This is a genomic window from Ghiorsea bivora (assembly GCF_000744415.1).
Classification (GTDB): Bacteria; Pseudomonadota; Zetaproteobacteria; order Mariprofundales; family Mariprofundaceae; genus Ghiorsea; species Ghiorsea bivora.
In genome coordinates this window covers 1-57,671 of record NZ_JQLW01000012.1, presented here as the reverse complement: position 1 = coordinate 57,671, position 57,671 = coordinate 1, and the positions used below count along the sequence as shown (strand labels likewise).

The 57,671-nt window shown below is 42.5% G+C and carries 62 protein-coding genes, 1 tRNA gene and 1 pseudogene (1 of these 64 running past the window's edge); 23 read left to right on the top strand and 41 right to left on the bottom strand.

From position 1 onward, the window contains the following. The 5 genes in view from DM09_RS10280 to DM09_RS10260 are tightly spaced (each overlapping or abutting the next) and all read left to right on the top strand, a layout consistent with a single transcriptional unit that may run on beyond the window. Positions 1 to 1,010: the 3' portion of a DUF1538 domain-containing protein gene (locus tag DM09_RS10280; RefSeq protein ID WP_051938392.1), read on the top strand. Its footprint begins 778 nt before the window's first position; 1,010 of the gene's 1,788 nt are visible here — the last part of the coding sequence; its start codon lies beyond the left edge, outside the window; it ends in the stop codon at positions 1,008 to 1,010. Then, positions 1,007 to 1,390: a P-II family nitrogen regulator gene (locus DM09_RS10275; RefSeq protein WP_038250824.1), complete on the top strand. Its 384-nt coding sequence runs from the start codon at positions 1,007 to 1,009 to the stop codon at positions 1,388 to 1,390. Before DM09_RS10280 ends, DM09_RS10275 begins: the two co-directional genes overlap by 4 nt. Beyond that, positions 1,383 to 1,718 carry a P-II family nitrogen regulator gene (locus DM09_RS10270; RefSeq protein ID WP_038250822.1) on the top strand — a complete coding sequence of 112 codons (336 nt, stop codon included), beginning with the start codon at positions 1,383 to 1,385 and terminating at the stop codon, positions 1,716 to 1,718. The genes DM09_RS10275 and DM09_RS10270 overlap by 8 nt, the downstream gene beginning before the upstream one ends. Further along, positions 1,711 to 3,342: a PP2C family protein-serine/threonine phosphatase gene (locus tag DM09_RS10265; protein ID WP_051938400.1), complete on the top strand. Its 1,632-nt coding sequence runs from the start codon at positions 1,711 to 1,713 to the stop codon at positions 3,340 to 3,342. Before DM09_RS10270 ends, DM09_RS10265 begins: the two co-directional genes overlap by 8 nt. Continuing rightward, the gene (locus DM09_RS10260) at positions 3,339 to 4,730 is read left to right on the top strand and encodes a class II fumarate hydratase (protein WP_038250820.1); all 1,392 of its coding nucleotides are present in this window, start codon (positions 3,339 to 3,341) and stop codon (positions 4,728 to 4,730) included. The genes DM09_RS10265 and DM09_RS10260 overlap by 4 nt, the downstream gene beginning before the upstream one ends. A 5-nt stretch (positions 4,731 to 4,735) precedes the next feature. Here DM09_RS10260 and ubiB read toward each other — a convergent pair whose 3' ends face one another. The 14 genes from ubiB to DM09_RS10190 all read right to left on the bottom strand — a co-directional run bounded on the left by ubiB (position 4,736) and on the right by DM09_RS10190 (position 17,489). Beyond that, positions 4,736 to 6,331, bottom strand: a complete 1,596-nt coding sequence (ubiB, locus tag DM09_RS10255) for a 2-polyprenylphenol 6-hydroxylase (protein ID WP_038250817.1) — start codon at positions 6,329 to 6,331, stop codon at positions 4,736 to 4,738. After that, entirely contained in the window at positions 6,328 to 6,984 is a 657-nt protein-coding gene (gene ubiT, locus DM09_RS10250; RefSeq protein WP_038250815.1) for a ubiquinone anaerobic biosynthesis accessory factor UbiT, read from the bottom strand. Before ubiT ends, ubiB begins: the two co-directional genes overlap by 4 nt. Then, the gene (gene ubiE / locus DM09_RS10245; protein ID WP_051938391.1) at positions 6,981 to 7,757 is read right to left on the bottom strand and encodes a bifunctional demethylmenaquinone methyltransferase/2-methoxy-6-polyprenyl-1,4-benzoquinol methylase UbiE; all 777 of its coding nucleotides are present in this window, start codon (positions 7,755 to 7,757) and stop codon (positions 6,981 to 6,983) included. Before ubiE ends, ubiT begins: the two co-directional genes overlap by 4 nt. A gap of 76 nt (positions 7,758 to 7,833) precedes the next feature. Then, positions 7,834 to 8,739 (bottom strand): UDP-3-O-acyl-N-acetylglucosamine deacetylase, encoded by a 906-nt coding sequence (gene lpxC / locus DM09_RS10240; RefSeq protein ID WP_038250812.1) that lies wholly within the window; start codon positions 8,737 to 8,739, stop codon positions 7,834 to 7,836. 109 nt (positions 8,740 to 8,848) lie between these two features. Then, positions 8,849 to 9,802: a ribose-phosphate pyrophosphokinase gene (locus DM09_RS10235; protein WP_038250810.1), complete on the bottom strand. Its 954-nt coding sequence runs from the start codon at positions 9,800 to 9,802 to the stop codon at positions 8,849 to 8,851. A gap of 54 nt (positions 9,803 to 9,856) precedes the next feature. Beyond that, positions 9,857 to 9,931, bottom strand: a tRNA-Gln gene (locus DM09_RS10230). Beyond that, positions 9,922 to 10,803 carry a 4-(cytidine 5'-diphospho)-2-C-methyl-D-erythritol kinase gene (ispE, locus tag DM09_RS11435; protein ID WP_157753693.1) on the bottom strand — a complete coding sequence of 294 codons (882 nt, stop codon included), beginning with the start codon at positions 10,801 to 10,803 and terminating at the stop codon, positions 9,922 to 9,924. The genes DM09_RS10230 and ispE overlap by 10 nt, the downstream gene beginning before the upstream one ends. Next, the gene (locus DM09_RS10220) at positions 10,796 to 11,308 is read right to left on the bottom strand and encodes a lipoprotein insertase outer membrane protein LolB (RefSeq protein ID WP_038250805.1); all 513 of its coding nucleotides are present in this window, start codon (positions 11,306 to 11,308) and stop codon (positions 10,796 to 10,798) included. The genes ispE and DM09_RS10220 overlap by 8 nt, the downstream gene beginning before the upstream one ends. Further along, positions 11,308 to 13,086: a tetratricopeptide repeat protein gene (locus DM09_RS10215; protein ID WP_038250803.1), complete on the bottom strand. Its 1,779-nt coding sequence runs from the start codon at positions 13,084 to 13,086 to the stop codon at positions 11,308 to 11,310. The genes DM09_RS10220 and DM09_RS10215 overlap by 1 nt, the downstream gene beginning before the upstream one ends. Before the next feature lie 17 nt (positions 13,087 to 13,103). Continuing rightward, on the bottom strand, positions 13,104 to 13,613 hold the full coding sequence (locus tag DM09_RS10210) for a M67 family metallopeptidase (RefSeq protein WP_051938390.1): 510 nt from the start codon (positions 13,611 to 13,613) through the stop codon (positions 13,104 to 13,106). Then, a complete protein-coding gene (gene hemN / locus DM09_RS10205; protein WP_038250802.1) occupies positions 13,614 to 15,008 on the bottom strand; it encodes an oxygen-independent coproporphyrinogen III oxidase in 1,395 nt (464 codons plus the stop codon). Positions 15,009 to 15,011: 3 nt separating this feature from the next. Beyond that, positions 15,012 to 15,308, bottom strand: a complete 297-nt coding sequence (locus DM09_RS10200; RefSeq protein WP_038250800.1) for a c-type cytochrome — start codon at positions 15,306 to 15,308, stop codon at positions 15,012 to 15,014. Next, entirely contained in the window at positions 15,301 to 16,044 is a 744-nt protein-coding gene (locus DM09_RS10195; protein ID WP_038250799.1) for a hypothetical protein, read from the bottom strand. The genes DM09_RS10200 and DM09_RS10195 overlap by 8 nt, the downstream gene beginning before the upstream one ends. Positions 16,045 to 16,094: 50 nt before the next feature. Continuing rightward, complete coding sequence (locus DM09_RS10190; RefSeq protein WP_038250796.1) at positions 16,095 to 17,489, bottom strand: CCA tRNA nucleotidyltransferase; 1,395 nt, start codon at positions 17,487 to 17,489, stop codon at positions 16,095 to 16,097. Between the two features lie 129 nt (positions 17,490 to 17,618). Between DM09_RS10190 and DM09_RS10185 the strand changes: the two genes are divergently transcribed. The 5 genes from DM09_RS10185 to DM09_RS11430 all read left to right on the top strand — a co-directional run bounded on the left by DM09_RS10185 (position 17,619) and on the right by DM09_RS11430 (position 21,249). Next, entirely contained in the window at positions 17,619 to 18,014 is a 396-nt protein-coding gene (locus DM09_RS10185) for a bacteriohemerythrin (protein WP_038250794.1), read from the top strand. Positions 18,015 to 18,162: 148 nt separating this feature from the next. Further along, on the top strand, positions 18,163 to 18,810 hold the full coding sequence (locus DM09_RS10180) for a 50S ribosomal protein L25/general stress protein Ctc (RefSeq protein WP_038250792.1): 648 nt from the start codon (positions 18,163 to 18,165) through the stop codon (positions 18,808 to 18,810). A 2-nt stretch (positions 18,811 to 18,812) separates the two neighbouring features. Then, complete coding sequence (gene pth / locus DM09_RS10175; RefSeq protein WP_038250789.1) at positions 18,813 to 19,385, top strand: aminoacyl-tRNA hydrolase; 573 nt, start codon at positions 18,813 to 18,815, stop codon at positions 19,383 to 19,385. 23 nt (positions 19,386 to 19,408) lie between these two features. Beyond that, positions 19,409 to 20,506, top strand: a complete 1,098-nt coding sequence (ychF, locus tag DM09_RS10170) for a redox-regulated ATPase YchF (RefSeq protein ID WP_038250786.1) — start codon at positions 19,409 to 19,411, stop codon at positions 20,504 to 20,506. Positions 20,507 to 20,715: 209 nt separating this feature from the next. Next, a complete protein-coding gene (locus tag DM09_RS11430; protein WP_081881191.1) occupies positions 20,716 to 21,249 on the top strand; it encodes a porin family protein in 534 nt (177 codons plus the stop codon). Positions 21,250 to 21,356: 107 nt separating this feature from the next. Here the strand turns inward: DM09_RS11430 and DM09_RS10160 are convergent, their stop codons facing one another. From DM09_RS10160 to rplM, 10 genes are all read right to left on the bottom strand, one after another. Next, positions 21,357 to 21,740 (bottom strand): hypothetical protein, encoded by a 384-nt coding sequence (locus tag DM09_RS10160; protein WP_038250781.1) that lies wholly within the window; start codon positions 21,738 to 21,740, stop codon positions 21,357 to 21,359. Positions 21,741 to 21,867: 127 nt separating this feature from the next. Further along, positions 21,868 to 24,594: a bifunctional [glutamate--ammonia ligase]-adenylyl-L-tyrosine phosphorylase/[glutamate--ammonia-ligase] adenylyltransferase gene (gene glnE / locus DM09_RS10155; RefSeq protein WP_038250779.1), complete on the bottom strand. Its 2,727-nt coding sequence runs from the start codon at positions 24,592 to 24,594 to the stop codon at positions 21,868 to 21,870. Between the two features lie 96 nt (positions 24,595 to 24,690). Next, the gene (gene glnA, locus DM09_RS10150) at positions 24,691 to 26,106 is read right to left on the bottom strand and encodes a type I glutamate--ammonia ligase (protein WP_038250776.1); all 1,416 of its coding nucleotides are present in this window, start codon (positions 26,104 to 26,106) and stop codon (positions 24,691 to 24,693) included. A gap of 118 nt (positions 26,107 to 26,224) precedes the next feature. Beyond that, on the bottom strand, positions 26,225 to 27,154 hold the full coding sequence (locus DM09_RS10145; RefSeq protein WP_038250773.1) for a Ppx/GppA phosphatase family protein: 930 nt from the start codon (positions 27,152 to 27,154) through the stop codon (positions 26,225 to 26,227). Then, positions 27,144 to 27,665 (bottom strand): gamma carbonic anhydrase family protein, encoded by a 522-nt coding sequence (locus DM09_RS10140; RefSeq protein WP_038250771.1) that lies wholly within the window; start codon positions 27,663 to 27,665, stop codon positions 27,144 to 27,146. The genes DM09_RS10145 and DM09_RS10140 overlap by 11 nt, the downstream gene beginning before the upstream one ends. Before the next feature lies 1 nt (position 27,666). Further along, a complete protein-coding gene (locus DM09_RS10135; protein ID WP_051938389.1) occupies positions 27,667 to 28,095 on the bottom strand; it encodes a bactofilin family protein in 429 nt (142 codons plus the stop codon). A 3-nt stretch (positions 28,096 to 28,098) separates the two neighbouring features. Continuing rightward, entirely contained in the window at positions 28,099 to 28,782 is a 684-nt protein-coding gene (locus tag DM09_RS10130) for a hypothetical protein (protein WP_232507817.1), read from the bottom strand. Positions 28,783 to 28,796: 14 nt separating this feature from the next. Beyond that, the gene (gene argC / locus DM09_RS10125) at positions 28,797 to 29,828 is read right to left on the bottom strand and encodes an N-acetyl-gamma-glutamyl-phosphate reductase (RefSeq protein WP_038250768.1); all 1,032 of its coding nucleotides are present in this window, start codon (positions 29,826 to 29,828) and stop codon (positions 28,797 to 28,799) included. Positions 29,829 to 30,115: 287 nt separating this feature from the next. After that, positions 30,116 to 30,508 carry a 30S ribosomal protein S9 gene (gene rpsI, locus DM09_RS10120; protein ID WP_038250767.1) on the bottom strand — a complete coding sequence of 131 codons (393 nt, stop codon included), beginning with the start codon at positions 30,506 to 30,508 and terminating at the stop codon, positions 30,116 to 30,118. 29 nt (positions 30,509 to 30,537) lie between these two features. Next, positions 30,538 to 30,969, bottom strand: coding sequence for a 50S ribosomal protein L13 (rplM, locus tag DM09_RS10115; RefSeq protein ID WP_038250764.1), 432 nt, complete (start codon positions 30,967 to 30,969; stop codon positions 30,538 to 30,540). Between the two features lie 248 nt (positions 30,970 to 31,217). Between rplM and rpiA the strand changes: the two genes are divergently transcribed. From rpiA to DM09_RS10100, 3 genes are read left to right on the top strand one after another with little or no spacing between them, the layout of a single operon-like run. Next, complete coding sequence (rpiA, locus tag DM09_RS10110) at positions 31,218 to 31,886, top strand: ribose-5-phosphate isomerase RpiA (RefSeq protein WP_038250763.1); 669 nt, start codon at positions 31,218 to 31,220, stop codon at positions 31,884 to 31,886. A 7-nt stretch (positions 31,887 to 31,893) separates the two neighbouring features. Then, entirely contained in the window at positions 31,894 to 32,925 is a 1,032-nt protein-coding gene (gene queA, locus DM09_RS10105) for a tRNA preQ1(34) S-adenosylmethionine ribosyltransferase-isomerase QueA (RefSeq protein WP_038250760.1), read from the top strand. Then, entirely contained in the window at positions 32,922 to 33,641 is a 720-nt protein-coding gene (locus DM09_RS10100; RefSeq protein ID WP_038250754.1) for a methyltransferase domain-containing protein, read from the top strand. Before queA ends, DM09_RS10100 begins: the two co-directional genes overlap by 4 nt. A gap of 6 nt (positions 33,642 to 33,647) precedes the next feature. Here the strand turns inward: DM09_RS10100 and DM09_RS10095 are convergent, their stop codons facing one another. The 4 genes from DM09_RS10095 to DM09_RS10080 form a co-directional block, all read right to left on the bottom strand. Further along, positions 33,648 to 35,162: a SulP family inorganic anion transporter gene (locus DM09_RS10095; RefSeq protein WP_038250751.1), complete on the bottom strand. Its 1,515-nt coding sequence runs from the start codon at positions 35,160 to 35,162 to the stop codon at positions 33,648 to 33,650. 110 nt (positions 35,163 to 35,272) lie between these two features. Continuing rightward, positions 35,273 to 38,005, bottom strand: coding sequence for a PAS domain S-box protein (locus DM09_RS11225; RefSeq protein ID WP_051938388.1), 2,733 nt, complete (start codon positions 38,003 to 38,005; stop codon positions 35,273 to 35,275). Then, entirely contained in the window at positions 37,999 to 38,943 is a 945-nt protein-coding gene (locus DM09_RS10085; RefSeq protein WP_232507816.1) for a cytochrome-c peroxidase, read from the bottom strand. Before DM09_RS10085 ends, DM09_RS11225 begins: the two co-directional genes overlap by 7 nt. 37 nt (positions 38,944 to 38,980) lie before the next feature. Further along, complete coding sequence (locus tag DM09_RS10080) at positions 38,981 to 39,400, bottom strand: CopD family protein (RefSeq protein ID WP_038250885.1); 420 nt, start codon at positions 39,398 to 39,400, stop codon at positions 38,981 to 38,983. Positions 39,401 to 39,500: 100 nt separating this feature from the next. Between DM09_RS10080 and DM09_RS10075 the strand changes: the two genes are divergently transcribed. After that, positions 39,501 to 40,202 carry a DsbC family protein gene (locus DM09_RS10075; RefSeq protein WP_038250746.1) on the top strand — a complete coding sequence of 234 codons (702 nt, stop codon included), beginning with the start codon at positions 39,501 to 39,503 and terminating at the stop codon, positions 40,200 to 40,202. A gap of 121 nt (positions 40,203 to 40,323) precedes the next feature. Here DM09_RS10075 and DM09_RS10070 read toward each other — a convergent pair whose 3' ends face one another. After that, positions 40,324 to 41,427 carry a cyclic nucleotide-binding domain-containing protein gene (locus tag DM09_RS10070; protein ID WP_038250743.1) on the bottom strand — a complete coding sequence of 368 codons (1,104 nt, stop codon included), beginning with the start codon at positions 41,425 to 41,427 and terminating at the stop codon, positions 40,324 to 40,326. A 143-nt stretch (positions 41,428 to 41,570) separates the two neighbouring features. On the opposite strand from DM09_RS10070, the gene purH reads away from it, so the two are divergent. From purH to DM09_RS10055, 3 genes are all read left to right on the top strand, one after another. Beyond that, complete coding sequence (purH, locus tag DM09_RS10065; protein WP_038250740.1) at positions 41,571 to 43,127, top strand: bifunctional phosphoribosylaminoimidazolecarboxamide formyltransferase/IMP cyclohydrolase; 1,557 nt, start codon at positions 41,571 to 41,573, stop codon at positions 43,125 to 43,127. Positions 43,128 to 43,213: 86 nt separating this feature from the next. After that, positions 43,214 to 43,726, top strand: a complete 513-nt coding sequence (locus DM09_RS10060; protein WP_232507815.1) for a nucleoside deaminase — start codon at positions 43,214 to 43,216, stop codon at positions 43,724 to 43,726. 342 nt (positions 43,727 to 44,068) lie between these two features. After that, positions 44,069 to 44,293, top strand: coding sequence for a hypothetical protein (locus tag DM09_RS10055; protein WP_051938387.1), 225 nt, complete (start codon positions 44,069 to 44,071; stop codon positions 44,291 to 44,293). A gap of 6 nt (positions 44,294 to 44,299) precedes the next feature. On the opposite strand, the gene DM09_RS10050 is transcribed toward DM09_RS10055, so the two are convergent. Genes DM09_RS10050 through DM09_RS10020 form a run of 7 tightly spaced genes read right to left on the bottom strand, consistent with a single transcriptional unit; the run spans position 44,300 to position 48,762 of the window. Next, a complete protein-coding gene (locus DM09_RS10050; protein ID WP_198401670.1) occupies positions 44,300 to 44,896 on the bottom strand; it encodes a nitroreductase family protein in 597 nt (198 codons plus the stop codon). 38 nt (positions 44,897 to 44,934) lie between these two features. Continuing rightward, positions 44,935 to 45,648: a pirin family protein gene (locus DM09_RS10045; RefSeq protein WP_038250734.1), complete on the bottom strand. Its 714-nt coding sequence runs from the start codon at positions 45,646 to 45,648 to the stop codon at positions 44,935 to 44,937. Positions 45,649 to 45,658: 10 nt separating this feature from the next. Then, positions 45,659 to 46,573 (bottom strand): glutathione S-transferase family protein, encoded by a 915-nt coding sequence (locus tag DM09_RS10040; RefSeq protein ID WP_038250731.1) that lies wholly within the window; start codon positions 46,571 to 46,573, stop codon positions 45,659 to 45,661. A gap of 26 nt (positions 46,574 to 46,599) precedes the next feature. Continuing rightward, on the bottom strand, positions 46,600 to 47,172 hold the full coding sequence (locus tag DM09_RS10035; RefSeq protein ID WP_038250729.1) for a YceI family protein: 573 nt from the start codon (positions 47,170 to 47,172) through the stop codon (positions 46,600 to 46,602). A 25-nt stretch (positions 47,173 to 47,197) separates the two neighbouring features. After that, positions 47,198 to 47,455, bottom strand: a complete 258-nt coding sequence (locus tag DM09_RS10030) for a CDGSH iron-sulfur domain-containing protein (protein WP_038250727.1) — start codon at positions 47,453 to 47,455, stop codon at positions 47,198 to 47,200. A gap of 22 nt (positions 47,456 to 47,477) precedes the next feature. Continuing rightward, positions 47,478 to 48,197: a pirin family protein gene (locus DM09_RS11220; protein WP_051938386.1), complete on the bottom strand. Its 720-nt coding sequence runs from the start codon at positions 48,195 to 48,197 to the stop codon at positions 47,478 to 47,480. Between the two features lie 13 nt (positions 48,198 to 48,210). Next, positions 48,211 to 48,762 carry a cytochrome b gene (locus DM09_RS10020; RefSeq protein ID WP_232507814.1) on the bottom strand — a complete coding sequence of 184 codons (552 nt, stop codon included), beginning with the start codon at positions 48,760 to 48,762 and terminating at the stop codon, positions 48,211 to 48,213. 114 nt (positions 48,763 to 48,876) lie between these two features. On the opposite strand from DM09_RS10020, the gene DM09_RS10015 reads away from it, so the two are divergent. Next, positions 48,877 to 49,767 carry a LysR family transcriptional regulator gene (locus DM09_RS10015; RefSeq protein ID WP_038250721.1) on the top strand — a complete coding sequence of 297 codons (891 nt, stop codon included), beginning with the start codon at positions 48,877 to 48,879 and terminating at the stop codon, positions 49,765 to 49,767. Here the strand turns inward: DM09_RS10015 and DM09_RS10010 are convergent. From DM09_RS10010 to DM09_RS10000, 3 genes are read right to left on the bottom strand one after another with little or no spacing between them, the layout of a single operon-like run. Next, positions 49,764 to 50,306: a porin family protein gene (locus tag DM09_RS10010; RefSeq protein WP_038250718.1), complete on the bottom strand. Its 543-nt coding sequence runs from the start codon at positions 50,304 to 50,306 to the stop codon at positions 49,764 to 49,766. The two genes, DM09_RS10015 and DM09_RS10010, sit on opposite strands and share 4 nt — an antisense overlap. Before the next feature lie 10 nt (positions 50,307 to 50,316). Continuing rightward, positions 50,317 to 51,504 (bottom strand): bifunctional phosphopantothenoylcysteine decarboxylase/phosphopantothenate--cysteine ligase CoaBC, encoded by a 1,188-nt coding sequence (gene coaBC, locus DM09_RS10005; RefSeq protein ID WP_038250716.1) that lies wholly within the window; start codon positions 51,502 to 51,504, stop codon positions 50,317 to 50,319. A 3-nt stretch (positions 51,505 to 51,507) separates the two neighbouring features. Beyond that, a complete protein-coding gene (locus DM09_RS10000) occupies positions 51,508 to 51,990 on the bottom strand; it encodes a peroxiredoxin (protein ID WP_038250713.1) in 483 nt (160 codons plus the stop codon). 64 nt (positions 51,991 to 52,054) lie between these two features. Here DM09_RS10000 and ispH point away from each other — a divergent pair, with 64 nt between their 5' ends. After that, positions 52,055 to 53,011 (top strand): 4-hydroxy-3-methylbut-2-enyl diphosphate reductase, encoded by a 957-nt coding sequence (ispH, locus tag DM09_RS09995; protein ID WP_038250711.1) that lies wholly within the window; start codon positions 52,055 to 52,057, stop codon positions 53,009 to 53,011. After that, positions 53,008 to 53,340, top strand: coding sequence for a HesB/IscA family protein (locus DM09_RS09990; RefSeq protein WP_038250709.1), 333 nt, complete (start codon positions 53,008 to 53,010; stop codon positions 53,338 to 53,340). Before ispH ends, DM09_RS09990 begins: the two co-directional genes overlap by 4 nt. A gap of 1 nt (position 53,341) precedes the next feature. Here DM09_RS09990 and DM09_RS09985 read toward each other — a convergent pair whose 3' ends face one another. Then, positions 53,342 to 56,179 (bottom strand): BamA/TamA family outer membrane protein, encoded by a 2,838-nt coding sequence (locus DM09_RS09985; RefSeq protein ID WP_038250706.1) that lies wholly within the window; start codon positions 56,177 to 56,179, stop codon positions 53,342 to 53,344. Positions 56,180 to 56,440: 261 nt separating this feature from the next. Between DM09_RS09985 and DM09_RS09980 the strand changes: the two genes are divergently transcribed. Next, entirely contained in the window at positions 56,441 to 56,668 is a 228-nt protein-coding gene (locus tag DM09_RS09980) for an AbrB/MazE/SpoVT family DNA-binding domain-containing protein (RefSeq protein ID WP_038250704.1), read from the top strand. After that, positions 56,665 to 57,060 (top strand): PIN domain-containing protein, encoded by a 396-nt coding sequence (locus DM09_RS09975; RefSeq protein WP_038250701.1) that lies wholly within the window; start codon positions 56,665 to 56,667, stop codon positions 57,058 to 57,060. The genes DM09_RS09980 and DM09_RS09975 overlap by 4 nt, the downstream gene beginning before the upstream one ends. A gap of 19 nt (positions 57,061 to 57,079) precedes the next feature. Here the strand turns inward: DM09_RS09975 and DM09_RS09970 are convergent. Beyond that, positions 57,080 to 57,295 (bottom strand): annotated as a pseudogene (locus DM09_RS09970) (transposase); the annotation flags it as partial. A gap of 163 nt (positions 57,296 to 57,458) precedes the next feature. Between DM09_RS09970 and DM09_RS09965 the strand changes: the two are divergent. Beyond that, the coding region (locus DM09_RS09965) for a DUF4372 domain-containing protein (protein ID WP_038250699.1) at positions 57,459 to 57,671 on the top strand (213 nt) is incomplete at its 3' end.

Below are 57,671 nucleotides of genomic sequence, written 5' to 3'. Positions count from 1 at the left end.
CTGTACCCTTGGTCTTAGCCCTTGGTATTGGCATTGCTTCAACTGCTGGTCGCGGCAATAGTGCCTTATCAGGTTTTGGTATTGTTACACTTGCATCCTTATTCCCTATTATTGGTGTCATGTTGCTCACTATTTTTGTAGCTTCAACCACCACCCCCGAAGCCATTATCGATGCTGCATTACATAGCACACACATTGCATCTACAACGATACCTGCTTGGTACCAAACAAGCCCTAGCACAGAAATCTTATCAGGCTTACAAGCCATTGTACCATTGGTTGTATTCTTAATGTTGGTTCTGCGTTTGGTATTGCGTGAAAAGTTACCAACACCCGGTATTATTATTTATGGTATTATCTTATGTGTATTGGGTATGATTATATTTAGCATTGGGCTTCGCTTTGGTTTATCATTGCTTGGCGAACAAGCCGGCGCACTCTTATCATCTGCATTTGCAGTGATTGAAAGCGTGAAAGAATCACCCATCTATACATGGACAATTGGTTTTACCATTGCTTTAATCTTTGCTTGGTTGCTTGGTTTTGGTGCTACCGTGGCTGAGCCTGCGCTGAATGCATTGGGCAATACCGTAGAAACATTAACCAATGGTGCATTTGAGAAAAAACTACTCATTTATGCTGTTGCTTTTGGTGTAGCTTGTGGCATTGCACTCGGTGTGGTTAAAATTGTTTTGGGTTTACCTTTATCATGGTTTTTAATCCCTTTATATAGCTTAGCATTGGTGCTCACTTGGTTTTCCACCGAGGAATTTGTGAATGTTGCATGGGATAGTGCAGGTGTAACCACTGGCCCTGTCACCGTGCCTTTGGTGTTGGCCATGGGTTTAGGATTAGGTAATGCTGTGGATGCAATTGAAGGTTTTGGTATCTTATCCTTGGCTTCTATTGGTCCTATTTTAACTGTGCTCATGACAGGTTTATGGGTACAGTACCAAATTTATAGAAAACACCTTAAAAATGAGCGCCAGATTGAAGGAGACCTTGCATGAGTATTCAACATATTAATGTCTTAACCGATGTATTCCTTATTACCTGTATTGTACAACGTGGTCGTGCAAAAGCCGTGCTCAAAGCTGCCCAAGATGCAGGCGCTCAAGGTGCTACCATTCATTATGGGCATGGTTTTGGGGTGCAAGAGTTGCTTGGCGTACTCTCTGTAGCAATTAACACTGAAAAAGAAATTATTAATATTCTTGTACCCAGTGACTTGCGCGACATGATTTTTGAAAAAATGTCCATTGCAGGTCACATGGATACTCCTGGTATGGGTATGATTTATTCCACCCGTGTTGAAAAAGCCGCAACATATATCCCACAGCATATTTTGGATGCTATTGCCGAAAGTGAGGCTGCAAAAAAACATGCGTAAACTCATTACCTGTATTGCCTCCGAAGACAAAGCCAAAGAGGCCATTGAAGGCGTGGCTAAAACCTTTGGCATACAAGCCATGGTAAACCACTTTGCCCGTGGTTTTGGACGAAGCTCCCCCTTAGGCACACAAAAACTTGGTCAACAAACAGAAAAAGTTATCATTAGTGTAATCGTAGACAAAAAACAAGTAGATGAAATCTTTGCCTATATCTTTCATGCCGCTGGTTTGGATCAGCCGCATGGTGGTATTATTTATGTGACAGCTGTACAACAAGCTGTAATCAGCCCATTGGCAGAAATCCAAGAAGATCATGCCAATGCGTAACACTCACTTGCAAGCCTATGCACCACAAATCAGCATTACCCAATATCTGAAACATCTATGGGTGCTGCCCGTATTGTTGCTTGCCATGCAAGCCATCATTCGTTTGACCAGCAACCCCGTACTCACAACCATTTCACCTTGGTTATCCATGATTGCGCCTATTATTTTTATAATCACCTTTACCATCGCTGCATTCTGGGTTCACCAGCCCATTCGCTACGCATTAAAAACACATAAACACTTAGCGCTTGAACAAGCCATGGCGAGTTTACCTATGCGTGCCATCAAAGCTTTTGGTTTGGCATCTTTAATTTATATTATCTACTTACTCGCTGTTATTGCTATTTCCTCTTCGTTCTCTGAGCAACCACTTACGCCGCGTATGATGGTTGCCTTGTATCTAAGCATCACTTTTGGTTTGGGTATACTCACCCCCACCATTGCTGTGACACTAACCATGGCATGGATGGCAAAATCACGTAAGCGATTATCCAACCAAAACCTTTTTATTGGTAACCTTGAGCATTTTTCTACCTACCCTTGGATTATTCGCTCATCCAACCGACCTTGGCTTATTTTTGCGATTACCAGTTTAATTCCAGTCAGTATCTTGGGTGTATTTACTTGGTTGATGTTAGGCACAACAGATGAAACAGAACAACACTTTATCTTGATGCAAGCCATTGTTCTTTTTTGTCATTTGATTCTTGGTGGCACAGCCTTGGTATGGGTAACCAGCCGCACTATCTACCGCATTACACGTGAACTGGTATCAGGACTCAACTTCTTACGCCAAGGTAAATTTGATGGGCATGTTGCCATCATGATGGATGATGATATGGGCGACTTGGCACGTGGGCTCAACACTGCACTTGCAGGCCTTAAAGAGCGGGATACACTCAAGGATGCACTTGCCATTGCCAGTGATATTCAAAAAGGGCTAATGCCACGTGGTGAACCCAATATCACAGGTTATACTGTCTCTGGTTTTCAAGAAAGTTGTTATGCCGTGGGTGGCGACTATTATGATTATATCAAACGTGAAAATGGTAATATATGGTTTGTTATCGCAGACGTGGCAGGTAAAGGTTACCCCGCAGCTCTAACTGTCGCCAATTTACAAGCCATGTTACATGCACTTGCCAATGGCGAAAACATTTCATTATTTGATGCTGTCAAATACGCCAATCAATCATTATTCCAATCCTTACAAGGCGGGCGTTTTGTTACCCTGTTCATGGCTGAACTCAACCCACAAACCCATACATTAGAGTGGTTAAATGCTGGGCATATACCGCCGTTGGTATGGCAGGAAAATCATATCATACGGCTTGAAGCAACCACGCCTCCTTTGGGTATGTTGGAAGACCTTCCTCTACGTACAGAAACATTGGATTTCATGCAGGGTAATGTACTTTTCGCTTGCACAGATGGTATTACCGAGGCTAAAAATAAAACATCTGACATGTTTAATGATCATCGCGTTGAAACATGGTTTAGAGAACGCCATGCCTTGGATCCATCCGTATTGCCCACATCATTATTGGCACGTTTAGAAGATGAGGGTTTTACTACCCATGATGATGATATTACGATGTTATGTTTAAAACGGAGAGACGCATGACCACAACAAATACACATACCCGCATCGAGACCGACTCCATGGGTGAAATGCAAGTCCCTTCTACGGCAATGTATGGCGCAAGCACTGCGCGTGCCGTAGAAAACTTTCCCGTTTCTAATCTGCGATTCCCGCGTGTATTCATCAAAGCTCTGGGGCAAATCAAAACTGCAGCCGCAATTGTAAACGTCAAACTTGGAAAACTTGATGACAAACAAGCAGAACTTATTCAACAAGCGGCCTTAGAAGTTGCTCAAGGCAAGTGGGATGCACATTTTGTGCTCGATATTTTCCAAACAGGCTCAGGTACATCCACCAATATGAACGCCAACGAAGTGATTGCTTCCCGCTGCGCACAGCTCAACAAAGGCGCAAACATTCACCCCAACGACCACATCAATATGGGGCAATCTTCCAATGATGTGATTCCCACAGCGATTCATCTGGCTGCAGCCGATGTATTGGTACATCAATTGATACCCGCATTACAACATTTGCATACTGCTTTGCTAGACAAAGCCACTCAAAATAAGGATGTGGTCAAAATTGGGCGCACCCATTTAATGGATGCAACGCCTATCACTTTGGGACAAGAAATTTCAGGTTGGGCAAGGCAAATCGAGCTTGGCATAACACGTTTAGAGTCTTGTTTACCACGTATCACAGAACTTGCCCAAGGTGGCACTGCTGTGGGCACGGGTTTAAATACCCATCCTGATTTTGGCAAAACAATGGCAGTCACCTTATCCGAAAGTTATGGCATTGATTTTCATGAAGCCTCTAATCATTTTGAAGCCCAAGCCGCCCAAGATGCTGCCGTAGAACTTTCGGGTGCACTGAAAACAGTCGCTGTGTCCTTGGTGAAAATCGCCAATGATGTACGTTTGTTAAACATGGGCCCTCGCTGTGGCATTGCCGAAATATCTGTGCCTGCTGTTCAGCCTGGTTCATCGATTATGCCAGGTAAGGTCAACCCTGTGATTGCCGAATCTATGGCGCAAGTTTGTGCGCAAGTGATTGGAAATGACGCCGCTATCACCTTTGGTGGTGCATCAGGGTTATTGGATTTGAATGTGATGTTACCCATGATGGCACATAATCTACTTGAGTCTGAAGAGATCCTTGCCAATGCCGCCATCATGTTTACAGACAAATGTATTGTCGGTTTAACTGCTAATATTGAAAAGTGTGAGCAGCAAATTGAATGGAGCATGAGCATGGTCACTTCCCTTGCCCCTGTCATTGGTTATGACAAGGCATCGGATATTGCAAAAAGAGCCGTTAAAGAAGGTAAAACCGTGCGTCAGTTATGTATTGATGAACAGATATTACCCATTGCAGAGTTGGACACATTGCTTGACCCAAGATCAATGTTAAACCCGCATGCCTGAACTGTTTACTTACGCCATTGCAACCATAAACCCAAAGTAATCAAAGCAGCAGATGAGAGAAGTGGTGGAGAGTTCCAAGCTTGCGTCCAAAACAAACCCGCAAGCACACCACCCAATAAAACTGCAAGAACAGGCAATAAAGCAAATAGGTTTATACCACTTTGTCGTTCTGGAAAACGTCTGTTTAATTGTGCGAAGTGTGCATTGATTTCACTGGGCAATTGCATCCACGCATGGATATAATGTTTGCTATCTTTGATTAAACGCTGGGTTTTACCTTTGGGACCCAAATGCTCCATCGCCCAACTTGAAATCAATGGTTTTGCCAATTCCCAAATATTAATCTCGGGGTGCAACTCACGTGTTACCCCTTCAATCACCACCATACTTTTTTGTAACAACAACAATTGCGGTTGTGTTTCCATTTGGAAACGTTCCGTTACAGCAAACAAATAAAACAATAATTCTGCCAAAGAAATATCTTTGAGCGGGCGGTTAAAAATAGGCACAGCAATTTCTCTTAAAGCATCCTCAAAAGCAGATACATCCGTATCATAAGGCACATAACCCGCCTCAATATGCACTTCTGCCGCACGTTTATAGTCTTGCTTCAGAAAAGCTAACATCATGTCTGCAAGGTAAACCCTGCTTTGCATTTCCAACCGACCCACAATACCAAAATCTACAAGCAAGATTTCACCTTTATCCGACACAAAAATATTACCTGGGTGTAAATCTGCATGAAAATAACCATCCACAAACACCATATGGAAAAACATATTTTGCAAATTCTTACACAAGGTCAGCGAATCATGCCCTGCCGCAATAAGTTTATCCCGCTCATCGATGGGCGTGCCATGAATACGCTCAGTAACCAACACCCCTTGATTGGTAAAATCCCAGAAGACTTGGGGTACACCCACACCTTCAATATCCGCCAGTTGATCCGCAAAGCGACTGGCATGTGCACCTTCTGAGCGTAAGTTTAACTCACCCAAAATAGTCACCCCAAACTCTTCGACAACCTGCGGTGCTTTTAGGCGTTCATATTCAGGAAAATAACGATCAAACAGGTTCGCCAACATACGTAAAATAGACAAGTCAGCTTCAATCGTGCGGTCAATATGTGGGCGGCGAATTTTTACTGCGACATCTTGTCCATTGTGTAATGTCGCAAAGTGTACTTGGGCGATGGATGCCGCAGCTACAGGTTGCTCATCAAAGCTAGCAAACACACCATCTGCACCAATAGCCTCACGTTTATATGCCTTATTCAGCAAGCAGTGAATCACATCAAAAGACTCAGGCGGCACATTATCTTGCAGTTTTTTCAACTCCATAGCTACATCCAAAGGCAATAAATCCACCCTTGTTGATAACATCTGTCCAAACTTAATAAAACTAGGGCCAAGGCGCTCCAATGCTAAACGAATCTGCACACCCAGTTCTTTGGGTTTGTACTCGGAACTAAACAAACTAATAAACCAAATATAAGGGCTAAATAAATGCAAGCGAACCGCAATCGCCGCCAAACCATGCGTGGCTAAAACATGAATAATATACAGTAGTCGAATATTGCGACGTAGCCCTTTAAATATCATACCTTCTCTTGTTGAGCTTGTTGCATCTTATGTTCCAACTTATCCAACTGGCGCTGCAATTTATTCACCTTTCTGGCAACCGATTCCACACCCGCTTGCCAAAGCTGCAAGTTTTCTGCAGATGGTGTATCCATGCTGCGCAATGCATGGTCAATCAACTTGGTGGATTGTTCACGCATTTTCTTCTCTGCATCAATCAGACCGTAAGCAGCTTTGGCAACTTTACGGCCAAAGAAATCACCAAAAGCACGTCTAAGCTCAAACTCCCAATCCAAATCCAGCTCATGCAATAGCTTTTGAAATAATAACATGGCTTGTGAATCACCCGATAACTTCAATACTTGCTGCATCACCAATGCATCAGGGTCTTCCTTGGCAAAACTAAGGCGTGCAAAACCAGTGACTGTGGACTCAATTTTCACATCGGGCCGTTGCTCTGAAGATGGGTGTACCCACACCGTACCAGCTTTAAAACCAATGAATAACACAGCACCCGTATCTTTAATAAACACACGAAAAACTTTACCTTCTAAATCATCTAAAGTTGAAGCCAATTCTTGATTATCTTTAAAGAATACCTGCAATACAGAAGCCAAAACCACGCATTGTACGGGCACTGGTATCAGCTTTAAGGGTAAAAACATCACACTCATACTTTATAACCCCTATGCATTGCCACAACACCACCCGTCATATTGTCATGCCGCACCAAAGAAAAACCCGCTTGTTTAATCCACTTCTCAAAACGCTTTTGGTCTGGAAAACGACGAATAGATTCTACAAGGTATTGGTACGAGTCTCTATCTCCCGTAATCATTTCACCCATAGCAGGGATGACATTAAAAGAGTAGGTATCATAAATAACATCAAGCATAGGTAAAACAGGTTTAGAAAATTCCAAACACATAAACTGGCCACCAGGTTTGAGTACACGGTAAAACTCTGCCAGACCAGCAGGTACATCCACAAAATTACGAATACCAAAAGCAATGGTCACCAAATCAAAACTGTTATCCGCAAATGGAAGCTTGGTACCATCCGATTGAATGCAGTCTGCTATGCCTGGTAACAAACCCTCATCTAAAGTGCGCCTCGCCCCTTCGTGAAGCATAGGGCCATTCAGGTCTGTTAAAACAACACTTGCTTGACGATTGACCTTATTTAACAAACCAATAGCGATATCACCTGAACCTGCGGCTACATCCAAAGCCCTGCCACCTTTTGGCAACACTGCCTTAGCAATAAAACTTCGTTTCCACAAGCGATGCATACCACCGCTCATCACATCATTCATAATATCGTATTTGTAAGCAACAGAAGAAAAAACTTCCATGACTTTACCTGCTTTCTCATCTGCCGCGACAGTTTCAAAGCCAAAATGCGTTTGTTCTGTTGAAATTTGTTCTGTTAAAGGTTGTTCAGTCATGGGGCAAGCGTAACAGCGAAGTTACTTATTGTTGACTATTAAATGCATTATACACTTGAGCGAGTGCTCAAAAGGTTTAAGTGGCTAGTGGTAAGGTAGAAGCTGTGACCTCAGCGGGTTGAGATACTGTATCTTCAAGCTCTTCAATGCTCCATGCAGTTTCATCGGCAAGCAAAGCTTTTACAATCTGACAATTCATCGCATGCCCACTGCGCACACCTTCAAAGGCACCAACAATAGGATAACCCGCTAAAAACAAATCACCGACAGTATCTAATACTTTGTGGCGCGCACATTCATCCACATAACGCAAGCCACCTTCATTAAGCACACCGTATTTATCCAACACAACAGCATTATCCATGGAGCCACCAAGCGCCAAACCTGCTTTTTGTAACGCCTCAACTTCATGAATAAAACCAAACGTTCGCGCCCGACTCACTTCTCGCGCATAACCTTGTCTTGAAAAATCAAAACTTACTTTACAGTCCGTCAGTAAAGGGTGGTCATAATCCAAATGGTAAGCTACACGGAAACCTGATGCAGGGTATAAAGCACAAGATTTATCATCCTCTTCAATGCTTACACGTTTTTTAATCCGCAATACTTTTTTTGCTTTATCTTGCTCAACAATACCTGCGCACTGAATGAGAAAAATAAAAGGTGAAGCTGAGCCATCCATCACAGGAACTTCAGCGCCACTCACCTCAATACGAGCATTATCAATACCCAAGCCAGCCAATGCTGACATAATATGTTCTACCGTAGCAATTGTCGCCTCGCCATGACCAATCGTGGTACATAGGCGAGTGTCTACAACTGAGTCAACATGCCCTTTAATTTCAACGCCCAAATCTGAACGCACAAACACAATACCTGTGTCTACATCGGCAGGACTCAATACAAGCTCAATTTTTTTACCTGAATGTAAGCCTATACCACTGCAGCGAATCGCGTGGTCAAGTGTGCGTTGTTTTACCACTAGAAGCTCCTTTGGTATGGTGAAATCAAGCTGCTCCATATAAAAAAGAGACCATGCTTATTTCGCACAATATAGCCAAAAAGAAAGGAAAAGAAAGTTTTTACTGCGCTCAGTTATAAAGACTACTAATCGAACGCGCATCATATATACGCATAATCGCTTCACCCATCAGTGAACCAATAGACAATACACGTACTTTACCTGTATCCAGAATAGCCTGAGGTTGTGCAATACTATCCGTAATAACAAGCTCATGCATAGCTGATGCTGAGATACGCTCAGCAGCTGGCCCTGACAATACACCATGTGTTGCATAAGCTGTTACCTTGGTTGCACCGCGCTCCATCAATGCATCTGCCGCACCACAAATTGTACCTGCTGTATCTACAATATCATCCACAAGTATGCAATGTTTACCTTCAACATCACCAATAATATTCATTACTTTCGCCACATTGGGTGCCGGGCGTCGTTTATCAACAATGGCAATATCAACATGCAAACTTTTCGCCAAAGCTCTTGCTCTAACCACACCACCCACATCTGGAGAAACAACAATAACATCATCTTCAGCTGTAGAATGATCACGAATATCCTTGGCAAACAATGGTGCTGCAAAAATATTATCCACAGGGATATTAAAGAAACCTTGAATTTGTGTTGCATGTAAATCCATGGTTAACACGCGAGTTACACCTGCAGTGGTTAACATATCAGCAACCAACTTGGCCGAAATCGGCGTACGACCCGCACTTTTCCTATCTTGCCTTGCATAACCAAAATACGGAATCACCGCACAAATTTGTCGTGCTGATGCGCGTTTAGCCGCGTCAATAGCAATCAAAAGTTCCATCAAGTTATCATTGGCAGGTACTGACGTACTCTGTAAGAAGAAAACATCCAAACCTCGGATCGTTTCTTGGTATTGGAGGAAAATCTCACCATCAGAAAAGCTTTGAATATGCATCTCGCCCAGTGGCATACCAATATGCGTGCACATATCTGCTGCTAACTTAGGGTTTGAAGTACCTGAAAACAAGCGGAACTTTTTAACATTGCTCATCAGAGAGAGCCTCCGTCTAAACGACACATCAATCAAAAAACGTCAGTCATAAAATGGCTGGGGCGGCAGGATTCGAACCTGCGCATGACGGGATCAAAACCCGCTGCCTTACCGCTTGGCTACGCCCCAATTTTACATGCTAACAATGGATGCTCCGGTAAAAAATGACCCGTATGAATCCAAGTAGCGAGCTTATGTTTTTGCAAATATTTTGCAAGCGCATAAGCTTGTTTGGATGAATGACAAACCGCTACACAAGCCGACCCACTTCCACTCATCCATGCCCGTTCCGACTTCTCTTTCATGGTTGTTAACATCGCCAACAACGGTGAACATAAAGTAGCTGCACTCTTTTCTAAGTCGTTATAACCTAAATCAAAACTTGCAGCACCCGAACGGGCGCGCACTGTAGCGACTGTTTTTTCGTCCGTCAATGCATGAAATTCATTTTGATCAAAGTGGGTAAATGCCGCTGCAGTTGAGACCCCTTCTCCAGGCCATGCCAGCACAATATTTTGCCGCGGAACAACACCCTTATAAACCGATAGTTTTTCACCTACCCCATAGGCCTGACTTGCTTTACCAAATAAAAAGCATGGAATATCTGCACCAAAAAGCACTGAAAAATCAATCAATTCCTCTACTGTGCAATGTACTTTCCATAATTGATTCGCCACCCACAATGCTGTTGCAGCATCTGATGAACCACCACCTAAACCTGCCATGGCAGGTAGCTTCTTATCTATAAATACATCTAAACCCGCATTGACTTGATGTTCGCGCCTGAAAGCGGATAAAACTTGATAGACCAAGTTTTGCTCACCACTTAATGTGTCATCACTACAACAAACATCCAAATCTTCAGACAAAACAATCGTTAAGGAATCCCCAACATCCACATAAACAAAACTCGTATCCAGCGTATGGTAACCATGATCTGTTACACCTGTAACAGCCAGATGCAAATTCACTTTAGCTGGGGCAGGATATACTTTACTCATTGAAGATAACCACCGCACGCCGCCCATGTTTCATATCCGTAATCTCAACGCGCCGTTGCCCGCCAACCCACTTTATTTTTAATGGCACAACACCCCAAACCCCTTGCCAAACATGATTCCCTTTCGCCTTCATGCTTGGCGGCATCTTTCTCGCAAACACCTTAGCCAAAGTCCAAGGTGGCAGTAACACACCCATATCCAACAAACCTTTTTCTGAAAGATCGCGCCACTGTTGGGTTTGCGAACTATCACGCCAACGCATCCGATGACCCAGCCATGCAACATCTACAACTCGCCCCGACAAACCATGTGTTAAACGAAGCTGACCTTTTTCAGACGTACCTTGCCAGTCTACATCCACTTGAAAGCGTTTTTCAGGGCTTATCACCAACAAACGCCCCGAAAAAGTTGTAATCGGTTCAAAATCTTGCAGTGTATTGCTGTGCTTTACACAGCTCGTGGTTACTAATAGTAATAAAAAAAGCTGTAGCCCATACTTAAACATTACATTAATCCGTGACGAATTTTACCTTGTACATCACTCGGGTTATCATGTTTGAGTTCTAAAGCTTTTTGCCAACGCTCACGTGCCGCATCATGCTGACCTGCTTTCCAAAACATATCGCCCAAATGCTCTTGCATCACAGCATCATCAGGCACCAATACCACAGCTTTGCGTTGTACATCAACAGCCTGTTGGTACTTCCCTTGTTTAAAGTACACCCATGCCAAAGAATCCAAATAATAACCATCTTGGGGTTTCTGTTTTAGAGCCTTTTGAACCATAAGCAAAGCATCATCAAGGCGAACACCTCGGTCTGCCAAACTATAACCATAAAAGTTGAGTGCTTCGGCATGGTTGGGATCCTGCTCCAGCAATAAACTTAAAGTTTCATCCAAATGTTTGAAATCTTTACGCGCTTCTAAAGCAATAGCACGATTAAATAACAACACAGGTGAAAACGCCAAGGCTAAGGCAGGCTCAGTCTCTTCGAGCAGCTTGGCATATGCCTTTTGTTGCAGCCTTAAGTTCGACAGCATTTCATAAACGGCAACATGTTTCGGATTGCTCTTAAGAAGCTTCAACAACCTTGTTTCAGCAGCCTGAAACTCATCCTTGGCTATTGCCATGCTCGCCAAACGAAGCTGAGCATCCACATAAAACGTATGATACGATTTTAATTTTTTATATGCCAAAACAGCTTCTTTATCTTGCCCCAATGCTTCCAGACTTGCTGCCCAGTAAAAATATGCTGCAGCCTGTGTGTCCGAAATCCGTTTTTTCGGAGCCTGTGGTGTAAACTTCTGTACTGCTTGAGCAAAGGTCTCAGATGCCTTCTCAAACTCAGCCAATTGATAATAAACCTTACCTAAAGACATATATACAGAGCCTGCATTTGCCGTCAAAGGAATCAAGTGTTTAAACATAATAACGGCTTCTTTTAACCTATCCTGCCTCACATAAAGGTTGGCAAGCATCGAAAAAGACTGCACAGCATCTGCACCATGTTTATCGATATATGCTTGAAGTAACTTTTCAGCCTTAAGCACATCACCAACCTGCTCTGCAAGTTGACTGCGTTTTAAAACAACATCTTCATGATCAGGATACTTCACTTGCATACTTTGCAGCTTTTTATCTGCTGCTTTGTAATCCTTTTGCTGCACAAACAATTGAACTTGTGCCTCATACAGCCGCACATCAGGTACAAGTTTAATACCTTCTTTCAATAGACCGTGTGCGTACTGAAACTTACCTTGTCTTGCATACATACGCACCAAAAGAAGGCGTACCTGAATATTTTTTGGTTGTGTTTGCAATAAATTCTTAAGCAACAATACAGCTTGCTGTTGCTGTCCATTGAGCATCAAAACACGGGCATAAAGCAATTGATAATCTGACAGTTCTTGGGCAGATAAACTTTGAATATCCGCAGTCGAAACAGACTCCATCACTTGCAATGCTTCCGCTACCTGATCAACACGCCCAGAATTTAAATACAAATTCACAAGCTCTATCTTTAAAGAAAATGTATGCGGATCCTTTTTAATCAGGGCTTTTAAGAAACGTGTCGCCAAACCCAACTGCCCTTGCTGCATGGATTGCTGGTAAGCCAAATATAAGAAGGAGGCATCCATTCGCTCCAAAGGCATCGCAACATGTTGCTTCGGCTTCGTTTGTGCTAGGCTTTTATTCGCGACAGCGTCGTTCGTATGTTTAACTGTGTTTGCGCAACTTGCCAATAACAACAAGGCGACCAAGGGAAAAAAACGATTATTCATGGGCTAACCATGCGACCTTAACCCTGATGAGGCAACCTCTGAAATTTACCACCCATACTTACCTCATCCGTAACAACCCAACAATTGACCTCTGCTACCCTTCCATTGCACACACTTACAATAGGATACACAAAACCTTCCCATGCACTGGTTAAGTCTGTAGGGGACGGTTGCGCAGGGCAATCAGGATGAGAGTGAAACACACCAATAATTTCTTTGCCACTACCTCGAAGTTCTGAATCAATGGCTTGATACCCTGCTGGGTCCAACTGAAACCTATCTGCAGCACGCTCTTCATTTAAATTATCAACTTGGCGAACTTCACTGACTTGCCACCCTTGTGCATCAGCGTTGCCAATCAACAAACCACATATTTCATCAGGATAACCTTGAACCGCAACATTTTGCATCATTTGCATGGCTTCAGGGGCAAACTTACATAACTGTTCATGTTCACCATCTTCCACCACTGCCACATAAGCTGAGCTCAAAAAACGTTCAGGAACGGGAATTTCTATTTTACTCATTTATAAAACCTTAGAAAACTGTTTTTGTTCTGTTTTATGGCGCAAATGTTCATCAAACACCATCGCAACATTACGAATCATCAAACGTCCTACTGGCAAAACACGCAGCTCTGTATCCGACAATTCAAGCAAACCATCGGCTTGCATTTCCTGCAAATCTGCCAAAGAGTCTAAAAAGTGTTGCTTAAAATTGATACCAAACTCTTGTTCAAATGCAGTAAATTCTATTTTAAAATCACACATAAGTCGCATAATTACAGCACGCCTCAAATGGTCTTCTTTGGACAGCGTATAACCACGAAAAACTGCCAGACCATCATGCTCAATTGAAGCTTGGTAAACATCCATTTCTTTTTGATTTTGAAAGAAACTACCACCCACATAACCAATAGAAGTTAAACCTAAACCAATCAAGTCACAATCCGCATGGGTAGAATAACCTTGGAAATTTCGATACAACTTGCCCTGCGCTTGGGCAATGGTTAATTCATCATCAGGTTTAGCGAAATGGTCCATACCAATAAACACATAACCCGCATCAATGAGTTTATTAATGCTATGCTCTAAAATATTTAGCTTTTCTTGCGGGCTAGGCATGGCTGATGCATCAATACGCCGCTGTGGCATAAACATTTCAGGCAAATGTGCATAGTTAAACAAAGCAATTCTATCAGGGCTGAATGTTATAATTTGATTCAACGTTGTATCAAAAGTCTCTACCGTTTGATGCGGCAAACCATACATCAAATCAATATTCATCGACTTAAAACCTTCTCGCCGCGCATCATTGAGCACATTTAAGGTCACTTCTTTGCTTTGAATACGATTGACTGCTTTTTGCACCACAGGATCAAAATCTTGCACCCCCATGCTCATGCGATTAAAACCAACTTCCCGCAGTGTTTTAACCGTTTCAGGTGTACACTCCCTAGGGTCCATTTCAATGCTATATTCAGCGCTATCATCATCTACAAATTGAAAACACGCTTTCAATTTCCCCATCAAAGCTCTGATTTGTTTATCGTTGAGAAATGTTGGTGTACCACCCCCAAAGTGAAGCTGGGTCACTGGGCGCGTTTTACCCACCAAGTCGGCAACGGTATCAATTTCTTTAAATAACAAATCCAAATAAGGCTGAGCCCTATCATACTGTTTGGTAACAATTTTATTGCAGCCGCAGTAATAACACACGGTATTACAAAAAGGGATATGTATATATAATGATAGCGGTGCATCATCCGTAGCCACCTTTTTAAGTGTACTGGCATATACCGATGAACCCACACCATCATGGAACATGGGAGCAGTAGGATACGATGTATATCGTGGTCCTGCTTTATCGTGCTTTTTGATAAGTTCTAGATTGAATAAATCCGTACCTGTTACTTTCGCCATTGCTTATTCAGCATGATTGCTTTGGATAAATGCAACAACCGCCTGAATCTCATCTGCCGACAACTTATGCCCAAATTTTGGCATACGTTTTCTACCATTGGTCACGGTTTCAATCAGCATATTTGTATCCATATTCATGCTTGCCACCGCAGGACCAACTTTCTTTTTATTAATCGCATGACACATTTTACATTTCTTACTAAAGATTTTTGCCCCGTCTGGCATATCCGAAGCCATGCCAACCTGAGATGATAGCGCTACCCCTGCAACAAGTGCTAAAGCTTTAAATATATTACCCATTTTTCTCTCCTTTTTTTTCACCTTTTAAAAACCACATTTGATAACCTGACAATAAAATTTGCACCCAAAGGGATATTCCCATCAAACCACCTGCAAAAACAACAACATAAGCAAAACCAGGTACAACTTTGGTGATATACCACGCCATAATATCAAGCATAATAGCTACAAATGGAATCACAACAATCACTCGCTTCCACAATATTGGCATTTCACAAAGAATGAAAATTCGCCCAACCAAAAATAAAATAAAGCCAATACCAAACAAATGGATATGAGACACTCTAACCAAGGTTTGAATGGAAGCTCCTGTATCCACTTTGGTTAAAGTTTTAACGCTATCATAGGTCTCTAGCGAAGGTACAGGCATACCGCTTTCTTGTGAATGACACATGATACAATTTCTATCTAATATGGGTTTTACTTTTGCTCGATAACCTTCTTCAGAGCTACCATTTTCAATCCAATCCAACACATCTTGTTTGGCTTTTTCTGAAGGGAAGTTTCCTGCCATAGGTCCCACAATCGCTGCTCCCAGACGCGTTTGCTCATGTTTACCATAATAAGCAATCATCACATCTTGAACAGACAACCCTGGCTTACCATCACGGCCTTGGTGAGTGTAATACGTCTGTAAAATCGCAAAAAAGTAAGCTATGCCAATCATCAACAAAAACATTGAATCTAGGATTTTCTCACTGGTAGAAGTATCAGAAAAGCGACGGTAATGACGCATAGCAACCCCTTTTGGCGCAGTAACAATAATTACAAATGGGTATGTTGCGCCTATTTATTTACGTTTGCAAGTCCCTGTTTCCCGAGCCAAATAAGTGCTGATGCTTTATCATTAAAGTCACCCCGCATTTGCGCCTGATATGCAAAATCAAGCAACTTACCCATGTATACAGAGGGTCTTAAACCTTGAGACAATAAAAGTTTACCTGTGATAATAGGTGTTACAGGTGAGTAAACAACCTGCAACAACTCGGCACGTTTAAGCCATTCTAACGCAGGTCTCTCTGGTGGCGCAGGGTGGCGGCCACAAGCGTCAGCCTCGGTCAACATCTCCCATAAACAAATATGCATAGGCTGTAAGCGGTGCGCCAAACAGCGCACAGATTCATCTGTCAGTTTGCTTGTAAAATGCACAATATGTTCTTTTACCAACGGAATAACAGCTTGTTTTAACCACTTTGGCGCACCAATACGACTTAAAAAATCCCTGCTCGGCTGAACCCCTGCAGCACCATGGTTTGGGCACACTATTTTCCCATCATCAAGTTTTGCTGTGGTTAAAGGTTTACCCAAATCATGACACAGCGCCGCAAACAGCAATACAACTTTATCCTGCCCCTGCAAACCCCGCTCTTTAGCCAAACGTGCTGCCTCATCAACAACCATAGACGTATGCACCCACACATCGCCCTCAGGGTGCCAGTAATTATCTTGGGGGCATTCTTGCATCACCTTCAACTCAGGATACAACTTGTCCCATCCCATATTCTGCAATGCCTCAAGCCCTAAAGAAGGCTTGTCAGAACTACTCCATTTAAGCCACTCTTGCCAAACCCGAGACATAGGCAAGGTATGCGCTTCAGCAAGCAAAGTACGACATAATTTTGCAGTGTTTTGATCCAACACACACTTTAATCTCCCCGCAAGCTGCATCGCACGCAGTGGTCGCAAGGGGTCTTCTGCAAACGCAGGAGACACATGTTTCAGCCGTTTATTACGTAAATCTTGCAGTCCACCATGAAAATCTAGCAAGGTTTGATTTAAAGGGTTAAACATCATCGCATTCAGCGTGAAGTCACGACGTAAAACTGCCACCTCAGGTTTTAAATTTGGATCAACCATCACAGCAAAACCTTTATGACCATCACCTGTTTTACGTTCCCTTCGCGGCAGAGCAACATCAACCTCAAAATGTGATAACCACAGTTTATACACCCCAAAATGTTTACCTACATGCTCACAGCGTCCAACCTTTCTCAAGGCCGGTTCAAGCTTGTCTTCAGCAAGCTCAAAGACTTCAATATCCCAGTCTTTGGGCACAAAACCTAACGATAGGTCTCGCACACAGCCACCTACCAGCCACGCCACGCCACCTGCTTCTTGAAGCACTCGACACACCTGCAATACCGCTTCAGGAACAGCGTTGTTGAAATCAAGTTTAAACATAGGGAAAACCTAACAAGAAGGTGCACTCAGACCAAGCTCCAACAAACAGACACAAATATATTGTGGCTTTGTTTGTGGCACGCTACAGTTCCCATGTCATTTTCGTGGCTTTTTATAAAGAGGTAAAGTATGGGTTTTCAGTGGGATGATAAATATGCAACAGGCAACGATGAAATCGACAAACAGCACAAACAAATCTTTGCCTACCTCGATGAGCTAGAAGATCATATTGAACACGGGGCATCCCAGCAATGGGTGGAAAACTTCATGAGCGCGCTTAGCTTATACACCCGAAGCCATTTTTGCTATGAAGAAATATGCATGCGTCAAGCCAAATGCCCTATTGCCGCAAAAAACAAAGACCAGCACACCAAACTTTTGGCAGCTTTCCACAAGGCTGAACAGAAACTAGAACGCGAAGGTATTAGTGACGCTTTACTACAGCAATTAAAGGATTTTCTGACCAGCTGGTTGGTCAACCACATCATGAAAATTGACGTGCACCTGAGAGCCTGCACCAAATAAACAAATTCCCCTCACACAACAACACAAAAAGATTGCTCCTAAGAATAACCGAATTATAATGCGCGCCCTTTTGCCATATTAACAAGGCATAGAGGAATCCGTAACGGGTCAACCCGTCGGAATATATTGAATAATATTGGAGTCCAACATGACTGACTATGTTTTAGAAGCAGAATTACGCGAAGACTTGGGTAAAGCCCATACTCGCCGCTTGCGTCGCGCAGGTAAATTACCAGGCATTATTTATGGTGGTGACAAACCTGATTTACCTATCACGTTGAACTACAATGAAATTGCAAAAATCATGTTGCGTGATGAAGCATTTTACACTTCAATGCTTGAAATCAAAGTCAAAGGAAAACGTGGCAAAAACACTGTTTTATTAAAAGATACACAATGGGACTCCATTTATGATACCCCTATGCACTTGGACTTTTTCCGTGTATCAGGCAAAGATTCTGTAACTGTTTCTGTACCTGTTCATCCTATCAATGTTGATATTTGCCCTGGTGTGAAAGCTGGTGGTGCGCTACAAGTGATTCGTCATGAATTGGAAATTACTTGCCGTGCAGACGCAATTCCAGATCAAGTTGAAATTGACTGTGCTGCATTTGAATTAGATCAAATCGTACATATTGAAGATGTTGATTTTCCTGAAGGTATTGAAGTGGTTCATGATGTAAACTTCACTATTTTAAGTATCTCCGCACCAAAACGTGCTGCTGAAACTGAAACAACTGATGAAGCTGCTGATGAAACAACAACAGAATCTACTGAAGGCGACAAAGAAGCATAAATATGAAAATGCTTGTTGGGCTTGGTAACCCAGGCTCCAAGTATGAGAAAACACGCCACAATATTGGCTTTCGTTTTCTCGATTTACTCGCAAAAACCGAGGGGTTGAGCTTTGGCTCTGCCCCTCGTTTTCAGGCAGACACAGCTACAACAACCATGAATGGTGAAAAGGTTTTACTCGTCAAACCACAAACATTCATGAACAACAGCGGTGAATCTGTCGCTCCCCTTGCCAAGTATTATGACATTGAACCCTCAAACATCACGGTTATCTATGATGATTTAGATTTACCATCGGGTAAATTGCGTATCAAATCAGGCGGTGGGCATGGTGGACACAATGGCTTGCGTTCTTTGAATCAACACCTTCCCAATGCCGATTATACTCGCGTAAAAATTGGTATTGGTCGCCCCCCAAGTGGCGACATTACCCCTTGGGTATTGGGTGGTGCAGATGAGGGTGACCACGCTGTCGAATTACGTTTATTTGATGCTTTATTGCCTCAAATTCCGCTGCTCATTTTAGGCGAACGTGATAAAGCAGCCAACAAGATTCACCAAACATTACAAAGCTAAATGAACATAACACAGGATTTATCATGGCACTAAGTATCGGTATTGTAGGACTTCCCAATGTTGGCAAATCAACATTATTTAATGCGCTCAATGGCGGCGGCGCAGAAGCAGCCAACTATCCATTCTGTACCATTGATCCCAATGTCGGCTTAGTGCCCGTCCCCGACCCACGTTTAAAGCCATTGATTGATATTGTGAAACCACAAGCAGTACAACATGCCGTGGTTGAATTTGTCGATATTGCAGGGCTTGTGGCTGGGGCTGCAAGTGGTGAAGGTTTAGGGAATAAATTCCTCGGCAACATTCGTGAATGTTCTGCGATTGCCCATGTCGTACGTTGCTTTGATGATAGTAATGTTACGCATGTCCATGATAAAGTAGATCCTGTTTCTGACATTGAAACCATTGATACCGAGCTTATGCTTAAAGATATGGAAAGCCTAGAAAAAGCCATGGAGCGCCAACAAAAACTTGCCCGCTCTGGTGGCAATAAAGATGCTGAAAATGCAATGGCTGCCATGAAAGCCGTTCTTGCTGAACTGGAAAATGGCACCACTGTCCGCCGCCAACAACATGCTGATTCAGTCATGGAAATTATCGAACCTTTGAACCTACTGACTGCAAAACCTGTTTTGTATGTTGCCAATGTGGATGATGGTTCACTTCCTGATGGTAACGCCTATGTTGAACAAGTACGCGAATTTGCCAAAGCAGAGAATGCTGAAGTCGCTGTTGTATCCGCACAAATTGAGTCTGAATTGGTGGAGATGGACGAAGAAGATAAAATGGAATTTTTATCTGATTTGGGGTTAACCGAACCAGGTTTAAACACTGTGATTCGCACAGCATTCAAACTACTCAAGCTTGCCACCTATTTCACTGCAGGTGTGAAAGAAGTACGCGCTTGGACGATTCATGAGGGTGATACAGCACCACAAGCGGCGGGTGTGATTCACACTGACTTTGAAAAAGGGTTTATCCGCGCAGAAGTCATTGCTTATGATGATTTCGTCAACCTTGGTGGTGAAGCCAAGTGTAAAGAAGCCGGTAAAATGCGCTTAGAGGGCAAGGAATACATCGTCAAAGACGGTGATATCCTCCACTTCCGTTTTAACGTTTAAAACATTCATGGATTTACATCCCTCACTAATGACACCATGAATGGATGAGGCAAGCTGAGGTAGAAATTTAAAACCATAGCAATCCACTGGGCTATAAACGCACACCGTAAATATACATCTTGACACTACCCCCCCCTACCTAAAATGACACCCAACTTATTGATTCTAAATAAGAAATATAATCCTCGGGGGATTCATAACATGAAAAAATAATCGCAATTGCTGCCTTATCTGCAGCGCTAACAACATCGGCATTTGCCGCTGACAACACTGCTTACTCAACTGTAGGCTTAAGCTCTGCAACCTATAAAAATACAGGTGGTTTTCCAAACCCAGGTAAATTTGACTTCGGGCTTGGTTATAGCTTTTCACCCACATTAGCAGCGGAACTTAGCTATCACATCTTTGGAGACTCAACACTTATCGATGCTACGACCGGAGCTTCAGCAACAGCAAGCGTATCATCGCTCACTGCTGCAGTGGTTGGTAGCTATCCAATCAGTGAGCAAATGTCTTTACTCGGAAAAATTGGGTTTGCAAGTAATAAAGTAGATATCACGAGTAATTTTGGTGTTAGCGCTAGTGACAGCAAAACATCTTTGTATTACGCACTTGGTGGTGAGTATAATATCAACCAAAAATATGCAGTACGCGCGCAATACGAAGATTTTGGTGATCTCGATAGTGGAACCAATCCTGCGAGTGCTACAGCCTTTGGCATCAGTGCAGTAGTTAAGTTTTAATCTTTTTTATTTGAAACTTTTTATTGCTGACTTCCCGTTAGCATGAGAAAAACTACAAAAAGCCTAGGCAAAACCTAGGCTTTTTTCTTACTCTTCCGCTTTAACGTTTAAGCTTCACCCTTCTCATCATGATTCACTTCCATACGATAGGGAACATTTTCTCGTTTCATATAATGCAAACGCGCTAGCACAAAAATGATAGCAAATGAAACTGCTGGCAAAATGAATGATGGTGCAGCAAAGTAAACAGGCAAGAAATAAAGTAGTTTGGTGGCTTGTTTCCAAGACTCTTCAGATGTTAAGTGTGCAGCAAAAATCCAAGGCAAAGAACCAACTAGCACCGCAAAAATAAAAAGTACGGGGAATAATACTGCACGCGCATTTTCATCAACAATAAATTGTCCAACAGCGGCTCTACTAAAAATACTCACTAGAATAAATATCGCCAACCCGACCAAACTCAGCACAATAGACCCAAACAATCTTTTCATAAAAACCAACTCCTACTTTCTTCTGCCACAAACCTAACTTCCCAAGCGCAAAAGACTAGCATATGCATGACTATTACGCTGCATCAAGTTCTACATACTTACACTAAAAAGTTGAGCATAACACTATTTACGCTAAGATTTCTAGAAACATACAATGCACTTCCGACATAACTTCTTGCAAAACTTTTGGGGATGTAATCTTGGCTCGCTGCTGTAAACATACCCATTCAGCACTGTTCTCATCAGTAGGAAGCTCACCTATAGATGCCCACATCTCCACACGTAAAATATTTTCAAGTTCTCTATACTCAACATAGATTTGTGCCATTTTTTTAGTATGCATTTGCCACTTAAGCGGCGCCTTCGAAACACCTTTTTCTAAAGTTGCAACTGTACCTTCTTCATTGCCGCCAAACATTAATCGTAAGAACTGTGCAATAAACTCTATATCAATCAAGCCACCTTTATCCTGCTTAAGGTTAATGGTGTCAGCTTCTTTACTACTTAAATGCTTTAGCATTTTCTTGCGCATGGTTAAAATATCTTGTGCTAAAACTTTCATATCACGGGGCTGCTTAATGATATCCGAGACAACTTTCATCACCTGCTTGCGTGCATAACTTGAACCTGTCACAGCCCTAGCACGACACAGAACTTGGTGCTCCCAAGTTTGAGCTTCATGCCATTGGTAGTCGGTAAAACTCCCCAATGTCACAACCAACACACCACTATTCCCTGATGGACGCAAACGCGCATCAAACTCATAACCCGCACCAAAAGGTGGCATGCCTGTAATTTGACGAATCATACGTCGACCCAAACGTTGTGCCCATTCTCTGCTTGTTCGTCCATGTATTTCTTTATCAGGGTCTTCCACCAACACAAATACCATATCCAAATCTGAGACCAAACCCATTTCACGGCTTCCATGTTTGCCCAATGCCAATGCCACAAACTGAAAATCTTGGGGCAACTGAAGCTGCTGCAAGCTGGAGCGTAAACATGCTTGGGTCACACGATCAGCAACATCTGCAAGCCAGCCACCAATCACCAATGGGTCTTCTCTATCAGCATGAATATGCAGTGCACATTGTAACCTAGCTTGATCCACTGTCCTGCCTAAGTCTCGAAGAAAGCTTTCTTCATCACAACCATCCAATGCATCAATCGTTGTGCATAAACGTTGATTTTCAGACGTACCATTCTCATTTTCTAATGGCCATTCTAACCACGATGGGTTGTTGATGATTTGCGAGGATAAGTATTTACTGGCAGATAATATATCAACCAACCAATCCAAGGTGCCCCGATGTGTTGCTAATAAATCCAGCCAAGTTGCTCGACCTGAAATTGCATGTAACAAATCAGCAAAAGCTTGAACAGCATCAACCCCACGTTTCTTCTTCATCCAGCGTGGCATAGCAATACATAAAATGGATTCAACTTGTTGTCGGCTTCGCTCAGGCAATACACCTCGTAAAAGTTGTTTATCTATTTGCGAAAGTGCTTGATATATTCGCTTTTTATCCACATCGGATAAGTCCTCAATCTCATCCAAACAACGCCCATCCAACCAATTTTCTTGGTTACATTCTTCCTCACCTGACAGCGGAAGCACGCGTTCGTGAAACACAAAAGAAACCCATTCACTCGTCTTTTGCATTGCCTCCTGCGCATTTTCTAAGCCCAACACTTGCTGAAAATACGTTTCATAACCCTCAGGAAGAAGTTGGGTTTGCTCACCCTTCCTTGCTTGAATTGCATGCTCGATTCTTCGCCAAAACAAGTAAGCATCAAACAATTGCTCCGCTTCTTCTTTGGGCAAATACCCATGCTCGACCAAAACATCCAGCGCACTTTTTCCTTCATGTTTTCTTAGATCTGGATGGCGGCCACCATGAATCAACTGTAAAGACTGAATAACAAATTCAATTTCCCGAATACCACCTGTTCCCTTTTTTACATCAAACCCTGCTTTAATTTCAATAGAGCCTGTTTGCGCATCAATACGCCGTTTCATATCAGCAAGTGCTGCCACGCTGCTATAATCAAGGTAACGTCGATAAACAAAAGGTGATACTGCAGCAATAAAAGACTCACCCAAAAACAAGTCACCTGCTACAGGGCGTGCTTTAATCAACATCGCCCTTTCCCAAGTCTGACCATATTCCAAGTAGTGAGACATGGTAGCATCTAGGTTTAAACAAATCGGCGAACCATCCCCACCCGGGCGCAAGCGCATATCTACAGGCCAAACCAAACCATCAGCGGTAATCTCATCCATTAAACGAATCAGCATCCGCGAAAAATGATTATAATATTCTTTGGCAGGAATTGATTTCCGACCGCCTTGTGTATCACCTTCACCTTGCCAAATAAAAAGCAGGTCAACATCAGAACCTAAATTCAGCTCTCTTCCACCCAATTTACCCAAACCAATCACACAAAATGAAAAGTCTTCCAGTTGGCCAAACCTTGGTGCAACCAACCTTTTTGCCATGACTACAGCTTGGCAAAGTAGCGCTGATGCTGTATCTGAAATACTTCGGTAAGACGTTTCAATATCACCATGTAAACCCAGCTCCCACCAAACAATATGGCGCATAGCCTGTTGTTTTAAATGGCGTAAATGCTGCATACATACATCAACATCATTTGAATCAATCTCAGGAAACCAAACCTCAGCAACTTCAGGTAGAAGCGCAGTTTTTTTAGGCTTAAAAAGCTTGGCACATACTTCAGGTGAAACATCACGCAACAATGCGGCAAACAACGAAGAATGCTTCAGCAGCAGCTCGGCAGATTTGTGCAAACCTTTCGGTATATCATCAGCATAAGGCAGGTTCATAGGCATAACCTACGCCACTTCAAAGCACAAAAAAAGCCGCCACTTACGTGACGACTTTTTGTAATAGCTTTTGTATTTCAAACAACCTAAGCTGAAATAAACTTATACTGAGTAGTACAATTCCATTTCGATAGGATGCGGACGCATACGAAGTTGTGTTACATCTTCCATTTTCATTTCGATGTAAGCATCAATCATATCATCATCCATCACACCGCCTACTTTCAAGAAGTCACGGTCTGCATCCAATGCATCCAATGCTTGGTCTAAGCTAGAGCAAACAGTTGGAATTTTAAGTGCTTCTTCAGGAGGCAAGTCATACAAGTTTTTATCTGCTGCTTCACCTGGATCCATTTTATTGGCAATGCCATCAAGACCAGCCATCAACATCGCTGTGAATGCCAAATATGGGTTTGCAGAACAATCGGGGAAACGTACTTCAATACGACGTGCTGGGTCAGAGTTGACCACAGGAATACGAATCGATGCAGAGCGGTTACGGTTTGAATAAGCAAGCATGACTGGCGCTTCAAAACCTGGAACCAAACGTTTGTAAGAGTTGGTAGATGCGTTCGTGAATGCATTCAATGCACGTGCATGTTTAATGATACCACCGATATACCACAATGCTTCTTGTGAAAGGTTGGCGTATTTATCACCTGCAAACAAGTTTTTACCATCTTTCCAAATCGACTGATGTACATGCATCGCAGTACCGTTGTCGTTAAAGATTGGTTTAGGCATGAATGTAGCTGTTTTACCATGTGCATCCGCAACATTGTGAACCACATATTTATACCATTGTGCTTTATCCGCTTGCTCAACCAACTCACCAAAACGCATTGCCAATTCACATTGACCTGCAGTTGCTACTTCATGGTGATGACATTCCATGTGGATACCCACATCAGTCATAACCAAAGACATGTCATTACGCATTTCGTGAAGTGTATCCACTGGTGGTACTGGGAAGTAACCGCCTTTCACTTTAGGTCTATGACCAGTATTACCACCTTCATAACTTACATTTGAATTCCAAGCAGCTTCTTCAGAATCAATTGTGTATCCGCAAGAACCCATTTCGTTGCTGTAGCGCATGCCATCAAAAACGAAGAACTCTAGCTCAGGGCCAAAATAAACAGTGTCGGCAATGCCCGCTGAATTGATATATTTAAGTGCGCGTTGTGCCACTTGGCGTGGGCAACGGTTGTAATCTTTACCACTAATTGGGTCAATCACTTGTGATACTAACACCAATGTGGAAGCTTCAAAAAAAGGATCAATACGTGCACTTTCAGGGTCAGGAATCAAGGACATATCGGAGTTGTTAATGTCACACCAGCCTTCAATCGAAGAGCCATCAAAAGCAAACCCATCTTCAAAACTATCTTCACTTAACTCATGAATAGGGAATGTTACATGCTGCCATTTACCTTTGGTGTCCGTAAAACGTACATCCACAAATTCGCAGTCATTTTCTTCAATAAGGTCAAAGACCTTTTTTATTGCATCGCTCACATCTCTCTCCTTATTTACCTACTGTTTTTTATTCTAAAACTAAGGTGGTTACCCTCTATATTTGCATGAAGGCTAAGCTTTACACAAAGCCATTGCCTACGCAATGACAAATCAACAATTATTCAAGGAGTAAACCTTCAAGCAAACCTGAGTCCACCGAAATTAAAGCCGTATAGTGCCAGCGCTCAAACAACACATCGATGATAACAATGCCTGCAATGATAACATCTTCACGCCCTTTTTCTAAAGCTGGAATCTGCAAACGTTCTTGATTACTCATGTTTAAAAGCTGATCTCGCAAGCTATTAAATGCACTTTTTGTCATCACATAACCATCAATTTTATTCGCCACATATGTCTGCATATCTTGGGCAATAGCTGCCAGTGTTGTCACTGTACCTGCTGTGCCAACCAAGTACTGTGGTAGTGTAACATCTTTACCCCAAAAGCTTTCTAACTTCTCCAGAAAAGGAATAACTGCTTGCTTCATCTGCCCATACGCTTGTTCAACAGGTTGTTGTTGTACCCATTGCTCAGTTAGCCGAACCACCCCAAGTTTCAAGCTATGACTGTCTCGAACTTGTCCTTGAAATACGCAGGTAAACTCCGTACTCCCCCCGCCAATATCAAACAAACACATATCACTGCCAACTTCATCGGGTAAACCAAGTCTTGCCCCTACCAATGCTAATCTTGCTTCCTGTTCACCTGAAATAACCTGAATGCGTAAGCCAATAGCGCGCATTACTTCTGCCACAAAGCTTTGTCCATTTTTTGCCTCGCGAATTGCCGCTGTTGCCACCGCATAAATATCCGACACAGCAATACCATGCTCTTGGCATACAGCTTTCATTGATGAAAACACGCGTAAAGCGCGTTGCATACCAGCATTGCTCAACATACCTGTGCGCTGCAAACCTTCGCCCAAACGCGCTATTTTATGTTCATAATGTATACGCTGAATAATGGTGTTTGCACCAACTTCAGCAATCAATAAACGAATCGTATTGGAGCCAATATCCAATACAGCTTTGGTTTTAAGTGACATCCGTTACCGTATCACGGTGTGCTTTGCTCAACTTTACATAATGTTTTGCAGATTGTATTAAAAATACTTTTTCTTCGTCCGTTAATTCACGGCGCTCTCTCGCTGGGCTACCTGCGTACAAATAACCACCTTTTAACACTTTACCTTCTGGAACAAGTGAACCCGCAGCTAAAAAACACCCTTCTTCCAATACCGCATGATCCATGATGATAGAGCCCATACCCACCAAACATAAGTTTTGCACTTCGCAACCATGCAACAACACTTTATGCCCCACTGTCACATCATCACCCACCACACAAGGTGCGTCACCACTGTTATGAATAACCGTATGGTCTTGAATATTCGAGCGTTCACCAATGGTAATGCTATTGACATCACCCCGCAACACAGATTGATACCAAATCGAAGTATCCGCGCCTACTTCCACCCGACCAATCACGTCAACATTGGGTGCCAACCAAGCTGTTGCATCAACATCAGGTGTATAATCGAGATACGAACGAATCATTTTATTTTACTTCTATCACTTCTACTTTTTCTTTGGGTTTACGCGCTTGCCCATCCACATCATCTATACGTGCACAGCGACCATTAATTGCCGAACCTTCTTCCAGCGTAATAACCTTGTACTCCACATCTCCGTTAAGTACACCCTTCACCCCAATCTTCAAACTGTGACTAGCGCAAACATTGCCATTGATATCACCATGCAAAACCAAGTTAGGTACATTCACTTCACCCTTGATAAAGGCTCCTTCGCTAACAATCAATGTACCATCTTTTTCTGACTGGATATTACCTTCAAAACGCCCATCAATGCGTACAGCACCTTCAAAAGATAAGTTGCCTGTAAACACAGAATGTACACCAATTAGTGTATCAATATGTTGCGCTTCTTTCATTGGTTTCACCTGCTTTTGTTCTTTTTTACTAAACATACCCTATATCCCTTGAATCGGTATTGTTTGTTTCAATACTTCTTTTTTACGATAATTGTAAATGATAAGCTCAAGCTTAGTCGGCTTCCACATTTCCTTCCACTCAATTTTTTTATCCAGCGCAGTATGCGATTCAAACCGATAACGTTCCTCATCCGTAAACAATGCCTGCCTATGCCCTTGCTCATCTAAAGCAAATACCTGATAAGTACCTGTCAAATAACGCGGATAACTTCCCCCCTTCACAAACAATGCTTGCCACAAAAGAAATCCATCACTCTGCCAGTCAGCCTTGTGCGCAAGAATTTGAATCCCCTTACCTTTGCGCTCTGCCAAAATGCTTTTAAACATATGCAACTCTTTGGTAAGCCCCAACACTTCTCGCTCTTGCGCGCCTATTTGTTCTTTCAAACTATCTATCTGCTCATCTTTTAACACATTGAGTGTATTAACATCTGCAAGTTTTCGCTGTAATTCTTGATTTTGCCGTTTCAACTTCAAATTCTCAGGAATCATTTCTTGAATACTATGAAAAGGAGCAAACCACGCACCAAGCGCAAATGGAACAGCCATCAACAATACCAAAAAAAGCAACACCGTAATGCTACGCACATAAAAATTACGCGCAGGTTTACCTCCATGCGCATCCATCACTACAACCTGTCTTGATTTAAACCAAAAGGACATCAGATAATCGTCAGTTAAGGCCAACTGGCATTGACCGCCAGCCCCATGGTTTCATCCAAACCAAACATCACATTGGCATTTTGAATCGCTTGCCCTGATGCACCCTTTAACAAGTTATCAATACAACTGACAACCACGGCTTCGGTTTCACTCAACACTGCCACTCCAATTTCACACCTATTGCTCCCTTTCACTGCGCCTGTAGCAGGCAAAGAGCCCAAAGGAAGCACCCGAACGAAGGGTTCATCTTTGTAAGCATCAGATAAAACACCATGCCATTGTTCACTATTTTTACCTGATAAATGAATGGTGCTCAACATACCTCTGGTCATAGGAATAATATGTGGCACAAAACGCACATGCACATCCTGCCCTGTATATGCCTTAGACCATTCTTCCATTTCCCAAGCATGCCTATGTTTGGGCAAACCATAAGCAGCTAAACTTTCATTGATTTCACAATATAATAGACCTGTCTTGACAGCTCTGCCCGCACCTGATGTGCCCGACTTGGCATCAATAATAATCGACTGTGTATCAATAACATTCGCTTTCAAAAGCGGCAACAAAGGCAACAATACCGACGTTGGATAACACCCCGGATTTGCCACAAGTTTAGTTTGCGCCACATCTTTTCTCGCATGTTCGGTTAAACCATAAACACAATCGTTCAATAATTCGGGAAAAGGGTGTGGTAAGCCATAAGCTTGTTCATAATTCTCTGTATCAGGATGCCTAAAGTCCGCACTTAAATCGATAACTTTTTTGCCTGCATCCAATGCTTTTTTGACACTGGCTGCAGCTGCGGCATGAGGAAGCGCTGTAAACACAAGCTGTACTTCATCAGGAATAACATCGTCTGCTTTAGCCAGTGTCATGCTCGCACTTTGGCTGGCAATGCTTGGCAACACCTCAGAAACTTTTTTGCCCGCTTGACTAAAAGCAGCCAAATGTTTGATTTCAAATTCAGGGTGTGCATCCAGCAAACGAATAAGTTCCGCCCCCGTGTAACCTGTTGCACCAAGAATGGCTACTGCAATGCTCATCCTACCCTCCTTTATCAATCCGTAGGGCAAACTTAACATGCCCCTTTATAAATATCACTACCTAAGGAAATGCCGATTTATTGGCATCCTGCCAAACATCAAGACGAGAAATAAAAAGCGTCGTTTTCCTTTCACTTACAAATCATTCGCTTGCGCTATTGACTTGGCAGCCCGTCCATGGGCTGCACGCAAGCACTGAATAAACCAGCATTTCCGCAACAAACATACAAAAAAGAAAAAAAAAGGGAGAGCAAATGCTCTCCCTTGAATCTTGAACCAAAAACGAATTAACGTTTCGAGAACTGTGGTGCACGGCGTGCTTTTTTCAAGCCGTACTTCTTACGTTCTACAACACGCGCATCACGTGTTAGGTAACCTTTTTCTTTCAGTTGAGGGCGAAGACCACCGTCATACTCAAGCAATGCACGGGCAATACCATGACGAATCGCACCAGCTTGACCAGAAACGCCGCCGCCTTGAACATTCACACGAATGTCCAAACGATCTGTAAGACCAACAAGTGTTAATGGGCGCAATGCTTCTTGGCGAATGATTTCGATTGGGAAATAGTTTTCCATATCGCGACCATTGATGCTAATTTGACCACTGCCTGCTTTAATCATTACACGAGCAATACTACGCTTGCGTCGTCCTGTTCCACGGTACATATCATCTGCCATTGTCTTTACCTATTCTTCCAATAATTCTTTTAGTTAATTGCTAACGCTTGTGGCGCTTGCGCTGTGTGCGGGTGTTCAGAACCAGCATATACTTTCAATTTAAGAAGCTGCTTACGACCCAATGGACCTTTAGGCATCATTCCTTTAATTGCTAGTTCAAGGATACGTTCTGGAAAACGTTCACGTTGTTTTTCCAAAGAAATCGTATGCAAACCACCAGCAAAACGGCTGTGACGGTAATACATTTTTTGCATTTCTTTGTTACCCGTAACTTTCACTTTCTCAGCGTTGATGATGATGACATGGTCACCACAATCTGCATGAGGGGTATACATAGGGTTGTGTTTACCACGCAAAATGCGGGCAACTTCAGTAGATAGACGACCAAGAATCATATCCTCAGCATCCACGATATACCATTTACGTTCAATATCGCCAGGGCGAACAGTCCAAGTAGACATGTTTGACACTCCAAAAATCCAATCAAAACCGACTGAAAAAACTTCTCTCCAAATTCCACAGGGCTTCTCGCCTTACTGTCGAACGGGTCGCGCATTGTAGGAAACCGTTTCATAATGTCAAACACCTTTATGCAAGTTGTTTGCCTACAAGCTTACTTCACCACCCTTAGGTTGGTGATTTTTATTTTTGATAGTAAGCTGCGCCACCTTATTATATATATTACAGCATATCCACAAGGGAGAAACATATGACACAAGACGAAATGAAAGAAGAAGTTGCAAAGGCTGCACTCGCTTATGTTATTGAAGGCTCCATTGTTGGTGTAGGCACAGGCTCAACTGCCAACAAGTTCATTGATGCGCTAGCCACCATCAAAGATAAGATTAAAGGCACGGTAGCCAGCTCTGAAGTCACTGCCGAACGTCTAAGGGGGCACGGTATCCCTGTATTTGAGCTCAATGATGCACTTAGCCAAGTAAACAAACTATCTGTATATATCGATGGTGCCGATGAATTCGACCCACAAAAGAACCTTACCAAAGGCGGCGGCGGCGCTTTAACCCGCGAAAAAATCGTGGCTGCTGGCTCTGAAAAGTTTGTATGTATTGTAGATGAAAGCAAACAAGTTGATTTTCTTGGTGCATTTCCACTGCCTATTGAAGTGATTCCTATGGCTGAAACCTTGGTGATGTCGATTGCCAACAATTTGGGTGGCAAAGCACAAGTCCGCGAAGGTTTCACCACTGATAACGGCAATATCATTATTGATGTGACGGGTTTAACCATTAAAAACGCTCGCCAACTTGAAGATGATTTAAATGAAGTACCTGGTATTGTTACCAATGGTATTTTCTCCCATCAAGGCGCAGATGTTATCCTTATGGCAACCCCAACTGGCGTAGTTACTTTCGACTAAACCATTCATGCAAGTCTCCGACTTCGATTTCAGGCTACCTGAAAACCTGATTGCCAAACAACCTTTAACCAAACGTGATGCATCACGTTTGTTGGTATTGGCTGAAGATGATTTTCAGGATAAACATATTCCAGACCTTGTTGGACTTGTACAACAAGGTGATGTTTGGGTTGTTAATGATACCAAAGTAATTCCCGCTCGGCTGATGGGAAAAAAGGAAAGCGGTGGCAAAGTTGAAGTACTATTGCTTGAGGCTTTGGGACAAAGTAATATTTGGTCGGCATGGGGCAAAAGCAACAAACCTTTAAGTGAAGGGCAAAATATTTACTTCTCCGATACTTTTTCAGGCCAAATTATCAAGCGTAATGGTAAAAACATCGAAATAAAACTCATAGCAGACGATATTGGAACAGCCATTGAACAACACGGGCATATGCCTCTACCGCCCTATATCAATCGCCCTGATTCCGAAGAAGACAAACAACGCTATCAAACTGTATTTGCCCAACATAAAGGTGCAGTTGCTGCGCCCACCGCTGGTTTACATTTAACCCCAGATTTAATACATCAAATGAAAAGTGCAGGTGCAACTTTTGTCCATGTTACCTTGCATGTTGGGCCAGGTACATTCCAGCCTATTCAAGTGGAAAACACGAATGAACACGTGATGCATGAAGAGGCATATATTATTTCAGATGAGGCAGCCAAAACCATCAATCAAGCTAAGTCTGACAATAAACGTATTGTTGCCGTAGGCACAACCAGTTTACGAACACTAGAGGCCGCAGGACAAAGCGGACAAATAAACGCAGGTGCCGATAGAACAAATATTTTTATCACACCCAGCTACCAGTTCAAAATAACCGATGCGTTATTAACTAATTTTCACCTGCCTAAATCAACATTATTAATGCTGGTATCAGCACTGGCTGGGCAAGCGCGCATCAAACAAGCTTATCAACATGCGATCACACAACAATATCGTTTTTACTCTTATGGCGATGCCATGTTTATTCCAAGTAGCCTACCAGTCCGGTGAAAATTTATAAACGCTTCCTTGATGGCATGCCTGAATACTTGGCGCGTTATTATTGGTGGGCGTATTTATGGCAAAAATCAGTATGGTTCTTTGACCACCAACCTATTATTAATGCCATTCTTTTCGGGCAATATAAAAAGCTTATGCAGCTAACCATGCAACAACTAGAGCATACTGATCATACACGAGTTCTCCAACTCACATGTGTATATGGTATGCTTACCCCCAAGCTTATTGAAAAAATAAAGCCTTCACCTTTACATATCACCGATGTTGCCCCTGTACAATTACGTTTAGCTGCAAGCAAGGCGGCACCAGCCTCTAGCCTAATCAAAACACGCATGAATGCAGAATACTTGGGTTATAAAGATAATAGTTTCACCACCACCATCTTGTTCTTTTTGCTACATGAACTACCAATTGAAGCCAGAGAAAACGTGTTATCTGAAACCATGCGCACCCTATCTGATGGTGGCACATTATTACTTACCGAATATGCAGAGCTTCCTAAAAAGCATTTTCTTTATTGGTTTTTTCCAACCCGCTGGATTACCACAAAGCTTGAACCTTTTCTCAACGACTTTTGGCACGAAAACCTTACTAAAAAGTTAAACATACAAGCCGCCAAACATGGAAAACAAGCATCTCTCATTTCCCATACCGATATTTTCTCAAAGTTTTACCGTGTTACAACTTATAAAATAAACAAACGCTAAGAGCGCTTACGCCAGCTTATCGTCAGCGATATGATAATGAGGGTCTTCTTTAATATTCACTTCAACAAGTCCTCCCGCTTTTTCAAGTAACTCTTTACAGTCTTTACTTAAATGCCGCAAGTGTAACTTTTTGCCCAGCTTGGTATATTTCTCAGCTAAATTATCAATGGCTTCAATGGCAGAATGATCGGCAACCCGAGAATGGGCAAAATCAATAATCACTTCATCAGGATCATTTTTAGGGTCAAACAACTCATTAAATTTATGTACTGATGCAAAAAAAAGCGGGCCATGCATTTCATAAACACGCTCACCTGATTCTAAATCTTTGGGCACGGCATAAATATGTTTGGCATTTTGCCATGCAAACACCAATGCTGATGCAATCACACCCACCACCACAGCAATAGCAAGGTCAGTGAATACTGTCACCACAGTCACCAAAACCACAACAAACACATCTTGTTTGGGGATTTTATTAAACATATTAAAACTGCCCCATTCAAATGTACCAATCACCACCATAAACATAATGCCTACAAGCACAGCCACTGGAATCATTTCAATCAGTTCATTGGCAAACAAAATGAATGACAGCAAAAATAATGCCGCAGCAATGCCCGATAAATTACGCCGACCACCCGAAGAGATATTAATCATGGATTGCCCAATCATGGCGCAACCACCCATGCCACCAAAGAAACCTGTGACCACATTGGCAGCACCTTGCCCAATCGAAACACGATTACCTTGCCCGCGCGTACCCGTTAATTCATCAAGCACCGTCATGGTCAACAACGATTCAATCAAACCAATGGCTGCTAAAATCACAGCATATGGCAAAATAATATAAAGTGTATCGAGGTTTAAAGGCACTGAAGGGATATGAAAAGGAGGAAGCGAACCGCCAATGGATGCAATATCACCTACAGTTTTGGTATCCAAACCTGCAAAAATCACCACCGCCGACAAACCTGCAATCGCCACCAAACCCGCAGGCACAGCGGAGGTAAACTTAGGCAAAAAGTGCATAATCAACATGGTGGCAAACACCAGCCCAAGCATCATATAAAGCTCTGCACCCTGCATCCAAGCCCCATCCACTTTAAACTGTGGAATTTGCGCCAAGAAAATTACAATCGCCAAACCATTCACAAAACCCAGCATCACAGGGTAAGGCACCATACGAATAAACTTACCAAACTTCAGCAAACCGAAAATAATTTGTAACACACCCATCAACACCACAGTAGCAAACAAATACTCTACCCCATGTTGCGCCACAAGCGATACCATCACCACTGCCAATGCACCCGTTGCACCAGAAATCATACCGGGGCGGCCACCAATCAATGAAGTAATTAAACCCACCATAAATGCTGCATAAAGCCCCACCAAAGGATGCACACCTGCTACAAAAGCAAAGGCAACAGCCTCAGGAACCAGCGCAAGCGCAACCGTTAAACCAGATAAAATATCATCTTTAGCACTCCAAACGTGCTTCTTATATAAGGTAAACATGGGGTTCTCCGAGGTTAAAATACCAACCAAACAATCTTTAAGGGCGGCGCAATATGCCTGAAATCAAGTCGAAATCCAACCTACTTCATGAAGGCAACCTTTCTTGCATATTACTCCTTCGCCGCATTGAGTACTGTAACTATACTATCCACCAAAGTTTCAGGCATATATGGTTTTCGTATAAATCCTGCAATATCAGACTGGCTACTTTTATCTAAGCTTCGTTCATCATAACCCGATGACAACAACACAGGCATATTAGGTGTATGCGCGTGAATATGTTTCGCCACAGCTACCCCGCCAAGTTTCGGCATCACCATATCACAAACCACCAATGTTAATGTCTGTTGGTGTGCTTGATATTGCGCAATAGCTTCTTCGCCATTGTTGGCTGTAACCACTTCAAAACCCACATCTTCTAATACTGCAGCAGCAAACTCTAAAATATCAGGCTCATCATCAATCAACAACACCTTGCCCGACACCTTAGTCGCACTTGTATCTGATACTGCATGCATTTCAGGTGCGACCACATCCGCTTCAACAGCAGGAAACAGCACACGAATAGTTGTCCCTTTACCCTTTTCAGAATCAACCGCAATAGCTCCATCATGAGCATGAATAATACCAAGCAACGCGCTCATGCCCAAACCACGACCTGTAAATTTGGTGGTGAAAAAAGGCTCAAATATTTTCGCTTTGGTCTGCCTATCCATACCACACCCCGTATCTGACACTTCAAGAAATACATATTGTCCACGCACAAGCTTTTGCTCACCCACCCAATCCTGAGTTTCATCACCATCAATCGTTGTCACTCCCAGTTTTACCCGAATAACCCCAGCCTCTTCGATGGCTTCTGCAGCATTGGTTAATAAATTCAACATCACCTGCTGCACTTGCCTGATGTCCGCCTCAACAGGCAAAATATCTGCAGCAATATCTTCTTCCAGTGTGATTTGATTGGTTAGCGTTGCCCGCACCATATTCATCACATCATGCAATAGTTCATGCAACAAAACAGGTTGTTTATCCGTCACACCACCCCCTGCATACATCAACATTTGCTCACACAATTCCGCAGCACGCATACTGGCAGCTTTAATTTTATCCAAATTTTGCACCAAGACTTGGGGCTCTTCAACATGGGTCACGGCGAGAGCTGTATTGCCCATAATAGCTGTCAGAATATTATTAAAATCATGCGCGATACCGCCCGCCAAAACACCCAGCGATTCAAGGCGTTGGGTATGTTCCATCTTCTCCTGATATGCTTGCTTAACCTCGGCTTCCGCTTTGCGTTCTGTAATATCATGGATGACAAGCAAAATAGCACGCTCACCATGCCAACGAAAAGGTGCGCCTTGTATCTCTGCATCAAAGCTTTTGCCATCCATGGTTTGCAGTTGAAACTCTTGCAACTTCATAGGTTGCTGTTGATCACATGATGTTTTAAGCCTTTGCATTAAACTTTCTTGATATTCATGAGGGACTACACATTGAATGGATTGATGTAGCAATTGTTCTGCTGAAGTCACGCCAAATATATTTAGTGCTGCTTGATTGACATAAACCCATGCCCCATTTTGTACAATACCCAGGGCAAATGGTGTTAACTCTGATAGCGTACGATACCGCTCATGGCTTTCTTTCAAACTTTGTTCTATCTCAATTTGCTGCGTAATATTGGTTCGAATAGCAACATATTGCCAAGGCTTACCATCATCGTTCAAAAAAGGTGTAATTGTTGTGTCCACCCAATAAAATGAACCATCTTTTCGTTTATTTTTAAGCACACCATGCCAAGTCTCACCGCTGGTTATCGTTGCCCACATCTGCGCAAAAAAACCTGGCGCATGCTCCTCAGTTTTTAAAATGCGATGGTTTTCTCCTATCACCTCTTCCCTAGCGTAACCACTTACTTCGCAAAACTTATCATTCACATAAGTAATATCACCATCACTGTTTGCAATGGACACAACCGCATGATCATCCAAACCTTTTTGTAAAAAATGTAAAAACGCATGCGATTTCTTTAATGCATCATTGGAGCCTCGCAGCCGCCATAACACAATAGCCACATATGCCAATAAAAGTATTGCAAACCACATTAATAAAAGCCTAAACTTATCCGCTTTAACTAAGCCTTGGTTAAACCAATCTTTATAATCAGTACTCACCATCGTTACAGCATCATCCACACCACAATGAATAAACGCATAAAATGCCCTCTCCAAACCTTGATACTGCTCCAAGATAAGCTGTAAATGCTGCACAATCGGTTTCAACTCAGGTGCATGCATTTGTGCCATAAGATTTCTAATTTTCACATCATCAAATTCGCCCCTTTGTGTTACCAAGTGTTGCACCTCATGATAAACACTAAGCAAGATACCCAAATGCTGAGGATATTCATGCTGTACCTGCTCCAATAGCGTTGGTAAATATCGTGCTGAATTCAAATAAATAGAAAGCTGCATCTTAAACCTTTCCATAGGTTCTTTTTGTTGGTCTAAAACGATATGCAATTGATTGAGGCTAGAGGATAATGAAGGAATACCAGCAGCTGCCTCATCAATACTTATACGTAATGCATCAAGATCATCCATTCCTCTCACCAACGTGTCAAAATGAGCCAATTGCCCTGCAAGCAACAGTGTCATGTCCTTTTCCAGTTCAGCATCTTGAAACAAAATCTTATCCACCAATGATTCCATGTGGTAAAAACTTTCCACATTTACCCGCTCAGACTGCTGATAAAGAAATAATAATACACCACATAGCGTAAAAATGATAACTGCATTCACACCTTGTTTTCGCATAAATTCTTTAAAGTTTACCATGCTTGTCCTTGATAAACACCTGCCAACGTATTAAAAAACCTTTTAATGAAACGAATATCAGCATCAGGTATCTCACGCCCCAATTGATATTTCGCCATAATTTTAATCACCTCGTCTAAACTTTGCTCACTACCATCATGAAAATAGGGTGCCGTTTGCATGACCATTCTTAATGAAGGAACTTTAAATACATATTTATCTTCTTCATTATTTGTCTGATTAAAGCGCCCTAAGTCAACCGTTTGTATCGCCCTATCACGATCAACAAAATAATTTTCCAGCACACCAAACTTTTGAAACATATTACCACCTAAAGCAGCACCTTGATGGCAGGCAACACAGCCGTAGTCTTTAAATAGTTGATAACCTTTCTTTTCATCTGCCGAAATAGCCGATGCATCACCTTTTAAATACAAGTCAAAACGCGAATCCACAAGAGTTAAAGAACGTTCAAACTCTGCAATTGCATTGGTAACATTATCTTGCGTAACCCCATCATCATAAATACGTTCAAAAGATACGTTGTAGTCCTCATCCTGTTGCAAAAATCGAAGCACATTATTCCATGTGTTGCCCATCTCTAATTTATCTTGAAGAGGAAAAGGCACCTGCTCTTCCAAAGTTTTAACACGCCCATTCCAAAACTGACGGAAATTTAATGCACTGTTAAACACAGTGGGCGCGTTCATCGAACCTTTTTTACCATCTATCCCGATTGAAGCAATATTATTATCTACACCACCAAAATCCAAATCATGGCATGAAGCACAACTGATGCTGCCATCAGCAGATAATCGCGTTTCAAAAAAGAGCTTTTTTCCAAGCGACACTTTAGCTTGCTGCAAACCCTCTGGCGCAACAATAGGTACAATCGGTTCATCAGAAAAAGCGATGCTCGGCACTAGCTGCAACACCAAACACAAACAGACTATGCGCATAAGCATCTCCTTATCTTTTTTTAACCGCCCTTAAATCTTAAAAAGGTCTCACAATGACAAAAATCAATACAGCGACCAAACCAAACACGGGGATTTCGTTAAAAAAGCGATAAAATACATGGTCTCGCATATTTTCGCTTTGTGCAAAAACTTTCACCAAGTGCCCGCAATAAAAGTGATAGAGCATTAATAACAGCACCGTAGCAACTTTAAGACCAAACCAAAGTTGGCCACCAAAGTATTCCCATTGGTTATACGCCATCGTAGCACCTGTAATCACTGTCAACCACATCATTGGTGTCACAAACCGATAAAGTTTGTGCTCCATCAGTGCCAGTTGTTGATGTACCGCCTCATGATCTGTCATCGCATGATTCACAAACAAACGCGGCAAATAAAACAAGCCCGCAAACCAAGAGGTAAACATCATGATGTGTAAAACTTTAATCCATTCCATACTGGCAAGGTTAGCTTTATTCAGCGACAACTTCAAAATAAACCGCTAGCCTTCGGTTTAATTTTTCATACAAAAATTCAACCAACAAGCGAGGAAACCTATGAAATCATTATTATTACTTTGTACACTTCTCCTGCCTTTCACCAGCTGGGCAGCAGACACGCAAGCTGCAAATGACAAAACTGCTGCTGCAATTCGCACTACACTTTCAAATATGCCCATCAAAGCTATACACACCACGCCTATCACGGGTGTTTATGAAGTTCAAGTTGGTGATACTATTTATTACACTGATAAAACAGGTCAATACCTAATCAATGGTCATATGTTTGACACACATATCAAACAAGATTTAACCGCCAAACGCCTTGCTGATATCAACCGCATCAACTGGAAAGATTTACCTTTGAAAGATGCGATTGTTAGTGGCCCTAAAAATGGTCTTAAAATGGCAGTGTTCACTGACCCAGACTGTCCATACTGCAAACGTTTAGAGGAAAATTTAAAAAACGTAACAGGCATCCGCATTTATACTTTCTTATTCCCGCTCACCCAGCTGCATCCTGATGCCTACGAGAAATCCAAGTCTATCTGGTGTGCTAAAGATCAACACCAAGCCATGCTTGATGTCATGCTAAACAATAAAACTCTAGACAAAGCTACTTGCAAAACGCCCATTGATGAAAACATGAAACTTGCCGAAAAGCTTAACGTGCACGGCACACCAACAATTTTTGCAGAGGATGGTCGCAAATATACTGGCGGCGATATCAAAACTTGGTTACAACAAGGTTCGAAATAAACAAAAACTAGCCTAGGTACAAGCTTAATCCTTGTGCCTAGGCTCTTTTACTGACTGCAGCGAACAATAAACTAAGATACCATGACGTTTAACAAGCTGAAATAAAACTCAGCTATCAAGCTTAATTGTTTAGAATGACAGATGAGCCCAAGGCTCCATTACGCTTACCTACATGGTTATTCACCCAAAGTTCAAAACCTGCATACGTATTGTAAAAAGTATCAAATATTTGTAGCGGCATACGGCAAGCCAAAGTGCGTTCCACAGCCACAAGCTCTGTATCATCAGGTAGCCGTAAGATAGGGCTAGCATTACCATACATGGCATTCACACCCAATGTGCATTTCGTCTTCCCATTGCGTTTAGCTTCAACTTTACCAAAGACAATCACATAAAAAACAGACGTTTTTTCAGCTTCCGAATCTTTACGCAAAACACGTCCTGGAAAATATTCAACCAATTCGGAGTCCTCTTCCAACCACTGCCTATCTTCTGCGCCAAGCTTGGTAAAAGCAGGGTGCATAAAAGAAATGGTTTCAATCATGCGGCGCTGCACAACTTTCATCAAACTATCACCGGCAATCGGAGACATATGCACCATTGCATCCACTGTTTTATCAGAAAACTCTAACAATGTTGAATCCACAAAAGCCTGAACTGTTGCCGTACGTGGTAGCTGATAAATACACGCAACTTCACCAAAAAAGTCACCTTGTTTCAGTGAGCCAACCTCAAAGTGCTCTCCTGATTTAGTGTTCACTTGCACATGAACTTCGCCTTCAAGAATCAAATAAAAATTATGGCTGATTTCACCTTGCTTAACAATCACTTCGCCTTTTTTTACTTTGCGCAAGGTGCCTTGACGAAGAAACTCTTGGGATTCTGAGTCCGAGAGAGCCTCAATCAAGGAAAAAACCTTACCAGCCTCACTTAAGCTTTGCGGTGGCGAACCCAGTGTTAACTCTGCAATAGTTTTCATAGATTCAATTTCATCTGTATCAGGGTGACCCAGCTGCTCACAAAGGCTCAAAAAGGCAAGGGCATAACTTGAATACCCCAATGATACCATGCGCCTAGCCATCTCCATCGCAAGATTTCGTGCCGCTTCTTTATCCCCTCTTGCCTGCAGCATTTGAATCAAAGGTCGGGCAATTCGCAAATCTTCAGGATAAGCAGCGATTAAATCTTGGTAAGCTTGCATCATTTCTTGTTTCGTCAGAGCCATGACGCACAATCTAATCGCATGCACCGAGAAAGGCTATACCCATCTGTAACTTGTATTACAAACCATATTGGGGTTTCCATTGCACTTGCTCTTTTGATGCGTAGCTTACGCTGCCTTATTTTAAACTATGAGGAACAACACCTATGTCTACCCCCATCCAATACGCCTTATTAAGTGTCTCTGACAAAACAGGCATTGAAAACTTTGCCAGCCAATTGATTGCACAAGGCTTTAGCCTGCTTTCTACGGGTGGCACTGCCAAATTGCTACGTAAAGCCAACATTGAAGTGCGTGATGTCTCCGACTACACAGGTTTCCCAGAAATGATGGATGGTCGCGTAAAAACCTTAAATCCTAAAGTTCACGGTGGCATTTTAGCGCGCCGCAATAATGAAGGTGATTTGGCTTCGATGGTAGAGCATGGCATTGAACGTATTGATATGGTTTGTGTGAACCTATACCCATTCCGCGAAGCTGTTGCCAAAGAAGGCTGCACCATTACAGATGCGATTGAAAACATTGATATTGGTGGCCCTTGCATGGTTCGCGCTGCGGCAAAAAACCATGAATTTGTCACCATTGTGGTTGACCCTTCAGATTATAACATGGTGATTGATTCGATGAAAGATGGCTCATTGGATGTAAACAAACGCCGTGGTCTTGCGGTCAAAGCTTATGCCCATACAGCGGCTTATGATGGTGCTATTGCCAATCATTTTTCCGCTTTGAATACCGATGGCAGTAAACGTCAGTTCCCTGATATTTTTACACGTCAGTTTATCAAAACAGCCGATGAACTTCGTTACGGTGAAAACCCGCATCAAGCAGGTGCATTTTATGCCGATGTTGAAGACCCAGTAACCTCACTTGCCGATTGCGAAGTATTACAAGGCAAAGCATTGTCTTATAATAATATCGCAGATGCAGATGCAGCCTTTGCCTGCGTACGCGATTTTTCTGAAAATGCAGCCGTGATTGTGAAACATGCCAACCCTTGTGGTGTGGCGACAGGCGGCAAACAAGCTGAAGCCTATGAACGCGCAAGAGCAGCAGATAGCACCTCTGCATTTGGTGGCATTGCAGCATTTAATCAACCTTTGGATGATGAAACCGCATCACTGATTGCCCAAACCTTTATGGAAGTGGTGATTGCACCTGGCTTCTCGGATGAAGCCTTACAAACATTAAGCACCAAGAAAAACCTACGTGTATTGCTCGCGCCATCTGTTGCGCCTGTACAAGGCGGTTTGGAATTCAAACGTGTAAGCGGTGGTTTATTGGTGCAAGAACGCGATGACCATATTTTAACACGCGATATGTGCAAAGTGGTCAGTAAACGCCAGCCTACTGAAGAAGAATGGGCTGATATGATGTTTGCATGGTCTGTAGCCAAACATGTGAAATCCAATGCTATTGTATTCGCTAAAAATGGCGTGACATTAGGTGTGGGTGCGGGACAAATGAACCGCGTAAACTCAACGCGCATTGCAGTGCAACATGGTGGTGAGGCCATCAAAGGCTCTGCTGTTGCGTCAGATGCATTCTTTCCATTCCGCGATGGTGTAGACGCTTTGGCTGAGGCTGGAGCAACAGCAGTGATTCAACCGGGTGGTTCAATTCGTGATGAAGAAGTGATCAAAGCAGCTGATGAACATGGTTTAACCATGATTTACACAGGCATTCGCCACTTTAGGCATTAAGCTTAGGCCTCATTATTTATCATATCCAAACAACAAACACTGGTTTTAGCCTACCTTCTTGGGTCAACGATTGGGTTAGTGCTTGCGTGCGTATTCACGGTGACTTCTCCAGCCTTGAATCGCGCATGGATTTTGTCATCCAACTATGCAAACAAAATGTCAGCAAACAAACAGGTGGCCCCTTTGCCGCTGCTATTTTTGATATGCAGAACCAACAGTTATTGGCTGTAGGTGTCAACATCGTTGTACCCAGCCATAACTGCACCAATCATGCTGAAATGACAGCTATCACACTTGCCCAACAGGCTTTAAAAACATATGACTTAAAGGAACATGGCAACTTTGAATTGCTTACCAGTTGTGAACCATGCGCCATGTGTTTTGGTGCTTTGCCGTGGTCGGGCATTCAACATCTGGCTTATGCCGCTACTTCAGCAGACGCAGAAGCCATTGGTTTTGATGAAGGAGCAAAACATCCTGACTGGATAAACGCACTACAGCAACGTAACATCACGGTCAGTCAAGAAGTATTGCGTGATAAAGCTACAGCCATATTGCAACAGTATGCCAGCCAATCAGGCATCATTTATAATACTTAACCCACATAATTCATCAAATTCTAGGCAAACATCACAACAATTTATAAATAACCACAGGTAAAACTAAACTAAGGGAAGCTCTGAATCAGTCTGGATGAAGCACATTGTGATTCAGGGCATTCAAAATCACCAAAAGTAGGCGCTTGGAGGCGAGGCGTGAGTTGCATGGAATAGCTTAAGCTATTGCTCAAACTCACAACGCAGTTTGGGTACCCTGGACACAAGATGGCAATTCATGACTTATTCGGAGCTTCCTAAGCTAAAGTCTCACCCTTATACTGCGATAGATGTTATTGCAGAAGTTCGTTTGTTCGGCTTCGAGTTTTAAACAAGGAGTATATTGTGGCCATTCCAGTTTCACCATCTAGTGGTTTTATCACACGTTTGCTGCAACAAACATCGCAGCAAAGCACCGCTGCGACCCGTGCAACAGCCAACCGCAATATGCCCAAAACTGATGCCTCATTTATTTCAGCAGAAGCTCGTCATGCTTACAAAAATGATAACCAGCAACTAGAAAACAAACTCATTGAGTTGTACAATCAAAAAGGACAAGGACAGCGGTAACACACCTTAACGCTTACCCCAACCACCTGCAAAGGTTATATCTATCAATGGTTTACGCTTACGTTTAGCCTGCTCAATTTTTTGAAAATCTTCATCAAGCTGACTCAAATCACCGTGATAACCCAAAGCTATCGCCGCCATAGGTTTAAAGTCTTGAGGAACCGCAAAACTTTTGCACACAGCTTCTGCATCAAAGCCACCCATTTGATGACTCATCAACCCCAAGGCTGCTGCTTGTAAACATAATGACACACTGGCTGCACCAGCATCATATTCAGCCCATGCATTCGCTTTACCATTATGCTCAAAAACCTTATGTGTACACGCCATCAACAATACTGGGGCAAATTGCGCCCACTCTTGATTTTTCGGTGCCAAACAAGCCAATAACTTTTTCCATGCTTCTGGCTCGTATGTTTTGTGACATACAATAAAACGCCAAGGTTCAACACCAAAACACGAAGGTGCCCAGCGTGCTGCTTCCAAACATTCATTTAAATCTTGCGATGACACATCCTTATCGGCATCAAATGCCCGTGTACTCCATCGTTTTTTAAATAACTCATGCGTTATAAATTCCGAATTTTCTTGTTCTTGGCTCACACTACACCTCTCTTTACATACCTTTTAGTATCTTCAGCTTAATCCACATATGGACCATGTTGGTGAATGGGTTCACCATGCGGCACCCCAAAACAAACCAATACGCGGCTGCTTTGTTTTCCCAACAGCGATAATGTTGTACCAACATCAAAAAACATAGCTTCTGCTGCTTTTAAGCGCTCTTGATTAAGTATAACTTCACCTTCAATCACATATACAAAACCTCGCATATCATGGTCAATATGCCGCTGATATACACTGCTCTGTTTTAAACTTATATCCAAATACAACACTGCTGTTTGTAGTTTCGTAGGTGCCTGTTCACCCACAAGTGTACGCAGTCTAACCCCATCATTGCTATCACTAGGAATATCTTCAGCATCCACCTGTTGATAGCTTGGCTGCATTTGTTTTAATCGTTTCGGCAGGTTAATCCAAAGCTGTATGCCTTGCGCTCGTCCTTGGGGCATTTCTGAGTGCACCAACCCTTTACCTGCTGTAAACCGCTGCAAACCACCTGCATGCACAATGGACTTATTCCCCAAATTATCTGCATGTTGCATACCACCATCCAACATATAAGTAATCGCCTCAAAACCACGGTGTGGGTGATCGGGAAAACCACCAGCTTCAATATCAAAGTGATCCATCAACACAAAAGGGTCAAAATTCATCAAACCCTGCCTAGGCATCAACCTTTTCACCATCACCCCATCACCCTCTGGCACCGTTAAAGCGACTACCTTTTTCATACAACACCTCCTAACAAAAAAGTTCTGGTACACCTTTTGGTACAATCCGCGTGGGATTAATACTTTCATGGCTGTAATAATAATGACGTTTGATATGGTCAATATGAACAGTATCTGCGATATGTGGTTGCCCATATAAATCACATAAATATCTGTATAGGTTAGCATAATCTGAAATTTGATGTTGGTTACACTTAAAATGACCAAAATAAACCGCATCAAAACGAATCAACGTAGTAAACAAACGCCAGTCAGCCTCTGTAATCGCATCACCCATCAAATAACGGCTAGAAGCAAGTCTCGTTTCCAATAAATCCAGCGTCTTAAACAGACCATCATATGCTTCATCATATGCTTCTTGGCTGGTCGCAAAACCTGCCTTATATACCCCGTTATTCACATGTTCATACACAATGGCATTGATATGATCAATTTCAGGACGCAAGCTTTCAGGGTAATAATCATCTGTATTGCCCGTGATATGATTAAACGCTGAATTAAACATGCGAATAATTTCTGATGATTCGTTGGAAACAATCGTTTGTTTCTTTTTATCCCATAAAATCGGTACTACCACCCGCCCTGTGTAGTCGGCTTGAGCATGCGTATACAACTGGTATGCATAATGATAACCATAAAGCGGCTCAACCTTAGGTTTGAACTCCCAACCTTTATCCAGCATATCAGGCGACACTACTGTTACATCGATAATATCGGTCAAACCTTTAAGTTGACGAAAAATCAGTGTTCGATGCGCCCAAGGGCAAGCCAATGATACATATAAATGATAACGCCCTGCTTCTGCAGGAAAGTCAGCATCACCGATATGCCGTCTAAAAACAGAGTCTTGGCGAATAAATTTACCACCACTTTCTTTGGTGTCATACCACTGATCCTCCCATTTTCCTTCAACCAATAACCCCATGATACGCCACCTTTTTTCTCTTTTTATTACTGTTTGATGCCTTCAATAGAAAAATACAGCGCCACATTTTGTGATACCGGACCTAAATCCATCAAAAAACCATAATCTTTCATTTTTATATTTGTCCAAGCTTCAAAACCACGACGATAACCACCCCATGGATCCTTGCCAGCGCCAATATGTTTACCCTTGAGCACAATATCTTTGGTCACACCATGCAAGGTAAATTTTCCTTTAATTTCAATATCATTACCATTCTCTGTGAATGATGTGCTGACAAACTTGGCCTCTGGATAACGGTCTACCATTAAAAAATCTTTACTTCTTATGTGTTTATCACGCAATGCATGATTGGTGTCCACACTTGCCGTATCAATCACCACTTGAACCTTGGAAGCACTTGGGTTCTTCTCATCGTAAGTAAATGTACCATCAAAAGTATTAAAACGACCAAGCAGCCAGCTGTATCCCAAATGGCTGACTTTAAACTGGATAAATGCATGTGCGCCTTTATCATCAATGTCATAGGTTGCGGCTTGTGCTGTCATGGTCAGCCCTAATGTCAGTAGCCCTGTAAGTATCATCATCTTCAATTTCATTGTCTTCTCCTTATTTATTATTTGTTTACGGTAGTTTTAAATGTGAACCATCACAAAATGGAGCCTGTTTGGTGTGTTTACACTGACAAAGGTTAAAAATACCATCTTGTTCAGGTGTAAATGCCATGGGTGTAAAACTTGTACCCTTATGCGACCCATCACAAAAAGGTTGGCTTTTGGAGCGCCCGCAAGTGCAGTAATAATACTCTTGTCCTTTTTTTAGGCTCACCTTTGCTGGACCATGCGCTGCAACAACCACTTCATCTTTTTTTGCTTCACTCATATTGCTCTCCTTTTATACTCTATTACTCTGAAACCAACTTATAATCTACCTTAGTGGGAGACCGTAAAATAAATAAGTCACTATTTTCTAATGCTCCAATATTCATCGTGTTTACACCTGATATTCGCACAAATGAATCCTCTATTATTTTAACATCATCAATCAAAACTGTGCCACTCAGTACATACAATGAATAAAAACTATCTGTATCCAATGCAAAAGCATGGCTCCCTTTTTGCAATTTATACCTGTTTGCTTCGATGCCAGGCGCAGCAGTTTGAATCGGTGCTGTTTCACCTACATATGTTTTTACTTCTAAGTTTCCTTCTTTCTTCCATGAGAAAGAATCATGTTGAAAGTCTTTATAATAAGGGGCTTTTTTAGATGCTTTCTCAAAATCTGGATCGAACCAAATTTGAAATGCTCGAGAACCTTTTTTATATTTCTCAGCATGTTGAAGCCCGCTCCCAGCTTGTATGTGTTGAACACCTCCAGCAGGCAAGGGAGTCCATACATTTGTTGCTGTATCAAAGTGCTCTAACCCACCTTCAAAAATAAAAGTTAATATTTCAATATTTTCATGGGGGTGCATCCCAAACGCGCCATCATCAGGAGCTTCTACATGCGCCCAATACAAAAGATTGGAGTATGTTTGACCTGAAATTGGTTTGTTTTCATGCAATCGTCCGCCAAACAAATCAGCATTATGTTGCTGCTCTCGCGTTTTAATTTCAATATTCATATTTAATCCTTCACTACTGGTTATCTTTTATGCCTAACATACGTAATAATGTTCTATCTTGATCTAACCAGTGGTGTTTTAAAGCCGCTGCCGTATGCAAAACAACAAACCCCATAAACGCCCATGCTAAAGTCATATGCATTTTACCCAAAAGCACTGCACTTGCTTGTTCGATATCCCATAAAGCAGGAACCTCAAACCAAGTAAACACTGCAATACCACGCCCATCTGCAGTGACCATCAAATACCCACTTAACATTAAGACAAACATAAAAACATAGTGCAGCCGGTGTACCAACAACCCCACAACTTTTTCGAAGGCTTGCCCATAAACCTCAGGAGCAGGATTACTTAAACGCCACACCAAGCGAAAGGTTAATAGCAGCATCAAAATAACCCCCACGCTTATATGCAAAGCTGGCGCAGCTTTATACCATGCATCAACATACGTCAGATCCACCATATAAAGACCAAGCCCAAACATCGCAAACACCAACAACGCCATCAGCCAATGAAGCACAATCGTAACCCAGCCATACGCAGTTTTAGTGTTTCTAAGCTGCATCATTACTCCTAACCTATCATCTACCACCTTGCGAATTATTCACACTATCATGATAGTAAAAAAGCATATATAATTCATCATTATGATTAATATTTTCAATATCCAGGGGTTTTTATGACCTTAGAGCAGTTAAAATACCTTGATGCCATCGTAAAACATGGAAGTTTTCGCGCTGCTGCTGAGTCTGTGTTTCGCAGCCAATCATCATTAAGCATAAGCATTCAAAAACTTGAACATGAGTTAAACATCAAACTCTTTGAGCGCAGTGGTTATCGCCCAATATTAACCCACGCAGGCAAAGCAATTTACGCGAAAGCAAAGAAAGTTCTCAACAACAGCCGTGAAATACACGACCTAGCTCGCCACCTAGCCCAAGGTCACGAAGCAGAATTACGCCTTGCTGTGAGCGGTATCATTCCCTTGGAACCTATTATTGAGGCGCTAAATCATATCAATCATCAACACCCTGAAACACGCATTACTTTATTACTAGAAAACTTAAATGGTATTATGGAACGTATCTACGATGATGATGCGGATATTGCTATCACTGATGCTTTTGAACCCGATGTACAATATGAAGGACTTATCTTAGCTGAAATTCCTTTTGTTACCGTTGTACCAAGCACATCCAAGTGGGCACAATGTACTGAAAATATAAACGAAGAAGCTTTAGAAAATGAAACCATGATTATTGTGCGTGATACCAGTCATCATTCCACACGCATGAGTAAAGGCGTCTTGGAGGGTACACCACAATGGATTGTTAATGATTTTGAAACCAAACGACGTATTCTTTGCTCAGGAAAAGGCTGGGGAAGAATGCCGCTACACTTGGTAAGAGAAGACATTACGCAAGGTAGGTTATCCGTACTTCAGTTTGACGCTGTTCAAACCTTCAGTACCCCCATACATTTGGTTAGAAAAAACAATAAATTTATAGGTCCTGTAGAGCAATTGTTATGGTCAACACTACAGGAAATTGATTGGCAAACACCAACTTAATAATATGAGAATACAAAACTAGCCGATACACCCGATATGGACACGCCACTAATATTGGTACTACTTTGATCACTATTTCTTCGATATTGCACCCACTCAGCAGCAAATGACAAAGACTCATTGGGTACATGGTAGGTAAAACCTAACCCATAACTGGGGGATGTATCAGCATATGAGAAACCGGCAATATCCATAGATATCGTTGTGCCCCCTAACAAAGCATAGACATCAAGGCGACGTGTCACTTCCATACTAGGTTTAAGGAAATATGCCGTGTAACTATTGATACTTCCACCAAAGGTTGGGATTTGTCCACCAAAACCCACACGAACTTCTGCACCAAGATTTGGGCTAATCCAATTCAGCGTACTACCCGCTATAAACGAGAATGCTGCTGAGGTCGCGTTACTACCTGCCAAGTTTGCTTGTAGCGCTGACACATCAACCGCAAAATAAGGGTCAATATTCATTTTACTTGCCCAAGCTGGTGATGCAAAGCCCATCATCACTAACATCATAAACCACATAAATTTTTCCATTTTCTAACCCCTATCTCTCATCTTGCAAACCATGAATAAACTGTATCAAGCACTTTGCAAACTTAGCTTTTGGCATACGCTTGATAACCTCTTGGTTTTGTTTGCTCACCCACCAGCCCGAAGCAAGATTGTTGCCCATATTCGACACATCATTGGCAACAATGGCATCCACACCTTTGCGCTGCAATTTGTCTTGCGCATATCCCACATGATTTTCACTTTCTGCTGCAAAAGCAATCACTTGAAGCGGGCGTTGCTTCATTGTAGCCACTGCGGCTACAATGTCTGGGTTCTCAATCAATTCGACTTGAATATTACCATTACCCTGACGCTTTAATTTGTGCTGCAAAGGTTTTGCAAAGCGAAAGTCGCTCACGGCTGCAGTCCCCACAAAGACATCCACACCTTGCGCTGCATCCACACAAGCATGCATCATCTCTGCCGCACTTTCTACATCTACCCGCTCTACATCTTGCCTTGTTTTTGGTGTACCTTTACCTGCAACCAAACACACACTTGCACCTTGAATAGCTGCAGCATCAGCAAGCATTGCACCCAAACCACCTGAAGCTCGGTTGCTCATGGTGCGTACCGCATCCCAAGCCTCAACCGTAGGACCTGCATTAATCACCCAATGTTGCCCTTTTAAGACCTGCTTGGTTAATAACGGTAAAAGGTTTTGTACTATCCTCGCAGGTTCTGCCAAACGCCCCGACCCTTGTTCACCACACGCCAGCTCCCCTGTTGCAGGTTCAACAACGGCACAAGCTCTCTCTTTTAGCATGTTAACATTACGCTGCGTCGCATCAGCTAACCACATAGATACATTCATCGCAGGTGCTAGCAACACAGGTTTTTCATTTGCCAGCATGAGTGTCGTCAACAAGTCATCGGCAATGCCATGTGTTATTTTTGCCAAAAGGTTGCTTGTCACAGGTGCTAACACTACAGCATCAGCCCAACGTACCAATTGGATATGTCCCATGCCGTGTTGCTCGGTTAAATCGAACAAGTCGGTATGTACTTTATTGCCCGACAAGGCTTCAAAGGTTAATGGGGTGACAAATTCAGTCGCAGACTTGGTCATCACTACCTGCACTTCAGCACCTTGCTTGATAAACAAACGCATCAACTCCACAGCGCGATACACGGCTATGCCGCCACCCACACCAAGTAAAATACGTTTGCCTTTTAACATCACTTAAGCTTGAAGCTCTTTTAGGCGTGCCAACACCGTTGCCACATGGTCTTTCACTCGAACTTTACGCCAAGCTTCCACCAACATCCCTTCAGGGTTGATGATAAATGTAGAACGCTCCACACCCATATATTTTTTGCCATAATTCATTTTTTCTTGAATCACATCAAAAGCTTTGCAAAAAACTTCATCAGGGTCAGAAATCAAAGGGAAATTAAAATCATATTTTTCAATAAAGTTTGCATGAGATTTCAGCGAATCACGGCTCACACCCACAATCTCAGCATCTGCCGCACTGAAGTCAGGTTTGGCATCACGAAACTCGCAAGATTCTGTAGTGCAACCTGATGTGTTATCTTTAGGATAAAAATAAACAATCACCCATTTACCCAACTTATCCGCCAATTTAAACTTGGCTTCAGGGTAAATATTCACTTCCAAATCAAGTGGTGCTTTATCCCCTACATTTAATGTGTAATCAGTCATTATTTCACCTCTACCTACTTTTTGCGTACACTATGCGGCAAACCGTAACCCAAGGACACAAAAAATGCAGCAACAGACCGTAAAAATCCAGCCAAAATCAGTATTTTTAGCCCAACCGCGTGGTTTTTGTGCTGGTGTTGAGCGCGCCATTGAAATCGTAGAACGTTCGATTGAAGTCTTTGGTGCACCCGTTTATGTACGCCATGAAATTGTGCATAATAAACATGTGGTTGAAGGTTTAAAACAAAAAGGAGCGGTATTTATCAAAGAGGTTGAAGATGCTCCTGATGGTGCGCTACTTATCTTTTCTGCACATGGTGTAAGCAAAAAAGTGCAAGAAGATGGCAAACAACGTGGTCTTCGTGTTATGGATGCAACATGTCCACTGGTCACCAAAGTACACCTAGAACTCTTACGTCATTATGCCAATGGTGACCAAATTATATTGATTGGTCACCAAGGTCACCCTGAAGTAGAGGGCACTATGGGACAAGCACCAGAAGGAGCAGTATTGCTTGTATCAGACCCTGAAGATGTCACCAACTTGATAGTTAACGATGAAAACAAACTCGCCTTTGTCACACAAACCACACTAAGCGTGGATGATACCAAAGATGTCATCGCAGCCCTACAAACCCGATTCCCCAATATCCAAGCGCCAAAAAAAGAAGATATTTGTTATGCCACCAGCAACCGACAAATGGCAGTCAAAGACTTAGCCAAAGTATCGGACTTAATTTTGGTGGTTGGTTCACCCAATTCATCCAACAGCAACCGCTTGCGTGAAGTTGCTGAAAAAGAAGGATGTAAAGCCTATTTGATTGAAAATGCTCAAGCCATTACATCAGCCATGCTTGAAGGCAAAGAAAATATCGGTGTCACAGCAGGTGCATCGGCACCTGAAGTATTGATTGAAGAAGTCGTCAGCCTATTATCACAACACGATAAAAATATTGTCTCCACTCGCGAGACGATAGAAGAAAATGTGCATTTCAGTATCCCCAAGGAGTTAAAAGCATGAAACAAGCCGACATTAACCTCACCCCCGCAGCTATTGCCCAGTTTGCCAAAAAATTAAACGAAGCAAACAAACAAGCTGTGCGCCTATCTTTGCGCGAAGCTGGGTGCTCTGGCTTGGAATATGTGCTCGACTTTGAAGATAAAGCAGAAACAGGCGATTTGGCTGCAGAATTTGATGGTTTAACCATCTACATTGCAGAGCAGTTTTATGATGAAGCCATCAAAGGTTTAGAAATTGATTACCAAGAAGATATGCTTTCCTCATCATTTGTGTTCAAAAACCCCAACAAAAAAGGCGAATGCGGCTGCGGAAAATCTTTTACGGCTTAAACTAAAAAGAACTGCCCAACCTAAAATAGACTTGATTGCCACCAATCACATCATCCAATCCTTTGGCATAACCCAGCTGTAAACGAGCAGGAAGACTATAAAACAATACCATATCGCCACCCAACTCTGCACCAATGCCTGAATAAGTTTTGGCTGCATTGAGGTCATTGCCTACGCGGGCAGCGTCGAAAAATACTTGCCCAAATACGCTGTCTATACCTATGGGTGGTGCCATCCAACCTTTTTCGATTCGGGTAATCAGAAAACGGTATTCTGCGGATGCGAGCAACATATGCTGACCTATCAGTGCAGCATCGGCATAACCTCTTAAACTGTATTGTCGTTGATTGAATGATGCACTGGCAGGCAAAGGGTCTAAAAGGTTAGGAATAATGTTGATACTGTTGTTTCCTCCCACCGAAAAAGGACGGGATGTATTATCTGCAAACCCTGCATCCAAGCGCAATGCCAATACCTGCTCATTGCCCAAATGATTAAACTGCCGCCCAGACAACATCAGCATATTACCTGTGTAAGTGCCACCCAAACCTTTGCCTGATTCAGCAAGTATGGATAACACATATCCTGTTGATGCGCTGCTGATACCACGCGGATAAGTTAAGCGGGTATCATACACCAAAGCAGCGCCCAATAATGTATCCTGAAAGTCAGTATTCAGTGCTGTATATTGCGGCGCAAGCCAAGATAAGGATTGCGAAACATGGTTAAGCGCAAGATGGGCTGTCCACCGCGATTGCTGCTTCAACCATGGAAAAATCAATTCACCATCCAAACGTTGGTTTTCTGTTAGCGCAACAAGCTTGTTTTGGTTGTCAAAACTGGGAAGCTGCATCTGTTCTGCATGTAACTTCAACAAAGGATACCAACCATCATAAATATAATCCAAATTAAACACAGGCGATGACACCAAGGATTGATACCCTGCATACAAGCTATAATTATGCCGATTCAATACATCCGAACCAAACACAAATGCCCCCAATTCCACCCCTTGATTGGTCAGCGCTAAATTTGGTAGCCATGATGTGGGCAACGCACTATCCCATGCTGAATATGGCACGGGCTTACTGATGCTGATGTCTTGCTCAGGGAATTGTGGATAAGGGAATACGCTAGCTGTTTTTGTGAAAGACACAGCTTGGTGCAGCGGTTGACCCAGTTGATACACATCAAAACCTTGGGCATGGTAATCAATGCTAAGCAGTTGCCCCTTTTGGTTGATAAAGGGCGCAAATGCACCACCCAACACTTGGGTCAATTGCTTAACTTTACCTGAAACTTCGTGTTTAAAAATATTATACACGCCCTCATGTTCAGCGGCATACACGATATCATGGCTACCGCCGACAAACCGTGCATCGGTTTCCACCAATATATCATCAGTGATTTTGACCCATGATTGATTGGTCACATCAAAAGTTTCAACATCCCATCCCGAATTTTTACGCCATACAGACGATACAAGCAACTTGCCATCTGCCGACCAATCCAAACCAGACAATGTTTCGTCGTCATGCCCTTGCCACAATACTTGCAGCAGCTTTCCCTTCGCATCAAGCAAATGAATCGCATGTTGCCCACGGTAGTTTTTTACCGCCGCAATGCGCGAACCATCAGGCGACCAAGCCGCAAAAATATAACGTTGGCAATGGGTCAGTTGCTTGCTGTCTCCATCCGCATCAACCCTATATATATCATAGTAACGGTTGGCATTATCACATATATCAGGTTGCGTCATCAGCAGCCCTGCCTGTTCATGCCAGTCCAACCTTGCCCCTGCATTAAGCTCCAGCAGTGTGCGGCTCTTACCTTGATAGATTTTTTTGAGTTTCGCACCATTTTCTAGGTTGTCACTGACATAAAAGATACGCCCATCATCAGCTTGCAGCACAGATGATTTAAAATCTCCCGTTTGTGATAAACGCTCGCCTTCATATAAACCTTGTTGTTTGATGTGCGTTATTTGCGATTGAAATTTGGCGTTTACATACGTTTCAAACTCATCCCAAATCGCCGTCATATCCTTGCCCAACACGTCTTCATACAAATCATTGATAGCAAAAGGAAGCCAATGATCCGAATAGGTCTCTACAATCTTGGGCAAGGTGTCTTCGCCATAAGTATCTGCAATAAACTGATAAAAATACACCCCATACAAATAGCGGCTGGTCGCCAAGGGCCAAAGGGTATTAAGTTGATTGATTTGCTTCACAGGTTTGATGCCTGCATCCACTTCCATACGCATCATCATTTGAAAATAAACACTTTGCCCACGCCCAATGCCCAGCTTCTTATCCGTTTCATAATAAGTCGCCAAACCTTCATGCATCCAAGCAGGCATAAACACATTGGGAAATGCCAAAAGTATGCGCCCGAAAACATTGCGAATGTTTTTAGGGCCGCCCCGTGCTTTGTCCAAATGCAATGTGTGTACAAACTCATGCAAAATCAGTGTTTCCAACCAACCTGCATGGTCTTCCAAGCTGCTGACACTGTTGGGTCGGCTAACAAATAAAGTAATGCGATTCGATGGAATAGGCAAAGCAAAACCATTGCTCATATCCATTTCATCGCTTAACACAATCTCCGTTTTTTCTTTTGGGTACCAATTCAGAATGGGTGTTAAACGAGTATAAACAGACTCCGCAATGTGCAACGAACGATTCGCCAAGGCTTGCTCACCTGCATAAAAGTGAATACGAAAATGTGTGCTTTCTTGGGTTTTCCAATCAAGATTAGAGGCATGATTAATCCCTGCGTAAGCCAAGGAAACACTGCATACCCACAACACCGCCCCACATAATAACCAACGCATCATCGCCCTACCCTTTTCCAAGCCTATATATTTTCAGCTAACTTTGCCTCATATCATAACGACACCACTAAAATAAAACCACCCAACACCATCATGAATGAGAAACTCAGAGTTCAAGTCTTACAATACTACATTTTTTGTTGTTTTTACGCATTCCCATCGCATGAACATCAATATATGATTGCATAACTTACCCCTAAAGCACCACCTTATTGACACATTTCCTTCTTTCTCTAAAGTAAGACAAGTGGTAAGGAGAAACATATGAGTGTAACTTTAACCAGTAAAGGGCAAGTCACTATCCCCAAAGCAGTAAGAAATCGCTTGCACCTCAAAGAAGGCGATAAACTTGAGTTTGTATTGCATGAACACAGCGTAGAAATTATTCCCCTTAGTGGCTCTGTCAAAGATTTGAAAGGCATGGTTAGCAAGCCTAAAAAAGTCATCAGCTTGGATGAAATGGATAGCGTGATTCGTGAGCAAACAGGATGATTGGGATTGATACCAATGTGCTTGTCCGTTATATCGTGCAAGATGATGAACAACAGGCTGCCCTTGCTACGAACGCGATAGAAGCTTGCAGCGTAACTGAGCCTGGGTGGATCAGTGCTATCGTGCTTTGCGAGACAGCTTGGGTGCTTTCCCGAGCATATGGGTATGAGAAAACAATGGTTCAAAATGTATTAAAGCAGATTCTCTTAGCTGCCGAGTTGGTTGTGGAACAACAAGAACAAGCTTGGTTAGCACTGCAAGACTTTGCAAAGGGTAACGCTGATTTTTCGGATTACTTGATTACCCATATGAATCATGCGTCTGGCTGCGAATATACGGTCACCTTTGATAAAAAAGCATCGAAACATCGATTGTTTCGGCAACTTAAATAAAGATAAATACGCGATGAATTCAAGTTCCAAGCGCACCATTAAATTTGAACAAGACTTCATGCGGAGTTCGATAGCCTAGGCACTTTCGTAGTCGATGATTTAGCTTTTTGACAGCCTTGGCAAGTTTACTGTCTGTCAGCTTAGAAAAGTCAGATCCTTTGCGGCAATATTGCCGCAACAAACCATTGGTATTTTCATTGTAACCTCTTTGCCATGCAGAGTATGGGTCTACAAAGTAAACTTTTAATCCAGTTTTACGTCCAATCTGTTTGAATTGAGAGTGCAAAGGGGTCAGAGCCACCGCTGTCCCACTTATAAAAAAGAAGTAGGTCTGACTTTTCTTATATGTTATCATGGTTGCACCACACAAACCATTGTAATAAAAGGAAAATCAGACCATGGTACATCATAACACAGTTTTGTCTCAAGTTCTAAAATTACTACCTAGACATAAATTTGATTCATTGAGCAAAGCTCATGATGGCAAGCGCAGAAGGGATGCCTTGCCGAGATGGTCGCAGTTTGTTGCATTGCTCACAGGTCATCTTGGAGAGCGTAAAAGCCTGCGTGATATTACGATGGCATTGGAGAGTCAATCTTCAAGACACTAT

Excerpts from the sequence above, each read along its gene's own strand:
- DM09_RS10275 (WP_038250824.1), top strand. The coding sequence starts at position 1,007 with ATGAGTATTCAACATATTAATGTCTTAACCGATGTATTCCTTATTACC.
- DM09_RS10270 (WP_038250822.1), top strand. The coding sequence starts at position 1,383 with ATGCGTAAACTCATTACCTGTATTGCCTCCGAAGACAAAGCCAAAGAG.
- DM09_RS10265 (WP_051938400.1), top strand. The coding sequence starts at position 1,711 with ATGCGTAACACTCACTTGCAAGCCTATGCACCACAAATCAGCATTACC.
- DM09_RS10260 (WP_038250820.1), top strand. The coding sequence starts at position 3,339 with ATGACCACAACAAATACACATACCCGCATCGAGACCGACTCCATGGGT.
- ubiB (WP_038250817.1), bottom strand. The coding sequence starts at position 6,331 with ATGATATTTAAAGGGCTACGTCGCAATATTCGACTACTGTATATTATT.
- ubiT (WP_038250815.1), bottom strand. The coding sequence starts at position 6,984 with ATGAGTGTGATGTTTTTACCCTTAAAGCTGATACCAGTGCCCGTACAA.
- ubiE (WP_051938391.1), bottom strand. The coding sequence starts at position 7,757 with ATGACTGAACAACCTTTAACAGAACAAATTTCAACAGAACAAACGCAT.
- DM09_RS10235 (WP_038250810.1), bottom strand. The coding sequence starts at position 9,802 with ATGAGCAATGTTAAAAAGTTCCGCTTGTTTTCAGGTACTTCAAACCCT.
- ispE (WP_157753693.1), bottom strand. The coding sequence starts at position 10,803 with ATGAGTAAAGTATATCCTGCCCCAGCTAAAGTGAATTTGCATCTGGCT.
- DM09_RS10220 (WP_038250805.1), bottom strand. The coding sequence starts at position 11,308 with ATGTTTAAGTATGGGCTACAGCTTTTTTTATTACTATTAGTAACCACG.
- DM09_RS10215 (WP_038250803.1), bottom strand. The coding sequence starts at position 13,086 with ATGAATAATCGTTTTTTTCCCTTGGTCGCCTTGTTGTTATTGGCAAGT.
- DM09_RS10210 (WP_051938390.1), bottom strand. The coding sequence starts at position 13,613 with ATGAGTAAAATAGAAATTCCCGTTCCTGAACGTTTTTTGAGCTCAGCT.
- hemN (WP_038250802.1), bottom strand. The coding sequence starts at position 15,008 with ATGGCGAAAGTAACAGGTACGGATTTATTCAATCTAGAACTTATCAAA.
- DM09_RS10200 (WP_038250800.1), bottom strand. The coding sequence starts at position 15,308 with ATGGGTAATATATTTAAAGCTTTAGCACTTGTTGCAGGGGTAGCGCTA.
- DM09_RS10195 (WP_038250799.1), bottom strand. The coding sequence starts at position 16,044 with ATGCGTCATTACCGTCGCTTTTCTGATACTTCTACCAGTGAGAAAATC.
- DM09_RS10190 (WP_038250796.1), bottom strand. The coding sequence starts at position 17,489 with ATGTTTAAACTTGATTTCAACAACGCTGTTCCTGAAGCGGTATTGCAG.
- DM09_RS10185 (WP_038250794.1), top strand. The coding sequence starts at position 17,619 with ATGGGTTTTCAGTGGGATGATAAATATGCAACAGGCAACGATGAAATC.
- DM09_RS10180 (WP_038250792.1), top strand. The coding sequence starts at position 18,163 with ATGACTGACTATGTTTTAGAAGCAGAATTACGCGAAGACTTGGGTAAA.
- pth (WP_038250789.1), top strand. The coding sequence starts at position 18,813 with ATGAAAATGCTTGTTGGGCTTGGTAACCCAGGCTCCAAGTATGAGAAA.
- ychF (WP_038250786.1), top strand. The coding sequence starts at position 19,409 with ATGGCACTAAGTATCGGTATTGTAGGACTTCCCAATGTTGGCAAATCA.
- DM09_RS10160 (WP_038250781.1), bottom strand. The coding sequence starts at position 21,740 with ATGAAAAGATTGTTTGGGTCTATTGTGCTGAGTTTGGTCGGGTTGGCG.
- glnE (WP_038250779.1), bottom strand. The coding sequence starts at position 24,594 with ATGCCTATGAACCTGCCTTATGCTGATGATATACCGAAAGGTTTGCAC.
- DM09_RS10145 (WP_038250773.1), bottom strand. The coding sequence starts at position 27,154 with ATGTCACTTAAAACCAAAGCTGTATTGGATATTGGCTCCAATACGATT.
- DM09_RS10140 (WP_038250771.1), bottom strand. The coding sequence starts at position 27,665 with ATGATTCGTTCGTATCTCGATTATACACCTGATGTTGATGCAACAGCT.
- DM09_RS10135 (WP_051938389.1), bottom strand. The coding sequence starts at position 28,095 with ATGTTTAGTAAAAAAGAACAAAAGCAGGTGAAACCAATGAAAGAAGCG.
- DM09_RS10130 (WP_232507817.1), bottom strand. The coding sequence starts at position 28,782 with ATGTCCTTTTGGTTTAAATCAAGACAGGTTGTAGTGATGGATGCGCAT.
- argC (WP_038250768.1), bottom strand. The coding sequence starts at position 29,828 with ATGAGCATTGCAGTAGCCATTCTTGGTGCAACAGGTTACACGGGGGCG.
- rpsI (WP_038250767.1), bottom strand. The coding sequence starts at position 30,508 with ATGGCAGATGATATGTACCGTGGAACAGGACGACGCAAGCGTAGTATT.
- rplM (WP_038250764.1), bottom strand. The coding sequence starts at position 30,969 with ATGTCTACTTGGACTGTTCGCCCTGGCGATATTGAACGTAAATGGTAT.
- rpiA (WP_038250763.1), top strand. The coding sequence starts at position 31,218 with ATGACACAAGACGAAATGAAAGAAGAAGTTGCAAAGGCTGCACTCGCT.
- queA (WP_038250760.1), top strand. The coding sequence starts at position 31,894 with ATGCAAGTCTCCGACTTCGATTTCAGGCTACCTGAAAACCTGATTGCC.
- DM09_RS10095 (WP_038250751.1), bottom strand. The coding sequence starts at position 35,162 with ATGTTTACCTTATATAAGAAGCACGTTTGGAGTGCTAAAGATGATATT.
- DM09_RS11225 (WP_051938388.1), bottom strand. The coding sequence starts at position 38,005 with ATGGTAAACTTTAAAGAATTTATGCGAAAACAAGGTGTGAATGCAGTT.
- DM09_RS10085 (WP_232507816.1), bottom strand. The coding sequence starts at position 38,943 with ATGCGCATAGTCTGTTTGTGTTTGGTGTTGCAGCTAGTGCCGAGCATC.
- DM09_RS10080 (WP_038250885.1), bottom strand. The coding sequence starts at position 39,400 with ATGGAATGGATTAAAGTTTTACACATCATGATGTTTACCTCTTGGTTT.
- DM09_RS10075 (WP_038250746.1), top strand. The coding sequence starts at position 39,501 with ATGAAATCATTATTATTACTTTGTACACTTCTCCTGCCTTTCACCAGC.
- DM09_RS10070 (WP_038250743.1), bottom strand. The coding sequence starts at position 41,427 with ATGGCTCTGACGAAACAAGAAATGATGCAAGCTTACCAAGATTTAATC.
- purH (WP_038250740.1), top strand. The coding sequence starts at position 41,571 with ATGTCTACCCCCATCCAATACGCCTTATTAAGTGTCTCTGACAAAACA.
- DM09_RS10045 (WP_038250734.1), bottom strand. The coding sequence starts at position 45,648 with ATGAAAAAGGTAGTCGCTTTAACGGTGCCAGAGGGTGATGGGGTGATG.
- DM09_RS10040 (WP_038250731.1), bottom strand. The coding sequence starts at position 46,573 with ATGGGGTTATTGGTTGAAGGAAAATGGGAGGATCAGTGGTATGACACC.
- DM09_RS10035 (WP_038250729.1), bottom strand. The coding sequence starts at position 47,172 with ATGAAATTGAAGATGATGATACTTACAGGGCTACTGACATTAGGGCTG.
- DM09_RS10030 (WP_038250727.1), bottom strand. The coding sequence starts at position 47,455 with ATGAGTGAAGCAAAAAAAGATGAAGTGGTTGTTGCAGCGCATGGTCCA.
- DM09_RS11220 (WP_051938386.1), bottom strand. The coding sequence starts at position 48,197 with ATGAATATTGAAATTAAAACGCGAGAGCAGCAACATAATGCTGATTTG.
- DM09_RS10020 (WP_232507814.1), bottom strand. The coding sequence starts at position 48,762 with ATGCAGCTTAGAAACACTAAAACTGCGTATGGCTGGGTTACGATTGTG.
- DM09_RS10015 (WP_038250721.1), top strand. The coding sequence starts at position 48,877 with ATGACCTTAGAGCAGTTAAAATACCTTGATGCCATCGTAAAACATGGA.
- DM09_RS10010 (WP_038250718.1), bottom strand. The coding sequence starts at position 50,306 with ATGGAAAAATTTATGTGGTTTATGATGTTAGTGATGATGGGCTTTGCA.
- coaBC (WP_038250716.1), bottom strand. The coding sequence starts at position 51,504 with ATGTTAAAAGGCAAACGTATTTTACTTGGTGTGGGTGGCGGCATAGCC.
- DM09_RS10000 (WP_038250713.1), bottom strand. The coding sequence starts at position 51,990 with ATGACTGATTACACATTAAATGTAGGGGATAAAGCACCACTTGATTTG.
- ispH (WP_038250711.1), top strand. The coding sequence starts at position 52,055 with ATGCAGCAACAGACCGTAAAAATCCAGCCAAAATCAGTATTTTTAGCC.
- DM09_RS09990 (WP_038250709.1), top strand. The coding sequence starts at position 53,008 with ATGAAACAAGCCGACATTAACCTCACCCCCGCAGCTATTGCCCAGTTT.
- DM09_RS09985 (WP_038250706.1), bottom strand. The coding sequence starts at position 56,179 with ATGATGCGTTGGTTATTATGTGGGGCGGTGTTGTGGGTATGCAGTGTT.
- DM09_RS09980 (WP_038250704.1), top strand. The coding sequence starts at position 56,441 with ATGAGTGTAACTTTAACCAGTAAAGGGCAAGTCACTATCCCCAAAGCA.
- DM09_RS09975 (WP_038250701.1), top strand. The coding sequence starts at position 56,665 with ATGATTGGGATTGATACCAATGTGCTTGTCCGTTATATCGTGCAAGAT.